The sequence below is a fragment of the Anaeromassilibacillus sp. An200 genome (genome assembly GCF_002160025.1).
GTDB classification, from domain to species: Bacteria; Bacillota; Clostridia; order Oscillospirales; family Acutalibacteraceae; genus Caccousia; species Caccousia stercoris.
On sequence record NZ_NFJU01000027.1, the window covers coordinates 1 to 47,372 of the forward strand.

Sequence of the window (47,372 nt, forward strand, 5' to 3'; positions counted from 1 at the left end):
CGAACCATCTTGTGGTAGGAGGACACTACCAATCCACAGCATCCCTTACAGTGTAGCACAGCCCTTGGAGAGGGGCTTTAATAACTACTACTCTATAATACAAGGAGGAAATTGGAAAGAGAAAAACATCGTTAAACAAAAGTAGAAATCAATTTCTCATAAGAAGGAGAGAATACAATGAATAAAAAGTTAACAGCAATCATTCTCGTTGGTGCACTGGCTTGTGCAATGACAGTTCCTGCGATGGCGTCGGAAAGGACAGCAGTTCCCATTTCTGCCCCGATCGCCGCGGAAGAGCCGCAGCCCCTTCCGGACAGCGTCCTCTATTATGGTACAGTAAAGGAATGGGTTGAGGATGAAAACGGCGCCATCAAGCAGATTTATTTGGAATCTGAGCGGTACGGGGCTTATCTGATGAATGTCTCGGAAGATACCGTTTGGATTGACAGCGGCAGACATACACAGTCCGATCCTTCCAGCCTGCAGAAGGGAGAAGGCGTTTATGTGTTCCACAGCACAGTAGAAACAAGATCACTGCCGCCTCAGACAGCTGCTTTCGCCGTTGTCCGTAACATTCCGATGGATGCCGGCAGTGCAATGTATCATGAGGTGGAAAACGTGTCCCTTCAGGATGGAAAATTGACCATCACAACGGACAATGGCGGTCTGTTTGTTTTTGCAGACGAGCAGACACAGCTGTTCTCATATGGTACGGATACTGCTCCCTCTCTGGAGGATATTCAGTCGGGAAGTTATGTGATGGCCTGGTATGGAGCGGTTGCCACCAGCTATCCTGGACAGACTCATGCAAGCGCCTTGATGGTACTGCCGAAACAGCAAACGGCAGAGAAAAGCGAAAAGGAAAGCCTGTTGACCCGTGCAGGGTTGGTGTCGGCTCTGCATGAAAAAGCAGGCAAGCCTGTTGTAAATTATGCCATGCGTTATGCGGACGTAAACGCGGATTGCAGCTATGTGGAAGCAGTTCGTTGGGCAGCAAGTGAAGGATTGCTCGGAAAAGAAGGGGAAAGCTTTCTGCCGGACAATTTTGTGAACCGCGAAGAACTGGCGGTAGCACTCTGGCGTTATGCCGGATCCCCCACACCGGAAGACTATGCCATTCTTAATAAAATGGCTGATGTGGAGGAGATTTCCATCTCTGCAAGACTGGCTGTTGCATGGGCTTGTGAAAAAGGGGTGCTGCCTGCAATCGATGAGGGCATTTTTGCTCCTCAGCAGCCAGCAAGCGAAGAAATTCTGGACGCTGCTCTCCAAAAGCTTTCCTAAGGCAATCAGCCTGAAAACATATGCCCTGCATCTGAGCTGCTGAATAAATCGTTTCTCCCATGAAAGAAAAGTTCCCTGGTGTGCCATGGCACACCAGGGAACTTTTTTGAGATTTTCTTAGCTGCGATTATAATAAGTTTTCAAAATTTGGAGGGTAATCGTGCGGTCGCCTTGTTCTGTGGGATGCCAGCTGAGGTCCAGATTCCAGGGCACAGAGGTGTATGGACCGGGATTCTTTTCCTTCAGCATCTGATACACAGCATATCGATTTTTGATATTCTTTTCCGCTTCCTTCGGTTTCTGAGAATCGAGCTGCCATTGGGCATAGGCTTCCAGATAGTTTTCACAGAGCTGCTCCCAGGAGGAGAAGATACTTTGCATCTTTTTCCCGATTCGGCTGTATTCCTGATCCATTTCCTCCCGGCTGATCATGCGGGATTGGTACAGGTTTGCCGCCAGCTGAAACGCGTTTTCAAGGTCAAATGCAGCTTCCGGAGAAGGATCTTCCATACCATGAGATTCCACATAATGCTGGATCTTTTCCAATCCGCTTTTCTTGGAAGTGACATTCCAGTTTCCTTTGAGCGCAAACCGCGAAACACGGACACGGACAGGTCCCCGGTGTGTTCCGCCGACGAACAGCCATCCTTCCTGCATAGGGGACCAGGTTGATAAAATTGCATTGACGGACGTTGCCCACAGTTCCAAATCGTTTTTTGGAAGAAGAGGATCGCGGCGGGCGAAAAAGACAGGGGAGAAAAGTCCCAAATGAACACCGATGATACGGACCAGCACCAACAGAGGAAGATAAAGCAGAAGCATTTTTCGACCGATATCATCTTCGAAACTCTCTTCCGAAAGCATGCGCCCGAAGTCTCCCATCATGTCGACATAGTATTCCGTTGTGGTCAGCTGTGCTTCCTCACCGTTTCCCCGGATTTCTTTTGGAGAGATGGAGCGTAAGGTTCCGATAGGAAGAATGTCGGGAATGTCTTCATTTTCACTTTTGGTGACAGCTTTCATACGTACACGGGCGCAGATCTTTTCCCCGCTTGGAAGATCCAGAATATAATATCTCACATTATCCAGAATAGCCGGCCCATCTGTTTCATCCCAGTAGGGATCCAAGCACTGGGTTGTGAAGATTTCCATTTCCTTCATTTCCGCAATCGAGGAAGCCATCGGTGTGTCGGATGTGGACGGAGCGCCCACATCTCCCTCTCCCACATGAAAAAAGGAAGTATAGAGAGGATAAAGGGCAGGGGCGATCACCGGCGGCACAAAAAGCGAGAGGCACATGACAATGGGAAACAGGAGAAAAACGCATGTGGCAAAGCGGTGACGAAACCCATAGCGGTTGACAGTAGAGTACTTGTACATGATCGATCACCTTATCATCACAGTGTAATAGGCTGTACGGGAATTTGGGGAAGAAAGCGCTCAAAATCCGAACGCTCACACAGCAGCGTTCCCGGTTTTTCCAGCGAGCCCTGAGCAGCCGCGACCGCAGCGCGCAGCAGCTTGTCGGGGGAATCGCCGTGCAGGAGGCCAAGACATAAGCCTGCAACCATGGAATCCCCCGCTCCCTGCACACCGCGCACCTCCACCGGAGAGCCGGGCGTTTCCCATGCTTCTGTCTGGGTGACCAGCATGGCGCCCTGTTCCCCCATGGAAAGACAGAGACAGGAGAGATCGTATTCCTGCAAAATTTTCCGGCAAGCCCCGGCCAATTTCTGTTTTTCGGAAACGGTGACGCCAAAGGCTTCCCGCAGCTCGTCAAGATTCGGCTTGATGAGGGTAGGGTGAGCCAGGAGCCCTTCCCGCAAAAGAGGGCCGGAAGCATCAAGGATTACGGGAATCCCGAAGGACTGTGCAGAAACAGAGAGCGTGCGATAAATATCATCCGGCACACCCGGCGGTACGCTGCCGCTGAGCACCAGCAGTTCAGCCTGCGGCAGAAGACGGGCAAAAAGGGAAAGAAAGCCATCTAATTCTTCCGCTGTGACAGGGCTTCCTTTTTCATTGCATTCAGTCATCACACCACGGGAACGATCAAACAGTTTGAGATTGGTGCGCAGTTGTCCGGCGGCGGGAAAGAAATCATGCGGGATCTCACGGCTGTCCAGAACCGCGTCCAGCAAGTCCGCGTTTCCTTGCCGGGTGATTCCGGTACAGAACGGGTTCGCTCCAAGCTGATGCAGGACAATCCCAACATTGACCCCCTTTCCGCTGGGATCCTGTCGGGAAGTAAGGACATGATTGGTTCCTCCGGGGATTAAATGATCAATTTCAGCTGTATGATCCACACAGGGATTGAGCGTAACAGTCAGAATCATAACAGTTCCTTTCTCAGGTCTTGTTTGAAAAAGAAAAAGCCCTGATATTATAAAGTCGAATCCGTATTATGGGACATAACATCCTGTATGATAAGAGCATCGAAAAAATCAAGCGCTTCGATGCAATGAAATCGGAGCGAAAAGGAGGCGCTCCAGATGGAGTACAGGATGATTTCTGTAAACGGACATATAGAGGTGTTGGACAGGAGAGGAAATTTCCTGTTCTCTGCGGATACGGAGCAAGAGGCCTGGCAGGATTTGCGTGAATTGTCTGCCGCAAGCCTGGCGTAACAGCAAAACGAAAAAGGGGAAGCTTTTGAGGGAGCTTCCCCTTTTTCAGCTTTTCAGTAAAACGCGTGTAAAGAATTCCGCTGCGCGGCCAATTTTCTCCACAGGGATCCGTTCGTTCAGACCGTGGATACAGCCTCGTTCCTCTTTGGAAAGTTCCATAGCAGAAAAACGGAACACATGGTCGCAGATTTGGCAGAAATGGCGGGAATCGCTGCATGCGACCATCATATACGGAGCGACAATCGCATCCGGCCAGGTTTCCCGCACAGCCGCGCAGACCTGTTCCCATTGCGGGGTACCAGTGGGGGAAATAGGGGACGGATCCGTTCCCTGAATCCTGCGGACTGTAATATCCGGATCGTCTATGACCTTTTTCAGATACGCTTCGGCACTTTCCATGGTATCGCGGGGAGAAAGACGCAGGTTAGCCGTCATGCGTGCTTCGGTGGGGATGGCGTTCGCGGCGCGGCTGCCTTCCATTATGGTAAAGCAGCAGGTTGTGCGCATCAGAGCGTTCATTTCTCCGCCGGACTTTGTGCAGATTTGCTTGAGTAACGGAAGGAAGCACCAAAGGTTTGAAAAAATCAGGCGCATGGCAAAGGTAGAATGCCGGCCCAGTGTATCAAACATTTCCGCCGCGGCAGGAGTGAGAGAAGCGGGGAATGGATGCTTTTCCAGCGTGGTGACAGCCTTGCAGAGCGAGGCCACCGGCGTTTTGGGCGGAGGCGCGGAGGTGTGGCCTCCCTTGCTTTTCATGGAGATCTCCACATCCATCTGGCCCTTTTCGCAGGTCCCTATTACAGCGGTTTTGGCTTTCACGCCGGGGAACGCGCCTTCCACCACTGCGCCGCCCTCATCCAGCACCAGAGCGGGACGGATCCCACGGCGGCGAAGTTCCTCTACAATGGCGGGCGCACTTTGTCCCATGATCTCCTCGTCACCGGAAAAGGAGAGATACACATCGTGCTCCGGAACGAAGCCCTTTTCCAGCAGTGTCTCCACAGCTTCCAAAATGCCGCATAAGGTTCCCTTGGTGTCGAGCGTGCCGCGTCCCCACAGCACGCCGTCTGCGTCTGTTTCTCCACAGAAGGGATCTTTTTTCCAGGCGGAGAGATCTCCTGGCGGTACCACGTCGTAATGTGCCATCAAAATCAGCGGGGAATCCGCTTTTTTTCCCTTCCAGTGATAGAGAAGGCCGCTGGGACCGATGCGCTCCCGGAGACAGGTTTGCGTTACATGCGGGTATAACTCTGTCAAAAGTGTGCGGAAGCGTTCAAATTCCTCTTCGTCCACACTGGAAGCATCACGGCTTGACACGGTCTTGATCCGTACCATACGGGCTAAATGATCCGCGGCCCGTCCATAGTCGATCCCGGTTTCCGGTATGGAGGACGCGGGTTTCGTTTTCGGACGGAACAGAGCGGTTCGGATCAGCAGAACAGCGAGAAAGAGGACAACAACTGCCAGAATCAGCCAGCCGATCACCTCACACCAACCCTTTCTTGTATAGGATACGGGCAGTACCGATCGCAATCAAAGCGCCTACAGGCACAAGAACGCTGACGGAGGATGCGAGCGACGGCACCGCGACAAACAGGCCGATCATGACCACGAGCGGCGCAATGGCAAGCTTCCAGTTTTTCGCAATATACACCACGCCCAGTCCGCCAAAGAGAGCGGGGAGAATCATTTTGAACGCGGGCTGGAGCACGGGAGATTTCAGAATCGGCTGCATCTGTGCAAAGAGCAGAACGCCTGCCCCCAGAATCAGGGTGGTGACAATGGATGTTGTCGCAATGGCAATGGTGGAAATCACTTCACCTTCCTCGCTGCCGGGCTTGACCTTTGCAGCCTCCATCGCGTTAATGGCGGCGGGAGCTTTCAGATTTGTGATGTTTCCGGTGACAAAGGCGAGGTAGGTTCCGCCGCTTCCCAGCATCGGCGCATAGGTAAAAACTTCGATGGAACACACCACCCAGTAAATAGGCGCAACACCAAGAAGTCCGGCAAGAACATCAAGTGCGTTCGGCCAGACGCCGAAGTAAATGCACATGGAGACAGGAACCATCAGCATCATGATGAGCGCCGCAATCATCCAAGCACGGCCGTAAGCGTGCACCTGCACGCTGTATTCTTTTTGCTGTTTCATCCCATTCCCTCCTCAGCTCCAAAGCCCGGCGGGGAGAAGCTCCGCGGGCAGCAGATTAGCATACAAAATGGACAGGGCCATCGCGCCCAGCATGCTGATGGGCAGCGCAAAATTCTCCAGCCACTTGACTTTCAGCACTTTTACAAAAATGCCGCATACAGCCATGATGGCCGCGGAAGTCAAAAGTGTAAGGATGGAGAGCAGGCCATCGGAGATTCCCATGCCGAGGAAGGCGGAAATCATGCCGAGGAACATGGCAGTCAGGAACAGATCACCCCAGTGACTGTCCTTCCGGCGGAGATTGTGAACGCTGCCCTGGATTTTTTTCAGGAACAGGGGGATGATGATCAGCGGTGTGATGCAGCCCAGCGTCATAACCCAGGCAACCGTATTGAATGCCAGCGGGCCGCTGACCGGGGCGGAAATGCTTTCGCCAAGGGCATTGAGTGCCACGGTGGCGGCGGGCAGCTCATAGGTGACCGCTCCTAATACGCTCAGGCGGATCCAGGGAAGAGGAAGGCCAAGCGTGTTGGCGAGTGTGATCAGGCCCAGCAGAATCGAGACGGAGGGCAGAATGGCAAAGACAGCGCTCGAAGCAATGGTGCGCTTGACAACACTCCCAGAGATTCCAAGCTGACGGCTGCGGCGGACGGCCTTGACAAGAAAATAGACAGACTGCGCAATGACGAACAGGCCCACCAATATGCCCAGCAGATACATAAAGCCACTATTTTTGAAATCCAAACAAAGCCCTCCTTCTCAGCGATCGGCAAGTGTGCCCATCGGATCCCACGGAGGCAGATGACCCGGCTCGGTATCGAGCGCAGCTCTCTGTACTTCGGAAAGATGCTCACGGCGAATGACCACCTGGTACACATACCGTTCAAACCAGGCGGCGCTCATAAGATAATAACCCTTGCTGCCGTTTTCGTCGCTCCAGCTGTTCTGGATTTTCCAGCGCACCGGTTTGCCGTTTTCGTCCAGTTCTACACCGGTGATCACCATGGCATGGTTCATGGCGCTTTCCCGATAGTCGAGAGTGGTTCCCTTCTCCATGGAGAAATCCAGTTCAAACGCGGAAGCATAGTCAAACGCTTCGGAATCCCAGATCCCGCGCTTTCGATCGCCGCATTTGCTTACATCGCTGCCGAACCAGACAAGCTGTCCAGCCTGGAGCTGCTTTACAGTCAGCGCCGCAAGCTCCTCCACCGGCAAATTCAGATATAGGATGTCGCGCCCACCCACAACATTGCCGAGGTAATCAACCGTATAGGTTTTGCCGAAGGGCTTATCGGAGGTGGGGGAGTTGATCACGCTGACATAATCGTTCAGAGGAAGCTTGATGTATTTGTTGTAGAATGTTTTCGGCGTGAGGCCGCGATCGATATGATATTGCTTGTTTTTGTCGGTCCAGGTGAAATCAAACACAGCGGGCGGCTCTCCCAGGCAGGTGCAGAGAAAACAGTAGACCTCGCGCAGCATTGTGTCCTTTTCCGCATGCAGGGCGTCGCTGTCCGCGCCATCCCGAAAACACTTTTGCAGATGAGCGGCATACTGGTGCAGCTTGGTGTTGAGCAGACTGTTCATAGCTGCTGTGTGGCTGCTCTGGTAGGTTTCGTCCATGGCCTCCTTCGGAACAACACCGTATTTCTCAATCAGGCTGACAAACATATCCCACTGTCCGCCGTCCTGCACGCCTGTGCTGAAGATCCAGCAAAGCGTTCTGTCGTCAACAGGGCGATCGATGAGGTCGATGACAGACTCCAGATAATAATTGCATTTCTCAAATTTATCCCAGAAGGCAATATAATTCTGCGAAAGCTCAAAAGAATCCAGCTTGCACGTCTTTGCCACTTCCTCACGCAGAAGATTGGCTCCGGCAAAAATCCAGCAGCGTCCGCTGCGTTCCTGATTGGTGACAGGCAAAGTGGGGATTTCAACAGAAAAATGGAACCGATCACCGCGCAGACAGCGATTGTCAAACGTTACATCGGCGATTTCCGTTTTGGCCACAGCGTTTGTCATCGCGCGGCGGGACGGACTTTCGTTATACCGGGCAGAGAATTCTGAAAGCTGCTCTGTGTTTACAGCTCTTGCGTGTTTCATAGAAAAGACTTCCTCTCTGTGTTCTTTCCCTCCTTTGAGAATATGGAAAAGAACAAAATTTAATTTCATTTTAACAGAAAAGAAAACGAATTTCAACGCGTTAGCGTGGAAAGGAAGCCATCGAAAAAGGCAAAGGGGCTTGACAGAAAACCGTATTAGTTATATGATACAGTTAGAAACCGTATTACACAACTAATACGGTTAAAAGGAGGTGCGGAATGGTATCGTTTGACGGTTTTTCTCTGACAGATGGAATCCCCATCTATCAACAGATCCTTCTTTTTCTCAAGCGTGAAGCTGTGGCGGGGACGATCCGGGATGGGGATGAGCTTCCCTCGCGCCGTGTTCTTTCCGCACTGTTGGGCGTGAATCCGAATACCATTCAGAAAGCATACCGGATGTTGGAAGAGGAGGGATTGATTGCTTCCCATTCCGGCGCAAAAAGTCTGATGGTACTGAACGAGGAAACGCTGCGCCGCGTTCGAGGAGAGCTTTTGGAAGCAGACGCAAAGGGCGTGGTGAACGCTATGAAACAGATGGGGCTGACAAAGGAGGAGGCCCTTGTACTGATCGATCAATATTGGGAATGAGGTGATAGGATGAATCGGCATATTTCCATTCTGATGTGGCTCTCCCGAAGCAGCTTTTGGAAGCTAGTGGTCCTGACAGGGATCTCCGCAGTGATACAGACGGTGTGGTTTTGCTTTGTGCTGTCTGGGAATCCTCTTGCTTCTTTGGAAGAGCTGGCGGGCGGTGGTGCGCTGGCCGTCCCATTTTTCGTATGTTTTTTGCTGGCGTCGGCTCTGCTTTCCATCACAGGCTGTGAGATGGGGGCTCGCTGCGGCTATACGCTGCGCAGGCTGTCCGTCTCAGAGCGCACAATTTTTGCCTGGCAGTGGGGGTACAACAGTGCCTGCTTTCTGCTGCTCTGGCTTGTGGAGCTGCTCACCGCCTTTGGACTGTGCACACTGTATACCATGAAAGCGGACCCTTCTTTGGTGAGCGGACAAACGATTTTTCTTGCCTTTTACAGAAATTCTCTTCTGCATGCGCTTCTCCCGCTGGAGGATGTGTTTCTCTGGATCCGAAATCTGCTGTTTGCAGCTGCGTCAGGAGCGGCTTGTGCCGTCCTCTCTTACCGCCAGCGCCGGGGAAGGCTGGGATGGGAGATAGCGGCAGTCTGCACAACGATACTGTTTGCCTTTCCCAGTGCGCTTGGCCAATGGGAGTGGAATAGTATCGCCCTGTGCCTGATTGTGTTTCTGCTGTTGGAAATCTGCGTGTTTGTCTGGGGGAAGGAGGGCAGCACGGATGAAAAAAGAACGGTTTGAACAGAATTGCATCCCTCCGGGCTTTCCTTTTTCATCGGAACTGACCTATTTTACCATGGGAAGCCTCTGTGCCGCGCTCTACAGCCTGCGCTTTGTGCTGGATTACTGGAATGCCCGATGCGCTTTGTTTCGGCAAAATCCACTGACAGGGGAGTGGGTGCTGGAGGAGGGAGCCCAGATCGCGTCTTTTTCTGAGATCCTGGGCAGTGCATTGAACGGGTTTTTGATTCTGGCATGCAGTATGCTGTTTTTTGCCGCGCTTCATTATCAGTTCCATTTTCGCGGCAGCCGCAGTATTTACCTGATGCGCCGCCTGCCGGATCGATGGGAGCTGCACCGGCGCTGCCTCGCGGGGCCGGTGTTGGGGATCCTGATCTGCGCTGTGGCGGCAGGAATGCTTTTTCTTCTTTACTTTGCCGTGTATCGGTTTGCCACCCCGCAGGAATGTCTGTCACCGTTAGGAGGGGAATTGTATGGTAGAGCTTAATATACTCAACAAGCGATATTGGGGCAAAAGGGCATTGGAAAATATCAGCCTGTGTCTGCCGCGCGGCGAGATCGTCGGTTTGTTTGGGGAAAACGGCGCGGGAAAAACGACTTTGATGAAATGTATCCTCGGCCTTTTGCCGTTTGAAGGGACTGTTACGCTGGATGGCAAGCCCGTCACGCGCAAAAATATTGCGTCGTTTTCCTTTGCCACCAGCGAGCACTCCTTCTTTCCAAACCTCACGGCACAGGCGCACCGGGATTTTTACGCCCTTCATTTTTCACACTTCTCCGATCAGCGCTTTCGCAGTCTGATGGATTTTTTCTCCCTTCCCATGCATCAAACGATCCGGACCTTTTCCACAGGCCAGAAAAATCAGTTTGAGGTGATTCTGGCATTGTCACAGGGAGCGGATTATATCCTGATGGATGAGCCGTTTGCCGGGAACGATCTGTTTAACCGCGAGGATTTCTATAAGGTGCTCAGCGGTATTCTCGAACCGCATGAAACGCTGCTGCTGTCCACACATCTGATTGAGGAGGTGTCCGGTTTTATCGGGCGGGCTATCCTGCTGCGGCGAGGAACGCTGGCCGGGGATCTCTCGGTGGATGATTTGGAGGAGTCCGGAAAAAGTTTGGTGGATGCCATCAAGGAAGCGTATCACTACCGGGCCGATCGCGTCAGCCGCGCGATTGGGGAGCTGAGCGGGGAGGAGGGAGAAAAATGAAAAAGACCCTCGCCTGCTTTTTCGTTCTTTTGGCAGCAGCTGCAGGCGGTACGGCAGCGGTTTTTTCCCAGGTGTATGCGGCGCGGGATCAGGTGAAAATCACGCAGGAAACGCTTTACGGGGATCCCGCCGCGGCACAGGGACTGGCTGCACACATCCCGGCACAGTACCAGCACCACCTGTTCTGGAATACCGACTGTACCTTTGGTGAGGAAACACAGGCTGTCACCAGCTATAAGTTTTCCGCCATACAAAAAGAAGAGCCTCCGCAGGAACGAGAGCCGTTTCTGGAGATGACCAATCAAATCTGGTATGGCTATGATTCAGAAGCCGTAGAAGGGCTTTCACTTGCATATCAGGAGCTGTTTGACGATACGCCGGCGGGGAGTGAAAACAGCCGGGTCATCCATCTGAGCGATTATTATGAAACGTATCCATTGCAGCTTGGTCTGGAATTTCCCGTCTATTCCAGTATGATGTCGCAGGATGTCTTCTTATCGGAAAGTATCGATCCAGATGAGGCAAAGCTGTACCGTACCTTTGAGGAATTTTTTCAGATTCCGGTGCTGGCGGAGGAAACGATGGAAATCAGCGTGGGAAAGAGCACGGACGGCGGATGGGTGAGCTCTGGCTCCGGCAGTACGGAGAGTGATCGGTTTGATCTCTACACGGTCAGCGCTGTAGCGGACAATGCCTGCTATTTCGCTTTTGACGCTCATACACAGCTGGAAAATCTGGTGGATGTCAGTCAGATTAAAGATGGCTTCGGAATTTACTGCCTGCCTTTTGACAGTACATCGGAAGGAGAGGACTGCTCTTTTCCTCTGTTGACAGAGAAGCTTGCCACCGTGTATCCGTTGGATCCGCACGAGCGGATTCTTAACCTTACACTCAGCCCGGATCAGTCCCGACTGCTGCTGCATACTCAAACAGATGGAATGTATGTTATCACGGTGATTGACCGAGACACGATGGAAGCGGTGCAGCGTCTGGAAGTGGGGAAGATTTCGGCTGAGTCAATGGCCTTTCATCAGCTTTACGAGGGTGACGGCTTTTTCGCGGTACAGGTAGAGTGGAATACGCTTGCGGCTGTGCGGTGGGAGCCAAACGGAATCTGCGAGGAGTTACTTTTCGTGCCCATATCGCCGGATCCGGAGAATCCGATCGTTTCTTTCCAATTCCGGACGCTGGCGATGGATTTTGACGGAGAAAAGCTGGCGGTCTGCGATTACCAGATGAATGAGCAGGCGGACAACATTGTGAATGTTGTGCTGGCGGTTTATAATAAAACGGGAATGGTATATTGCGGTTCCTATGCGAACAGCCTGAGCCTGGGAGGAGTAAAAGGAGACTATACGTTCAGCTGCCGCCCGCTGGACAATGGCGGTATGACGGTAAAATGGAAATCATGAAAGGACAAAAAACACCGCCGGGATAAGCATTCTCCGGCGGTGCTTTTATATGGCATGTTCTCAGGAGGCGGGAGTTATCGAAAGATCCTCGTGAAGGAGGGCGACGCATTGGCTTCCCATGGCCAGGTAGCTTTGCTCCACCTGTTCGATGGGGTAGCGGACTACACCGTTGGATTCATACGGATCGCAGAGATAGTAGTGCTCCGCATCCCGTCCGATCAACACCATGCAATGTTGGTTGACTGGATACAGATAGGTGGTGGAGTGGTCATAAGACTGCCACTGATACATGGAGCTGATCTCCTGCATATCGATTGTCACCCAGATGGCGGCGGGAGTATTGTTTTTCATCACCACTTCGGAAAAGACTTGCTCCAAAGAAAGCCCTGTGAGATTCACAGCTTTTTGATCGGGATCCTTCAAACATTGATTCAATGCTTCTGTGATTACGGGGGCAAAGCAGCCCCAGCCGCCGTTTTCCGAAAAAGGATCTCCGGCATAAGCTTGGTTGGGATCCGGGCCATAACGACAGCCCCATTCCAGATAGACCGGTTCCATGGGCAGATAGGCGCGGACGAAGTCCTCCGGCGAAATGGAAAAACCGGAAGATTGCAGGAGCATCGTGGCGGAAACAGCTTCGCAGCCGTTGGGCAGAATTCCTTCCTGGCTCAGATAGGGAACATTGTCCAGATAAAAGCGAAAATCCTCATCCACAAGGCCGATCATGTCGCGGAAAATCAGAATTTCATCAGGTCCGGAGTATTCGTAGCAGAAGCGAAACAGCTCATTTCCGGAAAGATCGCCGCAGGCAATGGCCTGGAGCAAAATGTCCCAGTCCAGCAGAGCCTGTTCTTCTGCCGGAAACTCTGTTTGATCGCCAAGAGGGGCGTCCTCCCAGAAGTAGATTCCCGCAAACAGATCGGAATGATCTTCTGTTTGGAGGATGGAGGGATCCCGATATTGTGAAAGGAAATAGGCGCTGGTAAGAGAAATGTTTTTGGAAAATTGGTTGGAATGCAGGCGGGGGAAAGAAAGAGGAGAAAAGCGCTGAAGCAAAGCGTCATCAGAAGGAAGCTGAGCAGAAGTGCCTTCCCCAGCGTTCCCAAACCGGAACGTTTTTTCTCCTTCTTTTTCGGGAGGCTGTTGACGCAAGGCGCGGTATGGCCAGCATATTTGGGTTTATAATGCGACATCGTTTCCTCCACTCCCCTCCAAATGCTTTCTGCGGCTAAAACCCGATAAAGTCCTTTTACCCAAAACACGGAAAAAAGCGGAAGAAGGTTGCGTTTTTCTATAAAAAAATCCCGCCGGTGGGCGGGATTTCAGGGCGGATCAATAGGAATTGGTTCTTCGGAAGAAAGCAGAAGATTTTTGCCGTTGGAATCGGCGCGGGAAACTGTTTGCAGGCTGACAACGGTGATTTGCCGTGTGTCTTCTCCTTGTATTGTTCCGCGGTATCCGACGCGAATGGTATCTCCAAGCAGCAAACCGTCACGCAGACCACTGCAGGCGTTTTTGGTGTAGGAAAAGGACAAGAGCCGTCCGTCTCCTGTTTCCAGCAAAAGTGAATGCATGGCGGCTTCCTTTACCACACCCTCTTCATAGGAAACCGATTCTTCTCCCATCAGGGAAAAGCATGAGGAGACCTCATCCTGCGTCAGCATCATTTCACGGTAGAGCTGTTCCTGCTGCTCATTGGCGTAAAGGCAGGAGGAGGGGAGAGCGTAACAAAACACGGAGGAATCGAAATCCCGTTCGGAGAGAAAGGTCATGGATTGGGGGGAAGCTTCTGAAAAGTTGTCCCACCATGTGGATGTCACACAGCGGATCACCAGAAGCGGGGACTCCTTGTCGTTCTCAAAATAAAAAGTAACCTGGGAATATTCGGAATTATCCTCTTCCTGATTCCCGTGGGACACTACAATTTTGTAATTTTCCGATTTCCAGCGGGCTGGAACGGAAAAAGAAAATCCGATTTCCGTATTTTTATATAAAAAGCCTTCCTCCGGCAAGTTTTTCTGCGAAGAAGTGGTGGCTGTACTTTCCAGCAGTGTTGCCGGAATCGTTTTCGATGCAGAAGAACAGGCAATCAGGCAAAGAAGGAAAAGTGGAACGACAGGGAAAAATCGAGCGTTTCTCACAGCAATCTTCCCCTTTCTGTATAGAATGGGTTGTATGGAGACGAAAGAAGGGCAGATCCTGCCCTTTAACGCGAGTATACTGTTTTTCTATGAATTCGTCAAGGTTCGTAAGAGGATTGTAACATGCAGTTACAGATTTGTAACAGGAAAAGAAAAATCTGCTTCATTACGCCTATATTATAAATAGGTAAGGAATGGAGAAAGAGGGGAGTAAAACAAGAATCAGTTGTAATTTATTATGCGTTTTGGACAAATAAAAGGTGAAAAATTTTCCGCTCAGACGGCTTGAATTTCTTTGAAACAGAGCAAATCCGCGAAAATAAAAGGAAATTGGAAGAAATGGAACCTTAATCCGATCAAAAGAGTTTGCGGTTTTAGATCGGCGGGCGTATACTGTCCGAAGAAGAAAAGGGCTTGCCTTTTTGGGGATTGGAGGGAAGGAAGGACGAGCGTTTCCGGGACGCTTCCCGGAAGTGGACAAAGGGATTCCATAAGCCGGACAGGAGGGAAAATATGTTCCGAATAAAGTGGCTTTGGAAGTATATGGGGGAGAAGAGAAACCTGTTTGTGGTGGCGATGATTTTGTCCGCCGTCACCTCCGCAATGCTGGTCATTAACCCCATGCTTTCACAGAAGTTGATTGATGAAGTCATTACGCCGCAGAATACCACCATGCTGCTTCCGATTCTCGGAATTATGCTGGCAGTCCAGCTGGCCAGACTGACGATGCGGTATGTGATGGTGGTTTTGCTGGAAAAAAGCAGCCAGTGCGCTTTCAATGGATTAAGGCGCAAAATGTATGATGTCCTTCAAAATCAGGATGCGCGTTATTATCACGGGATCCGTACCGGTGACCTGATGACGCGTATGACCAACGACTTGGATCTGGTGCGGCATGCGATTGCATGGATTTCTTATGTCACGGTGGATTCCATCGTGGTGTTTGTCGCGGCTCTGATCTATTTGGGATCGGTCAATCTGGAGCTGATGCTCTGCCTGGCAGCAATCACGCCGTTTATTCTTATTATCACGCGCTTTTTCTCCAAGATTATCCATCCGATGTTTGTGCAGCTTCGTCAGAAGCTTTCTAGCCTGAACACCGTGGCACAGGAGAACATAGAGGGAAACCGCGTGGTCAAGGCGTTTGCGCGTGAGGACTACGAGAATGAGAAATTTGAAGAAAAAAATGAAGATTACCGTCAGATGAATCTGAAAACCACCTATGTAGGCGTGAAGTTTAACCCGCTGATTGATTTGCTCTCGCAGTCTCTGACTGTGACGACCCTTCTGGTGGGAGGTATTTTCATGATTCAGGGAAAGCTGACGGCCGGTGAAATCCTGGCTTTCTCGTCGCTGACCTGGGCGCTGGCCAACCCGCTGCGCAATCTTGGTATGCTGATCAACGATTTGCAGCGCTTCTTTGCTTCCTGCCAGATGATCATTGAAATTTTCTATGCACAGCCCTCTATTGCGGATCGGTATCAGGCAAAGGATCCGGGCGTGCGTCCGCGCGGCGAGGTCGAATATCGTGATGTGTCCCTGAAAATTGACGGTACACAAATCCTTGACGATATCAGCTTCCATATTAAGCCGGGTCAGACGCTCGGTATCATTGGAACTACCGGTTCCGGTAAAACGACGCTCACCGGCATGCTGACCCGCATCAACGATCCCACCTCCGGCGAGGTTCTGTTGGACGGCGAACCGGTGCAGAATTACACGCTCCAGGCTTTGCGCCGTTATATTGGTGTGGCGATGCAGGATGTGTTCCTTTTCTCCGACACAGTGGATGCCAATATCGCCTATGGCCGTCCCGATATGCCGGAGGAGGAAGTGAAGGATTTCGCCCATCGCGCGGGAGCGGATGAGTTTATCCGTAAGATGCAGGACGGATATGATACGCTGGTGGGAGAACGCGGCGTTGGCCTTTCCGGCGGACAGAAGCAGCGTTTGTCGCTGGCTCGTGCCCTGGCGATCCGACCCTCCATCCTGATTCTGGACGATACCACGTCTGCCGTAGATATGGAGACGGAGAAATATTTGCAGGAGCAGCTTCGCCAGCTTGATTTCCCCTGCACGAAGATCATCATCGCACAAAGAATTTCCTCCATTGAGGATGCGGATTTGATCCTGGTTTTGGATAACGGCAAGATTATCGAGCGTGGAACGCACCGTGAGCTGCTCCAGAACAAGGGCTTCTACCGCCATATCTGGGCGATCCAGAACAGCAAGGAAGAAGGTGAAGAGCTTGGCGCGCAACCGGTTTGATGTTGACGAAACCCTGGAAGCTCCTCTTAATTTTAAAAATCTGAAAAAAGTTATGGTTTATGTCATGCGCTGCAAGGGAAGGATGCTTTCCGCTCTTCTTCTCAGCGGTGTGGGCAGCGTCATCGGCCTGACGGGTCCGATGTTGGTTCAGTACGCAATGGACCATTCGATCCCGGAAGGCAATATGAAGCAGTTGATTCAGCTCTCGATTCTCCTGGGCGTTACCATTTTGATCAATGTTCTTTTCACGGCGGTGCGCCGCATCATTGTGGCGCAGGCGGCGCAGACTATGGTGCATGACATCCGCCGGGATCTGTTTGCACATCTTCAGGTGCTTCCGTTTTCTTATTACGACAACAGGCCGCACGGTAAAATCCTGGTGCGCATCGTTCATTATGTGAACAGCGTTTCCGATGTTTTGTCCAACGGTCTGCTTGATTTCATCATTGAAATTATCAACGTAATTTTTATCATCATTTTCATGTTCCAGGTCAGCGTACCTCTTGCGGCTGTGACAGTGGCGGGACTTCCGGTGCTGATTGTCTTTATCCTTCTGATCAAGCCCAAGCAGCGCCAGGCCTACCAGCAGGTTTCCAACAAAAACTCCAACCTGAACGCCTATGTGCAGGAATCCATTGAGGGCGTAAAGGTAACGCAGGCGTTCAACCGTCAGGAAACCAACCTCGGCATCCTTGACCGCCTGATTGAAGAGCGGCGTAAGGCATGGATGCGCACCGTGTACATCTCTAACTCTGTGTGGTTCAGCACGGAGACAATTTCCCAGATTGTTTTTTCGCTGGTTTACATTGTGGGCGCTTATGCGCTGCATCCCATGGCTTCCTTTGGTGTTCTGCTTGCCATGGGAACCTATGCGTCAAAATTCTGGCAGCCGATTGTGAACCTCGCCAATATCTATAATAAGTTTATTGATGCGATGGCCTATCTGGAAAGAATCTTTGAGACCATGAACGAGCCTCCCGTGATTGAAGATTGTCCCGGAGCCGTTGAGCTGCCCCCGATCACCGGTAAAGTGGAGTTTGATCATGTCAGCTTTGGGTATGAGCCGGGCCAGAAGATTCTGCACGATGTCAGCTTCACTGCTCAGCCAGGTGAAAGCATTGCGATTGTCGGCCCCACAGGCGCAGGCAAAACCACGATTGTCAACCTGATCAGCCGCTTCTATAACATTGAAGAGGGCGCCGTTTTGATTGACGGTCACAGTGTAATGGATGTGACGCTGCATTCCCTGCGCAGCCAGATGGGCATTATGCTTCAGGATAGCTTTGTGTTCTCGGGAACGATTGCGGATAACATTCGCTACGGCCGTCTCGATGCAAGCGATGCTGATATTGTCCGCGTCTCCAAGCTTTTATGCGCCGATGAATTTATTCAGAAGCTGCCGCATGGCTACGAAACAGAGGTAAAGGAGCGCGGTGGTGGGCTGTCTCAGGGACAGAAACAGCTGATTGCCTTTGCCCGCACTTTGCTTGCGGATCCGAAAATCCTGGTGCTTGATGAGGCCACTTCCTCGATCGATACCTCAACCGAGCAGCTTCTGCAGCGTGGCATCAATCTCCTGCTGAAGGGAAGAACCTCCTTTATCATTGCACACCGTCTTTCCACCATCCGCAGCTGTACGCGAATCATGTATATTGACGGCGGCCAGATCAAGGAAGCAGGTTCACACGATGAACTGATGGCGAAAAAGGGCTACTACTATGATCTCTACATGGCGCAGTACAGAGAAGATCCCGAGGATGCTTCCCCGGCTTTGTCTCAGGCGGGAGAGCTTTCCCCAGCCTGAGAAGCTGTGAAATTTCTCTATTCATAATAAAAATCCCGTATCGGGTGGATGGATTTCCGCCCGATACGGGATTTTTTATGTTTGGTTTTCTTCTTCTGAGGGTGTAATATGGATACTCACACCATTGACCTCGACGCCTTCATCGGCACGGATTAGAATATATTTTGCTCCGTTGATTACACGAGTTTCAATCAAATCGGTACGCTCAGGATTAACACGGATGGTTACATCGGGGGTGCGTACCTCAAACTGTCTGGGATTCACCAGATTCTGCGGACGAATTTCCGTATCCTCTCCAAAGGTCTCTTCGTATTTCTGCTCAAAGGCTTCAACATGCTCTTGTTCCACACCGCAGGAGGAAAGCACTTGCCGTACGGTTTCACGCGAGATGGCGAGCGGTTCCTCCTCTTTGTTTGCCTTGTGGTCTTCGATTAACCCGCAGAGCTTTCCATGAACCGCCTGCAAGACGTCCATGCTGCATTCCTTTTCCAGCGATTCCGCCAGAACAGCCTGAAAGCTTTCCCGCTGTTCATCCGCTGGAACAGGAGGAGCGACATGGAACACCGCATCAATCAGTTCCGGGTGGTTGTCCGACGCGCTCTTGGTGTAGTACAGCGCGCCGTAAAGATTGGCGCAGCGCCCGTCAAAAGCGGGGAAGAGGAATCCAGCTTCCGGTGCGGAAACCAGCCAGTCCTCGCGGCGGTTATGGAACTCATTCTGTGTGACATAATAGCTCAAGGCGGGCTTTGTCAGTTTGATCGGGCAGATGCTGCAAAGCAAATAGGTGTAAACCTCATTGGAGGCGTCTTCCAATTTTTCGCCATCCTTCGCATGATAGGGAACATCATATTTGTCGCATACCAAAAGAATCAGGTAGGTGCTGTCAAGCTGTAAATTCTGGGCTACCTTCTCATAGAACGCGTGGACAGCTTCTTCATCCTCCAGCAGGGAAGTACGCAGGGCCATCAACAGACGGTGTTCCTCTCCGCTAACCACCTGCTGTGTCTCAAAGGAAAGATCAAGAAGATTTTTCCCCAGTGTACCGGAGAGCGTTTTTTTGAGTGTCCCCAAAAATTTCTCCGCTTCTTCCTGTTCCATCAAAGCAAGAGAGGGGCTGAATTCCGTAATGATTTCGCGGTTTTCATTGATACAGCAGCCGCGGATACGTGTAATGCTTGTCTTATCCGGCCGGAAACGGCGGCGGATTTCAGCAACTTCCTTTTCATTCATATGTTTAAGTCAACTTCCTTTCCTGGCTGATTCTCTGAAACCTGTTCAGTATATCAGGATTTCAGGGGGAAAACAAGCGAATGGACAAGGCTTAGTTTTCCTCTTTTTTCTGCGGCAAATGCGGCATACTTTTTCCCAGCAGGGCGATTCCAATGGAAACGAGCGGGTTAATCCATCCGAAAAAGGTAAAAAAGCCGTATTGCCATGCGGAAACGCCAAGCGCGGATTCTGTAAAGCCTGCTCCGGTGCTGTAGGGAACAATTCCGCCGAACACGGTTCCCGCGTCCTCCAGAGCACGGCTGAGATTCTGGGGCTTCAGACGGTGCTGTTCATATAGCGGGCGAAACAGCCGGCCTGTTAAAATGATGGCCACATATTGCTGTCCTGTGCCAATCAGCACGCCCCAAGCGGTCAGAACTGTAGCTACAACAAGCCCTCGATCGCTGTGAATCCGGGCAATAATTTTATGAAGGATCGCTTCCGCCATTCCGGTGCGTTCGTAGATCCCGGCAAAGCTCAGCGCCAGGATCATGAGAGCCACTGTTTTCATCATGCTCATGATTCCGCCGCGGTTCAGAAGCGTATCAACAGTGGAAACTCCCGTTTCCACCCGGAAACCGTCCATCACGGCGGAAAGCATGGTTTGTACCGGCACTCCCTGCACAAACAGCGCGGACAAAATACCAAGCGCCGCCGCTCCCATCAGGCCCGGGAGAGCGGGGATTTTTAAAATAACCATCAAAAGGACCAGCAGCGGAGGAAGGAGAAGAAGGGGATGAATCACAAACTGATCCGCAAGGGTTTGCAGCGTTAAGGAAATTTGTGCTTCCTCTCCCGCGCTGCCGTTTCCGTAAAGCGCGCCAAGAATAATATACAGAATGATACAGATCAGATAGGTGGGAGTAGTTGTAACCATCATATGGCGAATGTGGTCAAACAAACCAGCTCCGGAAACAGAAGGTGCCAGGTTGGTGGTGTCCGAGAGAGGAGACATTTTATCCCCAAAGTATGCGCCGGAAACAATCGCACCAGCTGTGATGGCGGGAGGAATCCCCAAAGCAGAGCCAATCCCAAACAGCGCAACACCAACGGTCCCGATGGTGGAAAGAGAGCTGCCGATTGCCACGGAAACAATCGAGCACAATAGAAGCGCGGTCACAAGGAAAAAAGATGGGGAAATGATTTGCAGCCCATAAAACACCATGGTGGGGATGACACCGCCTGCAACCCAGGCTGCAATCAGGATCCCGATGGAGAGTATGATCAGAAGCGCGGGAATAGCGGCTGAGATGGCGGCGGTCATTCCTTCCAGCATCTCTTTCCAGGAAAAGTGATGGCATGCGCCCACTATGGCTGCGGCAGTACAGGCAAGAAGGAGGGGAATGTGCGGGCTGCTTCCAAGACCTGCGGTAAAGGAAACAACCAGAAAAAGGAGCAGAAGAAAAACCGCGAGTGCTGTCCAAAAGGAAATGGGACGCGATGTTTTTGGGTTGGATTCCATTTATAACACCTCCCGGATCCAATAAGGCCGCGGATCCGCCGCCGGAAAAGCCGTCGGCGGCCGCGGCCGCAAAACAGAAAAAATCAAACAGTTCAGACGTTCAGCAGATCAATCACATGACGGGGGCAAACTTCAGCACATTTGCCGCAGCCGGTGCATTTTTCCGGATCTACGACAGCATGGAAGTCTTTTACATGGATAGCATCGGACTCACATGTTTTTTCGCACTTCATGCAGCCGATACAGCCAATTTTGCAGACCTTGTTCGTCTGTGCACCCTTATCGCAGCTGCTGCATCGTACCACAGCCAGCGGACGGTAGGGGACAAGCGTGATCAGATGCTTCGGGCAGGCAGCGACACACATGGAGCAGCCTTTGCAGCGTGCGGGATCAATGTGAGCGACACCGTTGCAGATTTCGATTGCACCATACTGGCAGGCGTTGACGCAGTCGCCAAGGCCCATACAGCCGTATTGGCAGCTCGCGGGTCCTCCGGCCAGGAGAACGGCGGCGGAGCAGCTCTGAATGCCGGCGTATTCCATCTTGTCCGAGGTGTAATCGGCGCTGCCGGAGCAGCGAACCACAGCCACCTTTTTCTCCACACTAACGCCGCCAAGGCCGAGGAATTCAGAAATTTCCGCAGCTACCTCGGCGCCGCCGGGGGAGCACAGGCCCGGTTTCGCTTCGCCCTTTGCGAGAGCGGCTGCATAGCCAGAGCAGCCGGAGAAGCCGCAGGCGCCGCAGTTGGCGCCGGGCAGCATCTCGGTGATTTTTTCCGCCTTTTCGTCCTTCGGGACAGCCATTACCACCGAAGCGATTGCAAGGCCCAGTCCGGCCAGCAGGCCGATTCCCGCCACAACCAGAACGGGAAACAGAATGTCATACATAGCGGTTTCCTCCTCTCAGCCCAACAGGCCTTCCACCAGTCCCTGGAAGCCGAGGAACGACACAGAGACCAGTGAAGCAGCAATCAGCGTGATTGGCAGGCCGCGCAGGCTTTTCGGAATATCGCACGTTTCCAAACGCTCACGCACACCGGCGAAGAGAACCATTGCCACAAGGAAGCCGATACCGGAGCCGAAGGCATTGACAAGAGCCTGTACAAAGCCAAAGGTTTCCGGGGACGCGGTATGTTTGTCGATGACAAGCATGGTGACGCCCAGAACGGCGCAGTTGGTTGTGATCAGCGGCAGATAGATGCCGAGAGCGTTGTAAAGCGGCGGCATGTAGCGCTTGAGAATAATCTCAATGAGCTGCACCAGAGCTGCGATGATCAGAATGAATACAATGGTTTGCAGATATGCCAGATCGTTCGGCACCAGGATTCCATAGTAAATCGGCCATGTTACAGCTGTCGCGATGACCATGACGAGAGTAACAGCCATACTCATACTTGCTGCAGTATTCAGCTTTTTGGAAACGCCCAGGAACGGGCAGATGCCGAGGAACTTGCTCAGAATGTAGTTTTCCGTGAGAATGGCTGCCAGAAAGATGGAAACCAGTCCCTTGATGGTGTCTCCGTTCATTTCTCAGAGCCCTCCTTTGCCTGAAGCTTGGAGCAGCTGCCGGCAAGCGGGCAGCCCTTGCAGCCGATTTCTTCCGGGGCCTTGCCTTCGCCCGACAGCTTGTTCGCCAGAGCGATCAGCAGGCCAAAGACAAAGAAACCTCCGGGAGGAAGGATGAAAATCAGGATAGGATCCATGAAATTCGAGGTGATGGGCAGTCCAAAGATGGTGCCGGAGCCGAGCAGCTCACGAATAATACCCATAAGAAGCAGGGTAGCGGTGAAGCCCACACCCATTCCAAGACCGTCCACGATAGAGGGGAGGATGGGGTTTTTGTTTGCAAACATTTCGGCACGGCCAAGAATGATGCAGTTTACAACAATCAGGGGCAAATAAATGCCAAGCGCTTTGTCTAGATCCGGCGAATATGCCTTGATGAACATCTGCACGATTGTCACGAAGCCCGCGATAATCGTAATGTAAGAGGGAATACGCACCTTATCCGGAATCACCTTGCGCAGCAGGGAAATCACGGCATTGGAGCAGACAAGAACAAACGTGGTTGCCAATCCCATGCCGATCGCATTGCTGGCTGCGGTACTGACGGCAAGAGTCGCGCAGGTGCCCAGCACCAGACGGAGGACGGGATTTTCCTTGATAATACCCTTGGTAAATTCCTGCCAAAGGGTCTTTGGTTGTTTTGCCATATTATTCCGCCTCCTTTACTGCATAGTATTGCTCAATCGCGTCGTTTACCGCATCGGTAACAGCCTGTGAGGTAATGGTGGCGCCCGTCATGGCGCTGATCTCCGTATCGCCGGCTGTACCATTTTTAATGACGGTAAACCCACCGGAAGGAGCGGCTTTCTTATACTGATCCCGGAAGCTTTCCTTTTCAGCATTCATGCCGAGGCCAGGAGTATCCGAGATGGAGAGGAGCGAAACGCCTGTCACCATCCCATCGCTGGAGATACCCGTCATCACCTTGATTTCGCCGCCGTAGCTGTTGGCAGTTGTGGTAAAGACATAGCCAATCGTCTCGCCGCCCGCCTGGGCCAGGTAATAGGTGCCATCGTCAGACGCGGCAAACGATTCCGCGCCGGGGCTGACTGTCATACGGGAAGTTTCCTCGGCGAGCCGTTCCTGTTCCGCGATTTTGTCCTTTGTCAGAAGGTTGGTTCCGGCCAGAAGGGCAGTCACAATCAGGCAAAACAGGAAGAGGGAGAGCGCCGGCTGCAAAATTTCCTTGGGAGTCAGTTTCTTTGCCTGTTTGCTCATTGTTTTACCGTCTCCTTTCCAAAGGGTTTAGGAAGCGAGATGCGCTCAATCAGGGGGACAAGGATATTCAGAATCACAATGGAGAAGGAGACACCCTCCGGAAGCGATCCGAACACACGAATCAGCATAGTGAGAACACCGCAGCCAATGCCATAAATAATTTTTCCCTTGCGGGTGATGGGGCTGGTGGTATAGTCTGTTGCCATAAAAATGGCGCCGATCATCAGGCCGCCCGCCATCAGATCAAACAGAACATCGCGGCCCAGCAGAAGCGACATGACAGCCGCCGTGCCAAGGTAGCAGACCGGAATAACGGGAGAAATGACGCGGCGTGCAATCAGATAAATGCCGCCAAGCAGAAGAGCCAGTGTGCAGGTCTCTCCCAGGCAGCCTCCGCGCACACCGAGGAACATATCCAGATAGCCCGGAAGAGAATCCGTTGCCCCTTGTGCCGAGAGGGCAAGAGGTGTCGCCGTTGTGGCGGCGTCCGTCCCGTTCAGGTAGGCAAAGGGAGCGGTCCAGGTCGTCATCTTGGAGGGGAAAGAGGTCATCAGAATGATACGCGCCGTCAGAGCGGGATTGACAAAGTTCTGTCCGATCCCACCGAACATCTGCTTGACGACAACGATGGCAGTCACGCAGCCGAATACCGCGATCAGAGGATTGATGCTGACAGGCAGGTTGAACGCCAGCAGAAGGCCGGTGACAGCCGCGCTCAGATCCATGACAGTGTTCTCACGCTTCATCACGCGGCGGCACAGATATTCGCACAGAACACAGCTCGCAACGCACAGGACAATCAGCAGCAGCGCGCGCGGCCCGAACAGAATGACGGACGCCGCAGCCGCCGGAACCAGCGCGATAATCACATCAAGCATGATTTTCTGGGTGGTGGCTCCGCTTCTCAGATGGGGGGAAGCGGAGACGATCAATTTTTTCTCCATTACTTTTTCCCTCCGTTTCTCAGCAAAGCCTTACCCATGCGGATCGCATGCACAAGCGGGCGGTGAGCCGGGCAGTTGTAAGCGCAGGTACCGCATTCCATGCAGCACAGGATTCCCAGCTGATCCAGCTTGTCGGTATCCTTAAGCTCGGCATATTTCTCAAGCTGCGTGGGAACCAGATTCATGGGACAGCCGGAAACACAGCGGCCGCAGCGAATGCAGGCGGTTGGCTTCGGCAGGGCCGCATCCTTCTCTGCGAAGGCCAGGATTCCATTGTTTTGCTTGAGAATGGGCAGTTCATCGCTTGTCAGGGCAATACCCATCATGGGGCCGCCCATGAGAAGCTTTGCGGGCGGCTGGCTGTAGCCGCCGCAGAAAGCAATCACATCTGCGATCTTCGTTCCAATCGGAACAATCACGTTTTTGGGGCTGGCAATGGCAGAGCCATCCACGGTGACGCGCTTCTTGACAAGCGGCATTCCTGTTTTCAGATAATCCGCGAGAAATGCGACAGAGGTGATGTTCATCACCAGGCAGCCAACATCTGCGGGCAGCTTTCCAAGCGGAATGACGCGGTTGGTGCAGGACTGCACAAGAACCTTTTCCGCGCCCTGCGGGTAGCGTGCGTGGAGCGGCAAAATCCGCACACGGTCTTCGGGATCCAGCTTGGAGTTATCCGCAACCTTCCGAAGGACCTCGATGACATCGGGCTTGTTGTCCTCAACCGCAATGATCACACGCTCAAGACCGAGAAGATCACGCACGGCATAGACGCCGGAAAGAACAGCCCAGGAGTTTTCCAAAGCCTCGCGGTTGTCCGCGGTGATGTACGGTTCGCACTCGGCGGCGTTCACGATCAACGTGTCAAGATGCTTGTCCTTTGGCACATTGAGCTTTACATGCGCGGGGAATCCCGCACCGCCAAGGCCAACCAGGCCCGATTCATGAACAGCCCGAATAAAATCCTCCGGTGAGTTCACAACAGGGGGCTTGACCTCTGGGGAAACGGTCATCTGGCCATCGGATTCGATCACAACGGCATCAACCATTTGCCCACCCGGCAGCGCAACCTTTGTGACGGCGCTGACCTTGCCGGAAATACTGGCATGGATAGGAGCGCTGACAAAGGCGTCGCTGTCACCGATTTTCTGGCCGACCTGGACAAGATCTCCGACCTTGACCAGCGGCTTGCACGGAGCGCCCACATGCTGCTGCATGGGGATTGTCACCTGAGACGGGCAGGGGAGAATTACAGACTCCATCTGCGCCGTGTTCTTGTGGTGAGGAACTGCTGCGCCGCCGTGCGTGCGAAAAGGCTTTTCAGGAAATGTCAGTTCCACTTTTCTCTACCTCCACTCTTTATTTCCTTTGGACGAACGATGCCGTCCGAAGGAATACTACCCGCCTCACCCTCTGTGTCCACAGAAGGTGAGGGGAGCAGCCGGTTAAGAACCGGCATCGTCACGCGCAGAATGATGCCCGTGACGGCGCCGAATAACACGCCAAAACCAATCAGCCAGGGGGCGTACCACGCTACTGCCGGTGTCGTCAGAAGAGACGCTGTCAGAAGCTGGCTGAGATTGTGAGCAAGAGCCCCGGAGATTCCAAGGCCTAAAAACCCGAAGCGGGGATGCTTCAGACGAGCAAGAAGGAATATAACACAAGTGCTCAGGAAACCGCCGGACAGACTCATCAGCATGGCAAGACCGCCGCGCGTCAGACCGGCAAAAACGCCTTTGACCAGCGCAATCCCCATCGCGGGCCAGAACCCCAGACATTGTACTGCGTACAGCACCGCTATGTTGGAAAGTCCCAGTTTCGCGCCAGGGGGCAGAACCGGGATGGGTGGCAGCACCCCTTCCAGAAAAGAGAGTGCCAGGGCCAGAGCTCCCAGCAGTCCTGTCACTGCCACACGGCGTGCAGCGCTGGAACGCCAATCTGTTTGTTTGTGCTGCATGGAGAACCTCCCGCCTCTGTAATGTCAGCCGGTCATGGCGTCAGCCGCCTGTTTACCGCCCTCCAGCCGGACAGAAATGCGTGCCGGGAGACAGACAGCCGCCTGTCCGGCGCGCGTCAGCTTTCCGGTTCGCACACAGGTCTGATCCGGGCAGGAGGAATGCTGAAAGGAAATGCTTCCCGGTTCCGCGAGAAGAACAATGCCATAAGCTCCTCCCAGCGGAATTTCTTCTGCTTGTGTCAGGGTGCTGAGATCGATTCGCCGGATTTCTATGCCGTCTTCCTCAATTACCGCCACGCAGCTTTGCGCTGGCTTCTGTGACTGTCCCCACAGAAGCAGCCCGGCTAACAGGAGAGCAAAGAGGAGAAGCAGCAGATCAGCGGGACGCAGAAGCTTTCGTTCCATAAGCTCACCCAGCCATCCGGTAGGAGTCAAGGTTCAGGGTAAATGAGGGAAAGCCGTCTGTGACCTCTACTGTTCTGTCCCTTCCAATGAAAATTCCCTCGGCTCCATACTGTTCCAGCAAACGCTTTCCTTCGTCAGGTCCCAGCAGGAAGGCGGCAGTTGCCAGAACATCGCTCAGTGTGCCGTTGTCTTTTGTGTAAACGGTGACGGAGATCAATTCATTGTCCTCCGGCCACCCGGTGTTGGCATTGATCAAATGGTGGTAGACTACACCATCTACCTCTTTTTGTTTTTCATAGGAGCCGGAGGTGGAAACAAAACCTTCCGTTATCTCCATTACTCCCAGAATCTCTTCTCCGTCCTCAGCGGAATATGGATTGCGCACGGTGATGGACCAGGGAGAGCCGTCTGGTTTTTGCCCATAAACTCCCACACTTCCGCCCACAGCGGCAATCGCACCGGAAATCCCGGAGGAAGCATAGGAGGAAACAGCGGTGTCACAAGCAGCGCCCTTTCCGGCGGATCCCAGATCCACACCCATGTAGTGATACTTGAGAGAAGCGGAGTTCTCCTCCTCTTTGACGCGCAGGTCTTCATAATTAACATAGGGAAGAAATTGATCGACGGTATCCTGAGAAGGCGGAGAAAAGTTTCCGTCCGCATCAAAATTCCACAGCTTGGAGACCGGCAGAACGGTGGGATCGTAAACGCCTCCGGATTTCTCTGCTACGTCGAGACAGAGAAGAAGAAGGGAAGTGGTTACGGGATCCACATCGATCCACACACTCCCAGCTTCATCATTCAACTGTGCAATGTCGGAGCTGTCCACACGCCATGATATTTTGTTTTCCAGCTCCGTAATGGCTTGCAGGGCATCATCGGAGGCCTCTTGTCCGTCTGCTCCGTACAGTGTTTGCTGGACCAGCGAACCCATGGCAAAGCCTGTAGTTTCCAAGCGGTTTGAAAGGGTGCTGTGTTGGGACCAGACAAAGACAAGCAGGAGCAGGACTACCGCCAATATACAGGCGAGAAGAAAGGTGAGACGTTTTTGCTGGCGTACAGAAAGCTTTCGGAACAAATGGCGCATAAAAACTCCTTCCTGATCCAGGTAAAAAGCATGATGAATGGAAAGCCTCCCTTTATTATAGCATGATTTTTAAAAAAGTTAAGAAAAAATTACGGCCGATATGACAAAACGGGCAAAATGTCAGGAAAGCCTGATGACAGTTAATGGAAAACATGATACAATAAGCCCCAGGCAAGTTGGGTGTGTACACTTAAAAACGATGTGAATTGATGACAAATATTTAAGAGAGGGACAAAACAATGTCTTTGGAAACGGTAAAGAGTTATCTGAATGTTTGGGGGCTGGGAGAACGTGTGAAGACCTTTGAGGAGAGCAGCGCGACGGTGGAGCTGGCCGCGGCTGCTCTTGGAACAGAGCCTGCACGCATCGCCAAAACAATCTCCCTGCGTCTTGACGGCGGCTGTCTGCTGCTTTTGGCTGCGGGTGATGCCAAAATTGATAATGCACGCTTTAAAGCGGAATTCCATACGAAGGCGGCTATGCTGCATCCGGACGAGGTGCTTTCCATGACGGGGCATCCGGTGGGCGGCGTTTGTCCGTTTGCCAATCCGGAAGGGGTACGGGTTGTCTGTGATGAGTCTCTGCGCCGGTTCGATGTGATATATCCAGCGGCCGGGACGGCGAATTCGGCGGTTCGTTTAACCTGTGAAGAACTTTTTGAGACTTCCCGCGCAGAAAAGTGGGTGGACGTCTGCAAAGGCTGGCGGGAGGAGGAACGCACAGAATGAGAATGCGAAGCAAACCGTGGGCAAAACCGGAGCTGGAGGCCTGTCCGTTTTTCCTGCGTCATCCGGAGCAGCAGAAGGGCCGCTGGCATGAATGGTTCCCGGAAGAAGGGGCTATCCATTTGGAGCTGGGTTGTGGAAAAGGGTATTTTATCGCCGGTTTGGCACCGCTTCACCCGGAACTTCATTATATTGGCATCGATCTGAAAGATGTGATATTGGCTCCGGCCAAACGTGTGATTGAAGCTGCTTTTGACGGCAAGCCCATTCACAATGTTGCTTTGACAGGGCACGACATTGAGCGGCTGCGTGAAATTATGGGAGAAGCCGATCAGGTGGAGAGAATCTACATCAATTTCTGTAATCCATGGCCCAAGCCCCGTCATTGGAAACGCAGGCTGACCTATCCAACCCGTTTGGAGGATTACCGCATGCTGCTTGCTCCACAGGGGGAGATCTGGTTTAAAACCGATGACGGCCCGCTGTACCGCGATACACTTCGCTATTTTGAAGAAGCGGGATATGAAGTGTATTGGACCACGGAGGATCTTCACGCAGATCCCTGTTCCGATGAAATCACCGTGATGACAGAGCATGAGAGGATGTTTTCCGAGCAAGGAATCCGCATTAAGGCGGCCAAGGCCAGAGTGCTGCCAAGAAAAGAATAAATGCACAGAAAGACACCGTTTCTTCCGGTATGCCTTACAGGGGCAGGAGGAAACGGTGTCTTTGTATGCAAGGAGAGCTTATAAATTCTGCCGGTATCTCTCAACGATCAAATTGGCACATTTATAAACGTCGCCGCCGCCCAGCGTGAGAATCAAATCACCGGGCTGGACACGCGCCATCGTGTAATCTGCCATTTCTTCAAAGGTCGGGAACCAGACGCATCCAGGAATCTTTTCCGCCAGATCCTTGGCGTAAATGTTGTAGGTGTTTGTCTCCCGCACCGCGAGAATCTCGGAAAGCACGGTGTGATTGGGGATGGAAAGAGCTTTTGCAAAATCGTCCAGGAAAAGAGCGGTGCGCGAATAGGTGTGGGGCTGGAACAGAGCCCAGACCTCACGATACCCCATCCGCATCGCGGCGGACAGTGTGGCGGTCAGTTCTGTGGGATGATGTGCAAAATCGTCCGCGATGGTGATTCCTCCGAACTCTCCAAGGATCTCAAAGCGGCGGTGGACGCCATGGAACGCATGGAGCGCGTCGGCAATGGTTTCCGGCGCGATTCCCATTTGGTCGGCGACGGCAGCCGCGGCAAGCGCGTTGAGAATATTGTGCCTGCCGGGAATGCTCAGCTTTGCTTCACACAGCGGAATCCCCTGCTTGAGGATCGTGAAATCTTCGCAAGCTTTTGCCTCATCGCGGACGTTGGCGGCGGAGTACATGTTTTCTGCACCAAGTCCGAAAGTTACGATTTTCGCGTGGGTAATGCCTTCCAATGTCTTTTTGACATTGGGATCGTCTCCGTTGACCACAAGGATCCCGCTGGTTTGCAGGGCGAACTGATGGAAAGAACGGATGATGTTGTCCAGTGTTCCGAAATAGTCGAGATGGTCAGCGTCAATGTTGAGGATGACGGAGAGGTAGGGGTGAAGCTGCAAAAAGGTGTCCACATATTCGCAGGCTTCACAGACGATGGTGTCTGATTTTCCGACACGCCCGTTTCCTCCGATATAAGGCAGCTTTCCTCCGATGATGGCGGACGGATCGGCTCCGCCCATGATCAGCGTCTGTGTCAAAAGGGCGGTAGTGGTGGTCTTTCCGTGTGTTCCGGAGACAGCGATGGAATGTGGATAGCGCTTTGTCACCATTCCAAGCATCACGGAGCGCTCCACAGTCGGGATCCCTTTCTCGCGGGCCGCCGTCAGCTCCGGATTGTCCTTGGGAACAGCTGCGCTGTACACAACGAGCTCCGCCCCTTCGATGTTTTCCGGACGGTGTTCGGTAAACACAGGGATCCCATAGCCCTTCACACGTTCCAGCGTATCGGATTCGCTTCGATCCGAGCCGGTCAGTTCATAGCCCTTGTGAAACAAAATTTCCGCGATCGGACACATGCCGGAACCGCCGATCCCTACAAAATGAATCCGCTTAACCTGAGAGAGAATATCCGTCTGCTCCATAAATGACGCGCCCTTTCCTTATCATGAAATAGTGGGAGCGTATGGGAAAATGAAGATACGCTCCGAGACATATCGTGTGATTTGTTTTCTTTATCATACCCATAATTGGCACGTTTTGCAAGGAAGATTTCCTGAAAACAGAAAATTGCTTTGCCGTGGAACAACTCTTTTCCGTTTTCCATACTATGTTGTAAAAGAAATTTCGCTGCACTTTTCTGCGGTACAGGGGCGGGAAGCTTCGCTCCCATTTTCCGCGTTTTCTGCGGCTGGAGAAGGGTTTGAGATATCATGATAGAGATGAACAGCTTTGGGCTTTTGGGGGGAGACAGGCGGCAGGCCGCTCTCGCAGACGCATTGGCGCAGGATGGCTGCACCGTCTGCGTCTGGGGGCTTGACGGTCTGCCGCTGGATCCTAAGGTAAAGCGGTGCACACCGGAGGAGATTTATGAAACCTGTACAGCGATCATCCTTCCGCTTCCCGCCACGGCAGACGGAAAGACAATCAACGCTCCTTACGGCGATCGCTCGATCGTTCTGGATGACGAGTTTGCGGAGCGCATGAGCCGGAAGGAAGTGTACGGGGGCCGGATGGCGCCTGTTTTGGCGACGAGCGAAAAGTGGGATGCCATTGACATATACGATTATTATACACGGGAAGAGTTTGCTGTCCGCAACGCGGGGGTAACAGCAGAAGGGGCTGTGGCTGTAGCAGTGAAGGAATATGAGGGTTCTCTGCTGGGAAGCCGCTGCCTTGTGGCAGGCTATGGAAGGATTGGCCGGGCGCTGGCACAGGTTTTGCGGGCTATGGGAGCGCAGGTAACGGTCAGCGCCCGGCGTCCGAGGGATTTTGCCTGGATTGAACTGAGCGGCTGCCGTCCTATCGCGACAGATTCCATCGGCAGGGAACACGAACCTTACGATATTGTATTCAATACCATTCCCGCGATGATCTTTCCGCGCCGTGTATTGGCACAGCTTCACCCCGGGTGCGTTGTGATCGATTTGGCCTCCAAGCCGGGCGGGGTGGATTTTGATGCGGCAAAGGAACTTGGAATTCATGCAGTACCGGCCTTGTCCCTGCCCGGGAAGACAGCTCCCCGCGCGGCTGCTGAAATCATGAAAAATACCATTTACAATATGATGGAGGAGTGAGAGCTATGAGAGAATTGACACTGGGGTTTGCCCTCTGCGGCTCATTCTGCACCTTCGGGAAAGCGATGGAGCAAATGCGGCGGACTGCCGGAGCCGGATACCGACTGGTTCCTATCATGTCCAATAACGCATACGAAACAGATACACGGTTTGGCCGTGCCTGTGATTTTATCTGGGAGGCCGAGGACATCTGCGGAAGAAAGGTGATTCATTCGATTGCCGGAGCAGAGCCGCTGGGACCCAAGCATATGGTGGACGCACTTGTTATCGCGCCCTGCACAGGAAACACACTGGCAAAGCTGGCGGCCGGGATTACCGATACTCCCGTGACAATGGCAGCCAAGTCTTGTCTGAGGATTGGACTCCCGGTGATTCTTTGTGCCGCCACGAACGATGCTCTTGCCGCGTCGGCGCAGAATATCGGAAGGCTGATGAACACAAAAAATATTTATTTTGTCCCGTTTTGTCAGGACGATCCGGAGCAAAAACCAACGTCCGCCGTCGCGGATTTCAACCAGCTTCTTCCCACGGTGGAAGCGGCTCTCAAGGGAAGGCAGCTGCAGCCGGTGTTTTGCGGCAAAGCGTAAGCAGGAACGATGGCCTTTGCGGGAAGAGTCTTGTCATGGCGAAAAGAACATGATATGATAAGTAGAAAATTGCTTATCCCATTTGGGACAGGCGGATTTGATCTGAACGCAAGGGAGTGTTAAAAATGAGCGAGTATCGTATGGATACACAGTGCATTCACGCGGGATATCATCCCGGCAACGGGGAGCCGCGTGTGATGCCGATTGTACAGAGCACCACCTTCCGGTATGAAACCTCGGAGGCAATGGGACGACTGTTTGATTTGGAGGATGCCGGTTTCTTTTACACCCGTCTGGGCAACCCGACGCTTGATGCGGTAGAGCAGAAGATTGCCGCGCTGGAGGGCGGTGTTGGCGCAATGCTGACATCGTCCGGGCAGGCCGCTTCTATGCTGGCTGTGCTCAACATCTGCCATGCTGGCAGCCATGTTGTCAGCTCCAGCGCTATTTACGGCGGCACCTTCAATCTCCTCTATAAAACGCTGCAGGAAATGGGGATTTCATGTACCTTCGTGGCCCCCGGCTGCACACAGGAGGAACTGGAGGCGGCATTCCGTGAGAATACCCGCTGCGTGTTTGCGGAGACCCTGTCGAATCCTTCCCTTGTGGTTACGGATCTGGAGCTGTTTGCAAAAGCAGCGCACGCCCACGGCGTCCCGCTGATTGTCGACAATACCTTCGCGACTCCGATGAACTGTCATCCGCTGTCCTTCGGTGCGGATATCATCACACACTCTACCACCAAATATATGGACGGCCATGCGGTTCAGGTGGGAGGCTGCATCGTGGATGGAGGAACCTTTGACTGGGACAACGGAAAATTCCCCATGCTGACTGAGCCGGATGAGTCTTATCATGGCCTGAGTTATACAAAGCAGTTTGGCAAAGCGGCGTACATTACCAAGGCACGCACACATCTGATGCGTGACATTGGCGCGCAAGCCAGCCCGATGAATGCGTTTCTGCTGAACCTGGGACTGGAGACGCTGGCTCTGCGCATGGAGCGCCACTGCTTCAATGCCCAAAAGGTAGCGGAATATCTGCAAAACCATGAAAAAATCGGTTGGGTTAACTACCCCGGTCTTCCAGGCAGTCCGTATTATGAGCTGGCGAAAAAGTATATGCCGAACGGAACCTGCGGCGTGATTTCCTTCGGGATCAAGGGCGGCAGAGAAGCGGCCATGCGCTTTATGGATTCGCTCGAGCTGGCTTCCGTAGTCACACATGTGGCGGATCTGCGTACCTGCGTTCTGCATCCCGCGAGCACCACGCACCGTCAGATGACGGATGAGCAGCTTGTGGAAGCTGGCATCAGCTCGGATTTGATCCGGATGTCTGTGGGTATTGAAAACATTGCGGATATTCTGGAGGATATCGAACAGGCCTTGCAGAAGGCTTGATTACATGAAAAAGGATGGCTCCCTCGCAGGGAAGCCATCCTTTTTTGGTCAGTGAAAACAGAAGCTTTATTTCTCCATCAAAAACTCGGCGGTTTCTTTGAAAAGCAGCTCGCGTTCGGGACCCAATGTACAAACGTGCGGGCTTCTTGGAAGTTCCAGCAGAACCTTTTTGCGGGAGGAAACCTCTGTCATGATCCATCCGGTGCTGCGGGGATGGATCGTGCGATCCCTTCCGGCACGCACATTCATGATGGGGCAATGGATACGGGGCAGTCCCTGCCGGGCCAGACGCATCAAACGGTTGAGATCCGCCAGACAGTGAACCGGCGTTTTGTCGTAGGTGTCATTATATTCATGCAGAAAGTCCGGGATAACCTCATGCTTTTTTTCCGGCTCAGTGAAAAAACGCCAAACGGGCCACAAGGCGTTGGCAAAAATGATTTTCTCATTGTAGACGGAAAGAGCGGCGGCAATCGGGACAGCGCGGCGAACTGGGCGTGTTTCCGCCAGCAGCAGCGTCAGGGCGCCTCCCATGGAAAGTCCAACGACGCTGACGTCCCTGCACTGGCGCGATAGCTTGTCAAAAGCGTGCTGTGCCCCCCGAAGCCAGTCGTGCCAGCGGGTTTTGGCCATATCCTCCGGTGTGCGTCCATGTCCGGGAAGCAGGGGAGCAGCGACCGTATAGCCGGTCTTTTCGGCCAGTGCCCTGCCGAGAGGGTTCATGGTTCCCGGCGTGGCGGTGAAGCCATGGATTAACAAAATACCGTGCTCGCGGGAGCCGTTGATGAAAAACGGGCGGCACAGAGAATTATCGATCAGCAGAGACATGAAAATCACTCCTTTTTTTCAGTATACACCGAAAAGGAAGAAATTGCGACCTTTTTCTTATGAAAACACAAATTTCTTTGTGCGATTTGCTGGTTGAGTCCCGAGCCAAAAAGGGAAGAATATGTGGAACCGTACCAGACGAAAGTGTAAGTTCATACATTATTCAGAATATTCATTCTTTTATTCATTTCGAGAGTGTGTTATAATACACCTGATATGCCGGAACGCCGCCGTTGGCTGTGTCTGGCTTCCTTTTTCAGCCAGGCGCCGGAAAAGGGTTCAGGAACCGAAATTAGGAGATGAATAGAATGACAGGGATAGAATGTCGGAGCATCTGCGAAGGCGTAGAGTTTTTGGGCGTTCGCGATCCGAAGTTTAAGACGGCGCGGATGTCCGTCCATTTCCTTCTTCCCATGCAGAAGGAACATGCCTCTGAAAATGCCTTGCTTCCATTTCTGCTGAGCAGAGCATGCAAAAAGTACCCCGACTATACCAAGCTGGGACAGCGTTTGGCAGAGCTGTATGGAGCGAGCCTGAGCGCAGACGTGGACAAGGTAGGCGACGTGCAGGTGTTGTCCGTGGCAGCTTCCGGTCTTGCCGATCGATACACCTTAAATGGAGAAACCGTTTCGGAGGATCTTGTGGATCTCCTTTGCGGCGTGCTGTTTGATCCGCCGCTGGAGAACGATTTGTTCCGGGAACAGGATTTTGAGCAGGAAAAGCGTCAAACGATTGAACTGATTGAAACAGAGCTGAACGATAAGCGTTTTTATGCGAATCAGCGCTGCGAGGAAATCATGTGTGAGGGAGAGCCATATGGTGTCAACCGCTATGGGTCCAGAGACGCGGTGGAGAGACTGGAGCGCTCCCGGATGACGCAGGTGTGGAATAATGTTCTCGCCCATGCCCGTGTGCAGATCCTCGTGCTGGGAAATTGTGAGATTGAGCCTTTGTATGAACGTTTCCGGCAGGTGTTTTCCGCACTGCACCGGGAAAAGCTGCTTACCTGTGAGACGGTGAACGTAAAGTCCGCTTCCAGTGTCCGGGAGGTCCAGGAGACGATGGAGGTGGCGCAGTGCAAGCTGGTGATGGGCTTCCGCACCAGCGTATGTCAGCCGCAGGAGCAGGTGCCGGCCATGAAGCTGGCGGTTGCGATTTTGGGTGGGACGCCGAGCTCCAAGCTGTTTCTGAATGTGCGGGAAAAGCAGAGCCTCTGCTATTATTGCAGCGCGTCCTATAACAGTATGAAAGGAATTATGCTGATACAGAGCGGCGTAGAGCAGAAAAATCTGCAAAAGGCCCGGACGGAAATTCTCGCGCAGCTTGATGCCCTCAAGCGGGGTGATTTTACCGACGAGGAGATTTCCGCGGCACGGCTGAGCCTGCTCAACGCTTATCATTCCGCTTCCGATTCTCTGGGGGCGCTGTCCGGCTGGTATCTGACGCAGGCTATCAGCGGGCGTCCGCAGACGCTGGAGGAAGCTGCCGCGGCAATGGAAGCCGTGACACGTGAGGAGCTAATCGAGGCTGCCAATCAGATCACGCTGGACACGGTTTACAGCCTGCTGGGAAAGGGGACGGAAGAATGAACGCACCATGTAAAGAACATTACAGTGAGCGCACAGGCGATCGCTATTATGAAATACAGCATTCTTCCGGCCTTCGGATTCTGCTGTACCCGAAAAATCAGAACAATTCAACCTATGCAGTATTTGGAACCCGTTATGGCTCCGTTGACACGACTTTCCGTGTCGATGGGGAGGAGCCCTGTACGGTGCCGGAAGGAATCGCGCATTATTTGGAGCACAAGCTGTTTGAGAGCGAGGATGGAGACGCTTTTTCCCGTTATGCGAAAACAGGCGCTTCCGCAAACGCCTATACGTCCTTTGACAGCACCTGCTATCTTTTCTCCTGCTCCGATCGTTTTTATGAATCGCTCGAAATTCTTCTGGATTTTGTTCAGAAGCCGTATTTTACGGAAAAGACGGTACGGAAGGAGCAGGGAATCATTGATCAGGAAATCCGGATGTACGACGACGATCCGCAGTGGCGTGTCCTGTTCAATCTGTTGGGTGCCCTGTATCATAAGCATCCGGTGAAAATTGATATTGCGGGAACGGTGGAAAGCATAGCGAAGATTACACCGGAGTACCTGTACCGCTGCTACCGTACCTTCTATAACCTGCACAATATGGTGCTTTGCATCGCGGGAAACATGGATGTTGACAAGGTTCTGGAGCTTTGTGACAGACTGCTGATTCCGAGCCAGCCCCAGGCCATTGAACGTATTTTTGAAGACGAGCCGCGCGAGGTGGTCCGCCCCAGAGTGGAGCAGAAACTGGCTGTGGCAATGCCGCTTTTCCAGCTGGGCTTCAAGGAGCCGGCAGGAGCCCGGCGTGTGTCCGACCAGGAAGCCGCAGCCAGCGACGTGCTGCTGGAGGCCCTTGCTTCGGACGCTTCTCCGCTGTTCCGCCGTCTGCTTGACGAAGGCCTGATCAATGAAACCTCATTCAGCTACGAATACTTTGAAGGTGCCGGCTATGCTTCTGTTATCTTCTCCGGTGATTCCCGCGATCCCGACCGGGTGGCAAAGGAGATCCGTGCGGAGGTTGATCGGCTGCGGAAGGAGGGGCTTTCCAAGGAAGCCTTTGAGCGCGCCCGCAAATCTATTTACGGCCGCAGCATTGCGTCCCTCAACAGCGTGGCAAGCATCGCAAACGGAATGGCTTCCCTGGCTTTCAGTGACCGGGAGATGTTTGATTATATTGATTGTGTTGCACAGCTGACCAGAGAAGATGTCATGCGCCGCCTGGAGGTACAGCTTCGTCCGGAATACAGCGCATTGTCGGTGGTTCTTCCACTTTCTGAATGAATCAAAAGCAGGGGGGCGCCCGTGCCGCAGACGGTGCTTCCCGCTCCCATCTGCTGCGGAGAAACGGTGGAGATGCTCATGTATGATGTACAGTTTCCCAAGTTAGGTTTGGAGTTTGAGTTGAATCCGGTTGCCTTCCAGTTTGGACCGATCCAAATTGGTCCCTTTGAGTTCGGTACCGTGTATTGGTATGGAATCATCATTGCACTTGGATTGGTGCTGGCGTTCCTGTATGCCAGTGTCAGCTGCAAAAAGATGAAAATCAACGAAGACAAGCTGATCAACTGTGTGATCGTAGGCGTTATTTTCGGTATGATTGGCGCGCGCCTGTATTATGTTATTTTCTATCCCGGCGATACATACCGCAACGATCCCCTGCAAATCCTGAATATCCATCAGGGCGGGCTTGGTATCTACGGCGGTATTATCACGGCTCTTGCCGCAGGTGCGATTACAGCAAAGATCTGCAGGATGAGAGTGGGCGCGGTTCTGGACGTTGCTTCGCTTGGTTTTCTGATTGGACAGGGAATTGGCCGCTGGGGCAATTTCTTCAATCAGGAAGCTTTTGGCGGCGCGACGGATCTGCCCTGGGGTATGATCAGCTCGGCCACACAGGAAATTGTACCGGACAGCCCGGTGCATCCCTGTTTCCTGTATGAATCCATCTGGTGTCTGGTGGGCTTTGCCCTTCTGCACGTATTTACACGCAAAATGCGCCGTTACGATGGACAAACCTTCCTTCTGTACCTTGTCTGGTATGGACTGGGACGTTTCTTTATTGAGGGATTGCGTCAGGACAGCTTGATTATTCCGGGCACCAGCCTGCGTGTTTCCCAAGTGGTGGCGCTGACCTCTGTGTTGGCTGCCGTTGTTCTGCTGATTGTATTCCGTTCCAGGACGTCACTGTCTGGCTGCGGAGCCAAAGAAGTGGTTGCCATGAATGCCGTGGTTGACGAGGTTCCGGATGCAAAAGAGCAAAAGGAAGAGGAGGATGACGGTAAAAGCACAATCTTCGGAGATTTGCCGTATGAGCAGCTGATTACAGAAACAGGGGCTGCTGTGACAAGCGAAAGCAAACGGGAAGAGAAGGAAGAAAATATTCCTGCGCAGAAAGAGGAAGCAGAGGCTTGGGAATCCGAAGATAAGACGGAGGAGACAGAGGAAAAGGAGGAGAAAGCGGATGGCAAAGCTGATTGATGGAAAGGCAGTTTCCGCGTCTGTGCGCGCACAAGTGGCGCAGGAGGTGCAGGAACTGAAAGCAAAGGGCCTGCATCCTGGGTTGGCTGTGGTAATTGTCGGGGATGATCCGGCTTCGCGTACCTATGTCAACAACAAGAAAAAGGCCTGCGCGGAAACGGGGATCTACTCGGAGGAGTATGCTTTGCCGGCTGCCACCACACAGGAGGAACTGCTTTCTCTGGTGCGCTCTCTCAATCAAAAGCCGGAAATCCATGGAATTCTGGTGCAGTCCCCTCTGCCGGAGGGCCTTGATGAGGAAGCTGTGATCGAGGAAATCAATCCGCAGAAAGATGTTGACGCTTTCCATCCGCAGAATGTGGGGCGAATCATGATTGGAAACTTTCATTTTCTGCCCTGCACGCCCGCTGGTGTGATCGAACTGATTCGTTCACAGGGAATTGAAATTGCAGGAAAGCGCTGTGTTGTGATTGGCCGCAGCAATATTGTCGGAAAGCCGATGGCAATGCTGTTGCTCCATAACCACGGAACAGTGACAATCTGCCACAGCAAAACACGGGACTTGGCGGAAATCTGCCGGGAGGCGGATATTCTGGTGGCCGCGGTGGGGCGTCCGAAATTTGTGACGGAGAACATGGTTAAGCCCGGTGCGGTGGTGATCGATGTCGGAATGGATCGCGATGAAAACGGAAAGCTTTGCGGAGACGTGGATTTTGTCCATGTGGAACCAAAGGCCGGATATATCACACCGGTTCCCGGTGGAGTCGGTCCGATGACAATTGCAATGCTTCTCCGCAATACCGTGACCGCCGCAAAGCTGCAGGCAGGATGGAAGGACTGAAGCGTTTAGCGGCGAAATGGATGGGGATGAAAAAAGCTTGGACAGAGTGTTGAACAGAATCCACAGCCCTCAGGATTTGAAAAATCTCAGCCGGACGGAGCTTCGGCAGCTCAGTGAAGAAATCCGTTCGCTGATTATTCAAACAGTATCGGAAAACGGTGGGCATCTGGCCTCCAATCTTGGCGCGGTGGAACTGACCATTGCACTCCATTATGTGTTTCCCTCCCTGAGCGACAGGATTGTGTGGGATGTCGGGCATCAGGCTTATACTCATAAAATCCTGACGGGGCGCAGAGAGCAGATTGCCACCATTCGCAAAGAGGGAGGTCTTTCCGGTTTTCCAAACCGTTTTGAAAGCCCCTGGGATTCCTTTACCGTCGGCCATGCCAGCACTTCCATTTCCGCAGCTTTGGGACTGGCGCAGGGAAAATATCTTTCCGGCGAACCTGGAAATGTAGTGGCTGTCATTGGAGATGGCGCTTTGACAGGAGGAATGGCCTATGAAGGCTTAAATAATGCGGGACGTTTTCCGGGAAATATCATGGTGATCCTCAATGACAACACCATGTCAATCTCTGAAAATGTGGGATCGATGGCGGGTTATCTGGCCAGCATCCGCACAAAACCCGGCTATCTTCGGGCGAAAAGCCGCGTGGAAAGAGCTTTGGACCATGTTCCCGTGGTGGGCAAGCCTTTGCATCGAGGGATTTCCCGAGCCAAGTCTGCTGTCAAGCATATGATGTATAAAAGCACCCTGTTTGAGGATATGGGCTTTTTCTATTATGGGCCGTTTGATGGGCATAATATTGATAAGCTGATAGAAGTGTTTGAGAACACCAAAAGCATCCCTCACCCAATCCTGATTCATGTTTTGACAGATAAAGGGAAGGGATACCCCTTTGCGGAACAGGATCCCGGTACCTTTCATGGTGTTTCCCCCTTTGATGTGGAAACAGGAGAAACGCCAGCCGCGAAGGACAGCTTTTCTTCTATATTCGGCAGCTTTTTGTGTGAGCTTGCGGAAAAGGACAATCATATTTGTGCGGTGACAGCGGCAATGGAACTGGGAACCGGATTGACGGAGTTTGCCAAAAAGTTTCCGGAACGCTTTTTCGATGTGGGGATTGCTGAGGAGCATGCTGTCACTTTTTCGGCAGGGCTTGCAGTCAGCGGACAGCTTCCGGTCTGTGCTTTGTACTCAACTTTTTTGCAGCGGGGATACGATCAGATCCTGCATGACGCGGTTCTGCAAAAAGCGCATCTTGTGCTTGCGGTGGATCGTGCCGGAATTGTGGGGGAAGACGGAGAGACACATCAGGGAATTTATGATACAGCGTTTCTCAATACCATTCCCAATTTGACGGTCTTTTCCCCCGTTACCTATGAAGATTTGCGCATGGATTTAAAAAAGGCTCTGTATGAATGTGAGGGAGTTGTGGTTGTGCGGTACCCCCGGGGGCGTCAGCTGTTCAAGCCTCACGATTATGTCACAACCCGCAGTTATTACTATTGGGGGAAGCAAGATCGGGACCCGGATATTGTCCTTGTCACCTATGGCAGGCTTTTCTCCTTTACATGCAGAGCGTGCGAAATTCTAAGGGAACAGGGAATGGAGGCGGCTGTTCTTCGTTTGGATCCGATTCTTCCGGTTTCGGAAGAGTCTGTAAAGCAGATTACCTTTGCGAAGGAAGTCTTCTTTTTTGAAGAAGGAATGGAGCAGGGCGGAATTGGAGAACACTTTGCCATGGTATTAAATCGCCTGGGGTGGGATGGGGCGTATCATCTCAAGGGTATCAAGGGCTTTGTCAAACACGCTCCCATGATGGAAATCCTGCATCATCTGGGACTGGATGAAACCGGAATGGCGGAATTTGTAAGATCGGAGTGCTCAACGTGGCAGAAAAAAAGAGATTAGATTGCCTGCTGTTTGAAAAGGGGTTTGCCCAGAGCCGGGAACGGGCAAAGATCCTGATTATGGAAGGGCTTGTCTATATCAATCATCAAAAATACGACAAACCGGGAGAAAGCGTTCCGGTGGACGCGGAGATTGAAGTGAGAGGCAAGGGGCTGGCATACGTCAGCCGGGGTGGCCTCAAGCTGGAAAAGGCTATGCAGCAGTTTCCTATCTCGCTGGAAGGCAAAACCACCATGGATATCGGGGCATCAACGGGAGGATTTACCGACTGTATGCTGCAAAATGGCGCGGTGCGGGTTTATGCCGTTGACGTTGGTTATGGCCAGCTGGCATGGAAGCTGAGAAGCGACAGCCGGGTGGTGAACCTGGAGCGTACCAATGTCCGCTATTTGACGGTGGAGCAGGTGCCGGAGCTTGTGGATTTTTTCAGTGTGGATGTTTCCTTTATTTCACTTTCCCTCGTTCTTCCCGCTGCCCGCCCTTTTTTGAGAGAGGGCGGTGAAGCGGTTTGTCTCATCAAACCGCAGTTTGAAGCAGGCAGGGAGAAGGTAGGCAAAAAAGGCGTTGTGCGGGATCGGGCAGTACACAGGGAAGTGATTGAAAAGGTTGTGCAGCTTGCTCTGTCGGAAGGCTATTCCCCGCTGGGACTGACCTATTCTCCTGTAAAGGGACCAGAGGGAAATATCGAGTATCTGCTGTATCTGCGCAAAGAGGAACCCCCTCACATGGGACAGCTTCCGGATATTGGCACCCTGGTGGATGAATCGCATACTGTGCTGAATGGCGGTGAGACGCCTTGAAGGCTTTTCTGATTCCCAATCTGACTAAGAAGGACGCTCTTTTTCATACCGGCCGCGTAGCGCATCGTCTTGCTGAGCTTGGGGTCACCTGTGTGGTGCAGGAGCAGTTTCATCGCCCCTTCCAGGATCTTCCGGTTTCCTTCTGCAAAGAACCGGAAGACGCTCTTTCTCTTTGCGATCTGGTGATTGCGGTGGGCGGAGACGGAACGATTATCCATGCGGCAAAGGAAGCGGCCGCGTTTGGAAAACCGGTGTTGGGTGTGAACGTGGGACGCCTTGGCTTTGTGGCGGGGCTGGAACCGGATGAATTGGATCGGCTGGAACTTCTGATTGCCGGAGAGTATCTGGTGGATGAGCGGATGATGCTGGAGGTGACGCTTCGCTGTGAGGGGCGGGAGTTTGTGTATTACGCGCTCAATGATGCGGTACTGGCACGAGGCGCACTGTCCCGGATACTGGATTTCCGTGTTCTGCTCAACCAGAGCAATGTTGGTGCGTACCGGGCGGATGGACTGATTGTCGCTACGCCTACGGGATCCACCGCGTATTCTCTTTCTGCTGGCGGGCCGGTGATTGATCCGGCGCTTCGCTGCCTGCTGCTGTCTCCCATCTGCCCACATTCTCTGTTTACCCGCCCGGTTGTGTTTGGAGAAGAATCCGTTTTGCAGATTCAGGCGGGTTCCAGTGAGGAAGGGGTCAACAGCTATCTGACAGTGGATGGGCAGATTTCCATTGCGCTGAAAAACGAAGAACCGGTGTTTTGCCGTGCGGCGTCGCAGACCGCTAAATTGCTGAAACTGAAAAATACCAACTTCTATGAAGTGGTCAATGATAAATTGGCGGAGAGGAGGAGCTGAATGAAAAAGAGACGTCATGAAAAGATCCTGCAAATCATCGGCAACAATACGGTTGATACGCAGGAAGAATTGCTTCGTCTGCTGCGGGAGGAGGGGTTTGATGTCACGCAGGCAACGGTTTCGCGTGACATCAAGGAACTGCGTCTGGTGAAAACACAGACAGGCAATGGCAAATATCGCTATACCGCGCCGAAGGATGGAAGTCGGGATATGTCCTCCCGCTTTTTCTCGCTGTTTTCCGAAAATACCATATCGGTGCAAAGCGCCTGCAATATGGTGGTCATCAAAAGTCTGACCGGTATGGCTCAGGCAGTCTGTGCCGCGATGGATTCCCTGCATTGGGAAGGAATTGTGGGCACTCTGGCAGGTGACGACACGATCTTTGTTGTAACACAAGATGAGGAATGTGCCCGCCGTTTTGCCGAGGAACTGCGCCGGATGATGGGGTGAAGCGTCATGCTTTCTGAGCTGTATATCGAAAATATTGCGGTCATCGAAAAGGCCGGGATCCAGTTTCGAAAGGGGTTAAATATTCTTACCGGCGAGACGGGAGCCGGTAAGTCGATTGTCATTGACTCCATTCATGCCGTGTTGGGAGAACGCACCTCCCGTGATTTGGTGCGAACCGGAGCAAAATCTGCCTTTGTGAGCGCCAGCTTTGATGAACTGCCGGATACTGTGCTGGAAAAGGCGCGGGAATATGGTTTTGAGCCGGAGGATGGGGGGCTGTTGCTCCAGCGAACGATCTCCGCAGAAGGGAAAAGCAGCTGTCGGGTGAATGGCCGCCCAACTTCTGTTTCTGTTTTGCGGGATTTGGGAAGGCTTCTGCTGTCCATTCATGGCCAGCATGACACCTATGAACTGCTTTCGCCGGAGCTGCATCTGGCCTATGTGGATCGGATGGGAGAAACAGAACTCCTTCTGGAGGACTACCGAAAGGAATACCGCGAAATGGAGCACTGCCGCAAGGAATGGGAAAAGCTCCAGATGGATGAAACCAACAAAGCCCGGCGGATCGATCTTCTGCAATATCAAATTCAGGAGCTGGAGGCGGCACAGCTTCACCCTGGGGAGCAGGAGGAGCTTGCGGCCCGAAAAACGTTGTATGGAAACAGCGAGAAGGTATCGGCGTCACTGGGAGAGGCGCGTGCCTGCCTGGAAGGCGGTGAGGAAGACGGGGGAGCCGTATCGGAGGTTCAGTCCGCAGCAGCGGCATTGCAGGAAGCAGCCCGCTTTTTACCCACTTTAAGCGAAACGGCGGAACGATTGCAAACGCTTTCCTATGATTTGCAGGATTGTCAGGAAATGCTGCGCGATGCTTCCTCACAGCTGGATTATGATCCCGCACAGCTGGAAGAAATTGAGGAGCGCTTAGATCTCCTGTACCGGTTGGGACTGAAATACGGCGGCACAGAGGAAGCCATGCTGGAATATCTGGAAAAATGTCAAGCGGAGCTGGAAACCATTACGCTTTCCGAGGAACATGCCGCCCGCTTTGCAGAAGCCTATCAGAAAGCCAGAAAAAAGGCGAAGCAGCATGCCGCTGTGCTCTCGGAAAAACGCCGCGAGGCCGGCAAGGTGCTGGCGGGACGTGTGCAGGAGGAATTGAAGCTTCTGGATATGCCAAATGTCCGTTTTGAAGTGGAGCAAACATCCTGCGAGCTTAGCCCTGATGGTGCGGATAAGCTGCAATTTCTGGTTTCCACGAATCCCGGAGAACCGCCGAAACCTATTGCGAAAATTGCTTCCGGCGGCGAACTTTCCCGCATTATGCTGGCGCTTAAAACGGTATTATCCAACCAGGATATCGTCGGAACCATGATTTTCGATGAGGTGGATGCCGGGATCGGTGGGAGCGCAGCGGGAAAAGTGGGGAAAAAGCTAAAGGAAGTTTCCCGAAGCCGCCAGGTGATCTGCGTGACACACTCCGCTCAGATAGCGGCTATGGCCGAGACACAGTTTCGTATCGAGAAAAAGGTTTTGGAAAACCGCACGTTTACCGATGTCCATTTGCTTTCCCACGAGGAAAGGCAGAAGGAGATTGCCCGCATGATTGGGGGAACCGATGTAACGGAACTGACCATGCGCAATGCGGAAGAAATGCTGTGTTTGGCACAAAACTCTTGACTTTTTCGAAAGATCAGGTATAATGATCCTCAATAGCTGAGAAGGGAAGAAGTACTCCGATCCTCTTATGCAGAGAGCCCGCGGGTGGTGAAAGCGGGTATGAGAGCCGGACGAAATACATCCCGGAGCTGCCGGATGGAACGCGGTTTGTCAGTAGATCCGGCCGTGTGCGCCCGTTATTGCGCAAGGGTATGATAGTACCCGTGAGGCCGCCGTCGTGAGGCTGCGGTGAACTGAGGTGGTACCGCGGATATTTCCGCCCTCTGCAAACAAAAAGCAGGGGGCGTTTTTCTTTTGCCCCCGCAAAAAAACGAAATGGAGGCAGTAAAATGGGAGTATTTGACGAGCTTCAGGCCAGAGGTCTGATTGCACAGCTCACAAACGAAGAGAAGATCCGTGAACTTCTCAACAACGGGAAGGTGACCTTTTATATCGGTTTTGATCCGACGGCGGACAGCCTGCATGTTGGACATTTTGTGCAGATCATGGTGATGGCGCATATGCAGCGCGCAGGCCATCTTCCGATAGCTCTCTTTGGCGGCGGCACCGGTATGATTGGCGATCCCTCCGGAAAGAGCGACATGCGCAAGATGCTGACCCGCGAGACGATCGAGCATAACATTTCCTGTTTTCAGAAGCAGATGGCTCGCCTGATTGATTTTTCGGATGGCAAAGCCATTATGGCAAACAACGGCGACTGGCTGCTCAATTTGAATTACATTGATTTTCTGCGTGATGTGGGCGTGCATTTTTCGGTGAACCGGATGCTGACGTTTGAGTGCTACAAGCAGCGTCTGGAGCGCGGTCTTTCCTTCTTTGAACTGAACTACATGCTGATGCAGAGCTATGATTTTCTGGAGCTCAACCGCCGTTACGGCTGTGTGATGGAGCTCGGCGGAGACGATCAGTGGAGCAACATCATCGGCGGCGTGGAGCTTCTGCGCAAAAAGGAGGGCAAGGAGGTTTATGGCATGACCTTCACCCTTCTGACTACCAGCGAGGGAAAGAAGATGGGCAAGACGGAGAAGGGCGCTGTTTGGCTGGATCCCGAAAAGACCTCTCCCTTCGATTTCTACCAGTACTGGCGCAATGTGGATGACGCTGATGTGATCCGCTGCATGAAGATCCTGACCTTCCTTCCTCTGGAGGAAATTGCCCAGTATGAAAAACTGGAGGGTGGCGAGCTCAATAAGGCCAAGGAGGTTCTGGCGTTTGAGGTTACAAAGCTGATTCACGGTGAAGAAGAGGCTGTCAAGGCGCAGAATGCTGCGCGCGCTCTCTTTGGTGCAGGCGTCAGTGCAGACAACATGCCCACAGCGGCGGTTCCCGCCTCTCTGTTTGAAAGCGGCGACGCTGGTTTGCTGGATGTCTTGCTGGCAGCCAAGCTGATTCCCTCTAAGAGTGAAGGCCGCCGTTTGGCAGAGCAGGGTGGCCTGATGGTGGATGATCGCAAGGTGGAAGGCCCTGCGGAGCGCATCGATCGCAGTGCCTTTGAAAAAGGGTATATCCATGTGAAAAAGGGTAAAAAGGTTCATCTCAAGATTACAATCGAAGAATAAAAATGGGACAGCGGTTCTCTTAAAGATCAGAGAACCGCTCAGCTTGTAGAAAAACCTGCTCCGGCAATCAAGCCAGAGCAGTTTTTTGGTTTGTAAACAAGAACCCAAAGGGAAAAAGGAGCGAAATGTCAGGCGTATTTTCG

45 protein-coding genes and 1 other annotated feature are annotated in these 47,372 nt (G+C 52.7%); of the genes, 24 read left to right on the top strand and 21 right to left on the bottom strand.

The annotated features are described in order from the left end of the window. The first annotated feature begins 177 nt into the window (after positions 1–177). Positions 178–1,284, top strand: coding sequence for an S-layer homology domain-containing protein (locus B5F35_RS13050; protein WP_087241652.1), 1,107 nt, complete (start codon positions 178–180; stop codon positions 1,282–1,284). Positions 1,285–1,401: 117 nt separating this feature from the next. On the opposite strand, the gene B5F35_RS13055 is transcribed toward B5F35_RS13050, so the two are convergent. Beyond that, on the bottom strand, positions 1,402–2,664 hold the full coding sequence (locus tag B5F35_RS13055; protein ID WP_087241654.1) for a DUF1266 domain-containing protein: 1,263 nt from the start codon (positions 2,662–2,664) through the stop codon (positions 1,402–1,404). A 17-nt stretch (positions 2,665–2,681) separates the two neighbouring features. Then, positions 2,682–3,620: a 1-phosphofructokinase family hexose kinase gene (locus tag B5F35_RS13060; RefSeq protein ID WP_087241656.1), complete on the bottom strand. Its 939-nt coding sequence runs from the start codon at positions 3,618–3,620 to the stop codon at positions 2,682–2,684. A 156-nt stretch (positions 3,621–3,776) separates the two neighbouring features. On the opposite strand from B5F35_RS13060, the gene B5F35_RS19445 reads away from it, so the two are divergent. Beyond that, positions 3,777–3,911, top strand: coding sequence for a hypothetical protein (locus tag B5F35_RS19445; protein ID WP_275532264.1), 135 nt, complete (start codon positions 3,777–3,779; stop codon positions 3,909–3,911). A 45-nt stretch (positions 3,912–3,956) separates the two neighbouring features. Here the strand turns inward: B5F35_RS19445 and B5F35_RS13065 are convergent, their stop codons facing one another. The 4 genes from B5F35_RS13065 to B5F35_RS13080 are packed head-to-tail and all read right to left on the bottom strand — an operon-like array spanning position 3,957 to position 8,166. Further along, complete coding sequence (locus B5F35_RS13065; protein WP_242969522.1) at positions 3,957–5,444, bottom strand: M20 family peptidase; 1,488 nt, start codon at positions 5,442–5,444, stop codon at positions 3,957–3,959. Continuing rightward, a complete protein-coding gene (locus tag B5F35_RS13070; protein ID WP_087241658.1) occupies positions 5,398–6,060 on the bottom strand; it encodes a hypothetical protein in 663 nt (220 codons plus the stop codon). Before B5F35_RS13070 ends, B5F35_RS13065 begins: the two co-directional genes overlap by 47 nt. 12 nt (positions 6,061–6,072) lie before the next feature. Then, entirely contained in the window at positions 6,073–6,804 is a 732-nt protein-coding gene (locus B5F35_RS13075; RefSeq protein ID WP_087241660.1) for a DUF5058 family protein, read from the bottom strand. 15 nt (positions 6,805–6,819) lie between these two features. Beyond that, positions 6,820–8,166, bottom strand: a complete 1,347-nt coding sequence (locus B5F35_RS13080) for a C1 family peptidase (RefSeq protein WP_087241662.1) — start codon at positions 8,164–8,166, stop codon at positions 6,820–6,822. A 218-nt stretch (positions 8,167–8,384) separates the two neighbouring features. Here B5F35_RS13080 and B5F35_RS13085 point away from each other — a divergent pair, with 218 nt between their 5' ends. The 5 genes from B5F35_RS13085 to B5F35_RS13105 are packed head-to-tail and all read left to right on the top strand — an operon-like array spanning position 8,385 to position 12,123. Next, the gene (locus tag B5F35_RS13085) at positions 8,385–8,756 is read left to right on the top strand and encodes a GntR family transcriptional regulator (RefSeq protein ID WP_087241664.1); all 372 of its coding nucleotides are present in this window, start codon (positions 8,385–8,387) and stop codon (positions 8,754–8,756) included. A gap of 9 nt (positions 8,757–8,765) precedes the next feature. After that, positions 8,766–9,497, top strand: a complete 732-nt coding sequence (locus tag B5F35_RS13090) for a hypothetical protein (RefSeq protein WP_087241666.1) — start codon at positions 8,766–8,768, stop codon at positions 9,495–9,497. Beyond that, positions 9,478–9,984, top strand: a complete 507-nt coding sequence (locus tag B5F35_RS18485) for a hypothetical protein (RefSeq protein WP_140401220.1) — start codon at positions 9,478–9,480, stop codon at positions 9,982–9,984. Before B5F35_RS13090 ends, B5F35_RS18485 begins: the two co-directional genes overlap by 20 nt. Beyond that, on the top strand, positions 9,971–10,711 hold the full coding sequence (locus tag B5F35_RS13100) for an ATP-binding cassette domain-containing protein (protein WP_087241670.1): 741 nt from the start codon (positions 9,971–9,973) through the stop codon (positions 10,709–10,711). The genes B5F35_RS18485 and B5F35_RS13100 overlap by 14 nt, the downstream gene beginning before the upstream one ends. Further along, positions 10,708–12,123, top strand: coding sequence for a hypothetical protein (locus B5F35_RS13105; RefSeq protein ID WP_087241672.1), 1,416 nt, complete (start codon positions 10,708–10,710; stop codon positions 12,121–12,123). Before B5F35_RS13100 ends, B5F35_RS13105 begins: the two co-directional genes overlap by 4 nt. A gap of 60 nt (positions 12,124–12,183) precedes the next feature. On the opposite strand, the gene B5F35_RS13110 is transcribed toward B5F35_RS13105, so the two are convergent. Next, a complete protein-coding gene (locus tag B5F35_RS13110; RefSeq protein ID WP_087241674.1) occupies positions 12,184–13,179 on the bottom strand; it encodes a C39 family peptidase in 996 nt (331 codons plus the stop codon). 266 nt (positions 13,180–13,445) lie between these two features. Continuing rightward, positions 13,446–14,264 carry a hypothetical protein gene (locus tag B5F35_RS13115; RefSeq protein WP_087241676.1) on the bottom strand — a complete coding sequence of 273 codons (819 nt, stop codon included), beginning with the start codon at positions 14,262–14,264 and terminating at the stop codon, positions 13,446–13,448. Positions 14,265–14,777: 513 nt separating this feature from the next. On the opposite strand from B5F35_RS13115, the gene B5F35_RS13120 reads away from it, so the two are divergent. Both B5F35_RS13120 and B5F35_RS13125 read left to right on the top strand, forming a co-directional pair. Next, the gene (locus B5F35_RS13120) at positions 14,778–16,532 is read left to right on the top strand and encodes an ABC transporter ATP-binding protein (protein ID WP_087241678.1); all 1,755 of its coding nucleotides are present in this window, start codon (positions 14,778–14,780) and stop codon (positions 16,530–16,532) included. Then, positions 16,513–18,336, top strand: coding sequence for an ABC transporter ATP-binding protein (locus tag B5F35_RS13125; protein WP_087241680.1), 1,824 nt, complete (start codon positions 16,513–16,515; stop codon positions 18,334–18,336). Before B5F35_RS13120 ends, B5F35_RS13125 begins: the two co-directional genes overlap by 20 nt. A gap of 75 nt (positions 18,337–18,411) precedes the next feature. Here B5F35_RS13125 and B5F35_RS13130 read toward each other — a convergent pair whose 3' ends face one another. The 11 genes from B5F35_RS13130 to B5F35_RS13180 all read right to left on the bottom strand — a co-directional run bounded on the left by B5F35_RS13130 (position 18,412) and on the right by B5F35_RS13180 (position 28,243). Beyond that, complete coding sequence (locus B5F35_RS13130) at positions 18,412–19,566, bottom strand: DUF4317 domain-containing protein (RefSeq protein WP_087241682.1); 1,155 nt, start codon at positions 19,564–19,566, stop codon at positions 18,412–18,414. A gap of 91 nt (positions 19,567–19,657) precedes the next feature. Beyond that, complete coding sequence (nhaC, locus tag B5F35_RS13135) at positions 19,658–21,067, bottom strand: Na+/H+ antiporter NhaC (RefSeq protein WP_087241684.1); 1,410 nt, start codon at positions 21,065–21,067, stop codon at positions 19,658–19,660. 92 nt (positions 21,068–21,159) lie between these two features. Beyond that, a complete protein-coding gene (locus B5F35_RS13140; protein ID WP_087241686.1) occupies positions 21,160–21,954 on the bottom strand; it encodes an RnfABCDGE type electron transport complex subunit B in 795 nt (264 codons plus the stop codon). Between the two features lie 15 nt (positions 21,955–21,969). Further along, complete coding sequence (locus B5F35_RS13145; protein WP_087241688.1) at positions 21,970–22,593, bottom strand: electron transport complex protein RnfA; 624 nt, start codon at positions 22,591–22,593, stop codon at positions 21,970–21,972. After that, entirely contained in the window at positions 22,590–23,279 is a 690-nt protein-coding gene (gene rsxE, locus B5F35_RS13150; protein WP_087241690.1) for an electron transport complex subunit RsxE, read from the bottom strand. Before rsxE ends, B5F35_RS13145 begins: the two co-directional genes overlap by 4 nt. A 1-nt stretch (position 23,280) precedes the next feature. Continuing rightward, the gene (locus B5F35_RS13155) at positions 23,281–23,850 is read right to left on the bottom strand and encodes an RnfABCDGE type electron transport complex subunit G (protein WP_087241691.1); all 570 of its coding nucleotides are present in this window, start codon (positions 23,848–23,850) and stop codon (positions 23,281–23,283) included. Next, on the bottom strand, positions 23,847–24,794 hold the full coding sequence (locus B5F35_RS13160; protein WP_087241693.1) for an RnfABCDGE type electron transport complex subunit D: 948 nt from the start codon (positions 24,792–24,794) through the stop codon (positions 23,847–23,849). Before B5F35_RS13160 ends, B5F35_RS13155 begins: the two co-directional genes overlap by 4 nt. Further along, on the bottom strand, positions 24,794–26,134 hold the full coding sequence (gene rsxC / locus B5F35_RS13165) for an electron transport complex subunit RsxC (RefSeq protein WP_242969523.1): 1,341 nt from the start codon (positions 26,132–26,134) through the stop codon (positions 24,794–24,796). Before rsxC ends, B5F35_RS13160 begins: the two co-directional genes overlap by 1 nt. Then, positions 26,125–26,751, bottom strand: a complete 627-nt coding sequence (locus B5F35_RS13170; RefSeq protein WP_087241695.1) for a Gx transporter family protein — start codon at positions 26,749–26,751, stop codon at positions 26,125–26,127. Before B5F35_RS13170 ends, rsxC begins: the two co-directional genes overlap by 10 nt. 24 nt (positions 26,752–26,775) lie before the next feature. Further along, the gene (locus B5F35_RS13175) at positions 26,776–27,156 is read right to left on the bottom strand and encodes a NusG domain II-containing protein (RefSeq protein WP_087241697.1); all 381 of its coding nucleotides are present in this window, start codon (positions 27,154–27,156) and stop codon (positions 26,776–26,778) included. A gap of 4 nt (positions 27,157–27,160) precedes the next feature. Next, positions 27,161–28,243, bottom strand: a complete 1,083-nt coding sequence (locus B5F35_RS13180; RefSeq protein WP_087241699.1) for an FAD:protein FMN transferase — start codon at positions 28,241–28,243, stop codon at positions 27,161–27,163. A gap of 239 nt (positions 28,244–28,482) precedes the next feature. On the opposite strand from B5F35_RS13180, the gene B5F35_RS13185 reads away from it, so the two are divergent. Beyond that, entirely contained in the window at positions 28,483–28,971 is a 489-nt protein-coding gene (locus tag B5F35_RS13185) for a YbaK/EbsC family protein (RefSeq protein WP_087241701.1), read from the top strand. After that, the gene (gene trmB / locus B5F35_RS13190) at positions 28,968–29,636 is read left to right on the top strand and encodes a tRNA (guanosine(46)-N7)-methyltransferase TrmB (RefSeq protein ID WP_087241703.1); all 669 of its coding nucleotides are present in this window, start codon (positions 28,968–28,970) and stop codon (positions 29,634–29,636) included. Before B5F35_RS13185 ends, trmB begins: the two co-directional genes overlap by 4 nt. Positions 29,637–29,714: 78 nt before the next feature. Here the strand turns inward: trmB and murC are convergent, their stop codons facing one another. Further along, positions 29,715–31,094, bottom strand: coding sequence for a UDP-N-acetylmuramate--L-alanine ligase (gene murC / locus B5F35_RS13195; protein ID WP_087241705.1), 1,380 nt, complete (start codon positions 31,092–31,094; stop codon positions 29,715–29,717). A 288-nt stretch (positions 31,095–31,382) separates the two neighbouring features. Here murC and dpsA point away from each other — a divergent pair, with 288 nt between their 5' ends. The 3 genes from dpsA (at position 31,383) to B5F35_RS13210 (ending at position 34,233) form a co-directional block, all read left to right on the top strand. Then, positions 31,383–32,246, top strand: a complete 864-nt coding sequence (gene dpsA, locus B5F35_RS13200; protein ID WP_242969524.1) for a dipicolinate synthase subunit DpsA — start codon at positions 31,383–31,385, stop codon at positions 32,244–32,246. Between the two features lie 5 nt (positions 32,247–32,251). Then, positions 32,252–32,833 carry a dipicolinate synthase subunit B gene (locus B5F35_RS13205; protein ID WP_087241707.1) on the top strand — a complete coding sequence of 194 codons (582 nt, stop codon included), beginning with the start codon at positions 32,252–32,254 and terminating at the stop codon, positions 32,831–32,833. A gap of 125 nt (positions 32,834–32,958) precedes the next feature. Beyond that, on the top strand, positions 32,959–34,233 hold the full coding sequence (locus B5F35_RS13210) for an O-acetylhomoserine aminocarboxypropyltransferase/cysteine synthase family protein (RefSeq protein WP_087241709.1): 1,275 nt from the start codon (positions 32,959–32,961) through the stop codon (positions 34,231–34,233). Between the two features lie 66 nt (positions 34,234–34,299). Here the strand turns inward: B5F35_RS13210 and B5F35_RS13215 are convergent, their stop codons facing one another. Beyond that, on the bottom strand, positions 34,300–35,061 hold the full coding sequence (locus B5F35_RS13215; RefSeq protein WP_087241711.1) for an alpha/beta hydrolase: 762 nt from the start codon (positions 35,059–35,061) through the stop codon (positions 34,300–34,302). Between the two features lie 308 nt (positions 35,062–35,369). Here B5F35_RS13215 and yfmF point away from each other — a divergent pair, with 308 nt between their 5' ends. The 10 genes from yfmF to tyrS all read left to right on the top strand — a co-directional run bounded on the left by yfmF (position 35,370) and on the right by tyrS (position 47,229). After that, the gene (yfmF, locus tag B5F35_RS13220) at positions 35,370–36,650 is read left to right on the top strand and encodes an EF-P 5-aminopentanol modification-associated protein YfmF (protein WP_087241713.1); all 1,281 of its coding nucleotides are present in this window, start codon (positions 35,370–35,372) and stop codon (positions 36,648–36,650) included. Continuing rightward, complete coding sequence (yfmH, locus tag B5F35_RS13225) at positions 36,647–37,933, top strand: EF-P 5-aminopentanol modification-associated protein YfmH (RefSeq protein WP_087241715.1); 1,287 nt, start codon at positions 36,647–36,649, stop codon at positions 37,931–37,933. Before yfmF ends, yfmH begins: the two co-directional genes overlap by 4 nt. Positions 37,934–37,954: 21 nt before the next feature. Beyond that, positions 37,955–39,130 (top strand): prolipoprotein diacylglyceryl transferase, encoded by a 1,176-nt coding sequence (gene lgt, locus B5F35_RS13230; RefSeq protein ID WP_242969525.1) that lies wholly within the window; start codon positions 37,955–37,957, stop codon positions 39,128–39,130. After that, the gene (gene folD / locus B5F35_RS13235; protein WP_087241717.1) at positions 39,114–39,971 is read left to right on the top strand and encodes a bifunctional methylenetetrahydrofolate dehydrogenase/methenyltetrahydrofolate cyclohydrolase FolD; all 858 of its coding nucleotides are present in this window, start codon (positions 39,114–39,116) and stop codon (positions 39,969–39,971) included. Before lgt ends, folD begins: the two co-directional genes overlap by 17 nt. 46 nt (positions 39,972–40,017) lie before the next feature. Then, positions 40,018–41,886, top strand: coding sequence for a 1-deoxy-D-xylulose-5-phosphate synthase (dxs, locus tag B5F35_RS13240; RefSeq protein WP_242969526.1), 1,869 nt, complete (start codon positions 40,018–40,020; stop codon positions 41,884–41,886). Beyond that, positions 41,865–42,686 (top strand): TlyA family RNA methyltransferase, encoded by an 822-nt coding sequence (locus B5F35_RS13245; RefSeq protein ID WP_087241721.1) that lies wholly within the window; start codon positions 41,865–41,867, stop codon positions 42,684–42,686. Before dxs ends, B5F35_RS13245 begins: the two co-directional genes overlap by 22 nt. After that, positions 42,683–43,543 (top strand): NAD(+)/NADH kinase, encoded by an 861-nt coding sequence (locus tag B5F35_RS13250; protein ID WP_087241723.1) that lies wholly within the window; start codon positions 42,683–42,685, stop codon positions 43,541–43,543. Before B5F35_RS13245 ends, B5F35_RS13250 begins: the two co-directional genes overlap by 4 nt. After that, positions 43,544–43,993 carry an arginine repressor gene (argR, locus tag B5F35_RS13255; RefSeq protein ID WP_087241725.1) on the top strand — a complete coding sequence of 150 codons (450 nt, stop codon included), beginning with the start codon at positions 43,544–43,546 and terminating at the stop codon, positions 43,991–43,993. A gap of 6 nt (positions 43,994–43,999) precedes the next feature. After that, positions 44,000–45,670 carry a DNA repair protein RecN gene (recN, locus tag B5F35_RS13260; RefSeq protein WP_087241727.1) on the top strand — a complete coding sequence of 557 codons (1,671 nt, stop codon included), beginning with the start codon at positions 44,000–44,002 and terminating at the stop codon, positions 45,668–45,670. Positions 45,671–45,699: 29 nt separating this feature from the next. Then, positions 45,700–45,937, top strand: a binding site (T-box leader). Positions 45,938–45,999: 62 nt separating this feature from the next. Continuing rightward, positions 46,000–47,229 (top strand): tyrosine--tRNA ligase, encoded by a 1,230-nt coding sequence (gene tyrS / locus B5F35_RS13265; protein ID WP_087241729.1) that lies wholly within the window; start codon positions 46,000–46,002, stop codon positions 47,227–47,229. Positions 47,230–47,372 lie beyond the last annotated feature (143 nt).

Coding starts and splice junctions, on each gene's coding strand:
- B5F35_RS13050 (WP_087241652.1), top strand. CDS start 178: ATGAATAAAAAGTTAACAGCAATCATTCTCGTTGGTGCACTGGCTTGT.
- B5F35_RS13055 (WP_087241654.1), bottom strand. CDS start 2,664: ATGTACAAGTACTCTACTGTCAACCGCTATGGGTTTCGTCACCGCTTT.
- B5F35_RS13060 (WP_087241656.1), bottom strand. CDS start 3,620: ATGATTCTGACTGTTACGCTCAATCCCTGTGTGGATCATACAGCTGAA.
- B5F35_RS19445 (WP_275532264.1), top strand. CDS start 3,777: ATGGAGTACAGGATGATTTCTGTAAACGGACATATAGAGGTGTTGGAC.
- B5F35_RS13070 (WP_087241658.1), bottom strand. CDS start 6,060: ATGAAACAGCAAAAAGAATACAGCGTGCAGGTGCACGCTTACGGCCGT.
- B5F35_RS13080 (WP_087241662.1), bottom strand. CDS start 8,166: ATGAAACACGCAAGAGCTGTAAACACAGAGCAGCTTTCAGAATTCTCT.
- B5F35_RS13085 (WP_087241664.1), top strand. CDS start 8,385: ATGGTATCGTTTGACGGTTTTTCTCTGACAGATGGAATCCCCATCTAT.
- B5F35_RS13090 (WP_087241666.1), top strand. CDS start 8,766: ATGAATCGGCATATTTCCATTCTGATGTGGCTCTCCCGAAGCAGCTTT.
- B5F35_RS18485 (WP_140401220.1), top strand. CDS start 9,478: ATGAAAAAAGAACGGTTTGAACAGAATTGCATCCCTCCGGGCTTTCCT.
- B5F35_RS13100 (WP_087241670.1), top strand. CDS start 9,971: ATGGTAGAGCTTAATATACTCAACAAGCGATATTGGGGCAAAAGGGCA.
- B5F35_RS13105 (WP_087241672.1), top strand. CDS start 10,708: ATGAAAAAGACCCTCGCCTGCTTTTTCGTTCTTTTGGCAGCAGCTGCA.
- B5F35_RS13120 (WP_087241678.1), top strand. CDS start 14,778: ATGTTCCGAATAAAGTGGCTTTGGAAGTATATGGGGGAGAAGAGAAAC.
- B5F35_RS13130 (WP_087241682.1), bottom strand. CDS start 19,566: ATGAATGAAAAGGAAGTTGCTGAAATCCGCCGCCGTTTCCGGCCGGAT.
- nhaC (WP_087241684.1), bottom strand. CDS start 21,067: ATGGAATCCAACCCAAAAACATCGCGTCCCATTTCCTTTTGGACAGCA.
- B5F35_RS13140 (WP_087241686.1), bottom strand. CDS start 21,954: ATGTATGACATTCTGTTTCCCGTTCTGGTTGTGGCGGGAATCGGCCTG.
- B5F35_RS13145 (WP_087241688.1), bottom strand. CDS start 22,593: ATGAACGGAGACACCATCAAGGGACTGGTTTCCATCTTTCTGGCAGCC.
- rsxE (WP_087241690.1), bottom strand. CDS start 23,279: ATGGCAAAACAACCAAAGACCCTTTGGCAGGAATTTACCAAGGGTATT.
- B5F35_RS13155 (WP_087241691.1), bottom strand. CDS start 23,850: ATGAGCAAACAGGCAAAGAAACTGACTCCCAAGGAAATTTTGCAGCCG.
- B5F35_RS13160 (WP_087241693.1), bottom strand. CDS start 24,794: ATGGAGAAAAAATTGATCGTCTCCGCTTCCCCCCATCTGAGAAGCGGA.
- B5F35_RS13170 (WP_087241695.1), bottom strand. CDS start 26,751: ATGCAGCACAAACAAACAGATTGGCGTTCCAGCGCTGCACGCCGTGTG.
- B5F35_RS13175 (WP_087241697.1), bottom strand. CDS start 27,156: ATGGAACGAAAGCTTCTGCGTCCCGCTGATCTGCTGCTTCTCCTCTTT.
- B5F35_RS13180 (WP_087241699.1), bottom strand. CDS start 28,243: ATGCGCCATTTGTTCCGAAAGCTTTCTGTACGCCAGCAAAAACGTCTC.
- B5F35_RS13185 (WP_087241701.1), top strand. CDS start 28,483: ATGTCTTTGGAAACGGTAAAGAGTTATCTGAATGTTTGGGGGCTGGGA.
- trmB (WP_087241703.1), top strand. CDS start 28,968: ATGAGAATGCGAAGCAAACCGTGGGCAAAACCGGAGCTGGAGGCCTGT.
- murC (WP_087241705.1), bottom strand. CDS start 31,094: ATGGAGCAGACGGATATTCTCTCTCAGGTTAAGCGGATTCATTTTGTA.
- dpsA (WP_242969524.1), top strand. CDS start 31,383: ATGATAGAGATGAACAGCTTTGGGCTTTTGGGGGGAGACAGGCGGCAG.
- B5F35_RS13205 (WP_087241707.1), top strand. CDS start 32,252: ATGAGAGAATTGACACTGGGGTTTGCCCTCTGCGGCTCATTCTGCACC.
- B5F35_RS13210 (WP_087241709.1), top strand. CDS start 32,959: ATGAGCGAGTATCGTATGGATACACAGTGCATTCACGCGGGATATCAT.
- B5F35_RS13215 (WP_087241711.1), bottom strand. CDS start 35,061: ATGTCTCTGCTGATCGATAATTCTCTGTGCCGCCCGTTTTTCATCAAC.
- yfmF (WP_087241713.1), top strand. CDS start 35,370: ATGACAGGGATAGAATGTCGGAGCATCTGCGAAGGCGTAGAGTTTTTG.
- yfmH (WP_087241715.1), top strand. CDS start 36,647: ATGAACGCACCATGTAAAGAACATTACAGTGAGCGCACAGGCGATCGC.
- folD (WP_087241717.1), top strand. CDS start 39,114: ATGGCAAAGCTGATTGATGGAAAGGCAGTTTCCGCGTCTGTGCGCGCA.
- argR (WP_087241725.1), top strand. CDS start 43,544: ATGAAAAAGAGACGTCATGAAAAGATCCTGCAAATCATCGGCAACAAT.
- recN (WP_087241727.1), top strand. CDS start 44,000: ATGCTTTCTGAGCTGTATATCGAAAATATTGCGGTCATCGAAAAGGCC.
- tyrS (WP_087241729.1), top strand. CDS start 46,000: ATGGGAGTATTTGACGAGCTTCAGGCCAGAGGTCTGATTGCACAGCTC.